The sequence below is a fragment of the Candidatus Woesearchaeota archaeon genome (genome assembly GCA_016192995.1).
Classification (GTDB): domain Archaea; phylum Nanobdellota; class Nanobdellia; order Woesearchaeales; family DSVV01; genus JACPTB01.
The window spans coordinates 114,931-171,300 of the sequence record JACPTB010000002.1 but is presented as its reverse complement, the minus strand read 5'-3'; the positions used below and the strand labels follow the sequence as shown (position 1 = coordinate 171,300).

Here is a 56,370-nt window from a genome sequence, read left to right as displayed (position 1 = left end):
TGCAGAAATTAAAAGATTTTGTTGTTAATTATAATACTCAGAAAAAGAAAGCTGTCATTATCTACGGCGGCAGTGGTTCAGGAAAAACCTGTTCTGTGTATGCATTAGCTCATGATCTTAATTATGAAATCTTAGAGATTAATGCTTCTGATTTTAGAAATAAAGAAGCTATTGAACATCTTATTGGCGGAGCAACCAAACAACGATCTCTTTTTTCAGTCAGTAAAGTTATTCTTGTTGATGAAATAGATGGATTATCAGGTACTAAAGATAGAGGTGGAATAGCAGCGTTGATTAGCGTGATTAAAGAAAGTAAATTTCCTGTTATCTGCACAGCTACTGATCCTTATGACCAGAAACTTAACCAACTGCGAAAAGAATGCGAACTTATCGAATATCAAACCTTAGCATATACTTCTATTTTTAATTGTTTGAAAGCAATCTGCGAAAAAGAAAAGGTGCAGTTTGATGAAATGCTCCTTAAATCGCTTGCCAGAAAAGCAGATGGTGATTTGCGTGCAGGCATTAATGATCTTCAAATGCTTACTCATGCTACAAAAATGCTGCGGAAAGAAGATCTTGATTTAATTTCAGATCGGAATAAAACAGAGACTATGTTTAATGCTCTTATGAAAGTGTTTAAAACAACTGATTTAGAGACCAGTAAAACTGCCTTTGAGAATGTTGCTGAAGATGTAGATGAGATATTCCTTTGGCTGGATGAAAATCTGCCAAAAGAATATGTTCACCCGGAAGACTTAGCACGCGCCTATCATTATCTCAGCAGGGCTGATGTTTACCGCGGTAGAATAAGGCGATGGCAGTATTGGCGATTTACCGTTTATATTTTGGTATTATTATCTTCAGGAATAGCTTTAAGCAAATCAGAAAAATATAAAGGATTTGTTCAGTATGGTCCTACAAAAAGGATATTAAAACTATGGCAGGTAAATATGAAATATGCAAAACGAAAAGCAATAGCAGCTAAAATTGCTGCAAAAACACATTCCAGCTCACGAAGAGTAATTCAGGACACTTTGCTGTATGTGCAGGTTATGATGAAGAAAAGCAAATCTTACTGCGATGCATTTACTAAAGAGTTTGATCTCGATCAAGAAGAAGTTGGATGGATAATGAGTTAAAATTAAAAAATATAACCAGAAAATCTAATGTCCGTTATAAACGGTACTTACTGCAGCTTTTATTCTTGGTAAATCCCTTGCATCTAAATAACCATCTCTTCGTGTAAGGGTAACGGATGCAATTCCTGGTGTTTTATCATATAAAAATTCTCTCATTCTTGCATCATAGTTAGTAAGTTCTCCATTTGGGTGATTTGTAAGAATAACAATTTTTGGCATTTTTAAACCAGATGTTGCAGCTTCTAAAACTAAATCGTCTAACATAGTTTCTGCTCCAGATGTTTGTGGATCAAGTAAGACTAAATCAATTTTTCCAGCTTTTAAGAGATCAACTGGTCCTGATTTTTGAGAAGTACGATATTTTGATCCAGTGTCAATTACTTCATAACCCTCTGGTAATGCTCCTCCAAGTCCAGCTTGTAAATCTCTTACTTTTTCAGAAGCTCTTCTACTATCAGGTTCATAAATAACTACATTTACTCTGTCCCTATTATCCATATCTATCACTTCCAATTATCTTATTTTTAATTACTGTGGATACAGAATGTCAATTATCTTTATAAAGTTTTATTCTATTTTCTGTTTCTTCAACTTGATTATGGGTATTTATCAAAAGAATTTATTATTCTAAACTAAGGAGAACTTTGCAAAATACTCGCAAAGCTCGGGTTACTGCCAGTTCGCATTGAGATATATGTTTGACAAAGCAATTTTCTTTCTGGAACCTCGAAAATTGCCCGATAAGTATTTCGAAAATGCTCACAAAATAGGCAGTAACCATAATTTTGCAAAGTTCTCTATGGCTTCCATCTCAACATTGTTCTTGGAAAGGGAATGGCATCTTTAATATTGTCGAGTTTGCAGATCCAGGCAACTACTCTTTCAACGCCTAATCCATAACCTCCATGCGGAACACTCCCGTATTTTCGCAAATCTAAATACCATGCATAGTTTTCTGGATTTTCGCCATCTCTTGCAAGATATTTTTCAATTTCTTTACTATCTGTTTCACGCTGACTTCCACCAACTATCTCTCCATATTTCTCTGGTGCTAACATATCAAAACACAGCGCTGTTTTCGGATCTTTTGGATCAGCAGGCTTGTAGAATGCCATGATTTCTTTAGGGTAATTTGTTACAACTACAGGAACATCGAATAAGGTCATCAGTTCTTCTTCTTCAATAGTACGTAAATCTTTGCCCCATTCTACATCCATCTTGCATTTTTCTTTTAATAGTTTCAAAGCTTCAGTATAAGTTATGGTGGGGAATGGTTTTTCTAAGCATACTTTTAATTTTGAAATGTCCCTTTCGAGAATTTTTAATTCTCGAAGGTTAGTTTCAAGAACTTTTTTTATAATAAATTTTAATTCTTCTTTTGCAGTTTCTGAAATATCCTGGAGATTAAACCATGCTGCTTCCATTTCTGCCATCCAAAATTCAGACAAATGCCTAGAAGTTTTTGAACGTTCTGCTCTGAATGTAGGGCTGACGTTGTATATTTTATCCAACGCAAAAATGCCAGCTTCAGCATATAATTGCCATGATTGGCTTAAATATGTTTTATCATTATAATATTTAACTTCAAATAATGTAGAACCGCCTTCACATTGATTTGGCTGAAGAATAGGCGCATTGAATTCATGGAACCCTTTACTTCGAAAAAATTCATGGATTGCACCAATAATTGTAGAACGTATTTTCATCACTGCTGTTAGATGCTGTGATCTTAACCAAAGATGCCGGTTATCTAATAAGAATTCTGGGTTTTGATCTTTATTCATAGGGAATTCACTGGAATTGCCAATGACCTCAAAGTCTTCAACAGCTATTTCATAACCTGTAGGAGCGCGCGGGTCTTCCTTGATACTGCCTTTAATAATTATAGAAGTTTCTAACTGTATCTTATCAGCTATTGCATATTTATCTTCACCAATGGTATCGCGTTTAATAACACATTGAATGGTATTGGTGGAATCTCTTAAAATGATGAATTTAACTTTGCTTGAACCACGTTCACGGTATACCCATCCACGAACAGCTACTTTTCCAGAACCCTTGTTCATTGCTTCTTGCACCGATAAAAAATCAGTCATAACACCTAGATTAAAGTGAAGATTTAAAAGCTTTATTATCTTTATATCAGCTATGAAACTTATTTTGTATAACACCTTTTATTGCTCTGGTCTTGGCAAATATCGCGGGCAGAGTTCTCTGGGGTTTTATCGAGTTTTTCTTTCCAGTAAAAAAACATTGGAAAAAATCAGCACATTTCTTGCATCGTATAAACCAGATATTATTGGTTTAACTGAAGTTGATCATGGATCAGTCAAAACTCGTTTTGTTGATCAGATTAATTATATCGCTTCCAAAACAGGATGTTATAATGTAGCTTCTCGCTGCAAGTATAGAAAAGGATCAGTATGGAGCAAATTACCTATTTTTGCTCAGTCTGGCAATGCTCTTTTGTCAAAACAGCCATTTTGTTCATTGCATTACTATGAATTATCGGTGGGAAGAAAACGATTAGTTATTCATGTTACTTTTGATAACTTTCATGTCTTTCTTGTTCATTTATCTTTGATCAGAAAAAATAGAAAAATACAGATTAAAGAATTATCTGAACTTATCAAAAAAGTGCAGGGAAATGTTATTGTTATGGGAGATTTTAATGCTAAACATCAAGGAGATTTATTGCTGTTAGCATCAGAAAATCATCTTATATTTGTTGATCAATTAAATAATAACACCTTTCCTGCTTTTAAACCAAGGAAATGCCTCGATTATATTCTTGTTTCTCAGGGCATTACAGTAAAGAAGTTTGAAGTATTGCCGGTTAAATATTCGGATCATCTGCCGTTGCTGTTGGAGTTTGATGTAAACAATAGCTCATGATTTTATCCTTCTTTTATATGTAACTTATATGTAACTTCAAATCAATTGAAAGTTTACGTACGTATTAAGTCTTTTTCAGGTTTAGCACCAGTTCAGCTTCAAAAGTAATTTAACATTGGATTTTTCTCTCTGGCACTTCGAAAAATCCCCAAAAACAAATTTAAGAAGAGCTTCACAAAAGTAGGCGCTAAACCACAGACTTAATACGTACAGTTGATGAAAAGTTTTAAATAGTGTTTATATTAACCCTATCACATGAACATTCGAATTGCTCTTATGCTCACACTTCTTTTGTCTATGGTAATCCTTACTGCTTGTGGGGTTTTTTATCCGACAGATGATGAGAAAGAAAGAGGGGGATACAATAAAGAAGGTGAAAAAACCTGTAGATGTTTTACACTGGTACCAACTGGTAGGTCATGCAAGTGTCTGAACGAAGTAACCTCAGGAGAAGCAGACAAAAAGGAAGACAATAAATAATCTTTTTCTCAATTATCTATTAATTACGGTTCTTCAGGTACAATAATCCATGCTATAATATAAGCAATAATCCCAAATCCCATGGAAATAAAGGTGAAGATTATCCAGACTAACCTTACTACAACAGGGTCTATTTCAAAATAATCTCCTATTCCAGCACAAACACCACCAAGAACTTTATCTCTTTTACTGCGATATAATCGTTTGATATTATGTGGTACTTTTTTAGCCATAAAAATCATCTATTTCTTCTTAACCATATCTATTTTGATATGCAACTCCTTCATTTGTTTATCACTTACTTCAGAAGGACTGTTATCCATAGGGCATTGCGCTGCTTTGTTTTTTGGGAATGCTATTACTTCTCGAATATCATGATAACCTGCCATTAAAGCAACAATTCTGTCAAAGCCTAAACCAACACCGCCATGAGGAGGCGCGCCGTATTTGAATGCTTCCAATAGAAATCCAAATTTCATGTTAGCTTCTTCATCAGACATGCCAATTACTTTCATAACTTTCTTTTGGATTTCTGGATCATTAATACGAATACTTCCTGAACCTAATTCCCAGCCATTTAATACTAAATCATATTGTGTGCAATATACTTTGCCAGGATCTGATTCAAGATATTGCAAATCTTCTTTTTTTGGCATACAAAACATGTGATGCTCTGGCTCCCAATGCTGTTCTTCTTCATTCCATGCAAACAATGGAAAGTCAATAATAAAACAGAAGCTCCAATCATTATCTTTTATTAATTTAAGATCTTGCGCTAATTTATTTCTGATTTTATTCATAATTTCATGAGCGTTTTTGTACGTGTCAGCTGCAAAAAATAAAAGGTCTCCTTTTTTTACTTTTGTTTTTTTGATAATCTCTTTCTGAACTTGCTCAGAAAAGAACTTGACAATATTGCTTTCCAAACCTTTGTCAGTCATTTTCATCCAAGCTAATCCTTTTGCACCAACTGACTGCGCATAAGCAATATAACTGTCAATTTCATTTCTTGAGAACTTTTCTCCGCATCCAGGAGCATTGATTGCTTTGACAATGCCGCCTTTTTCTACAATACTTTTGAAGACGCCAAACTCTGATTTTTTCATCTCTTCAGTCAAGGTTGTTAATTCTAAGTCAAATCTTAAATCAGGTTTATCACACCCATATTTTTCCATGGAGTCTTTATGGCTTATTCTTGGAAACGGTTTTTTAAGATCAACATTTAGTACTTTTTTGAACAGGTGGCACATTAATTCTTCAATCATGTTTAATACATCATCTCTCTCAACAAAACTCATTTCAATATCAATCTGCGTGTGCTCAGGCTGTCGATCTGCGCGCAAATCTTCATCACGCAAACATCTTGGAAATTGAAAATACTTGTCAACGCCACTTACCATGAGAATTTGTTTATATAATTGCGGAGATTGCGGTAATGCGTAGAATTTTCCAGGGTTAACTCGTGAAGGAACAATGTAATCCCGCGCGCCTTCAGGTGTTGATTTCATTAAAACAGGTGTTTCAACTTCGGTAAAACCATGCTGATCAAGATATTCTCTTGCTGCAAAGCTAGCTTTGTGCCGTAATCTCAGATTTTTCTGCATTTCAGGTCTTCGTAGATCAAGATAACGATATTTTAAGCGCATATCTTCATGAGCAGGTTTTTTGTCGTCAATTTCTATGGGTGGCGTAGCAGATTTGTTTAAAATAGTAATTTCGTCAACTATAATTTCTATCTGACCAGTTTCAAGATTTGGATTTTCTAAATCTTTGCCTCGATGTCGAACACTGCCTTTTACCTGAATAACGTCTTCTCTGCTTAATCGTTCTGCAATGCTATGAGCTTTTTTATTATGACGAGGGTCAAAAACTACTTGCGTTAAACCGTATTTGTCTCTCAAATCTATGAAGATAACTCCTCCATGGTCCCTTCGGACACTATTCCATCCAGCTAAGGTTACTTTTAATCCTTTATTTGCTAATCTTAATTCTCCACAGGTATGAGTTCGCAGCATAGGTAAGGAGTTACTATAAGGTTTTTATAAATGTTGCTGATTTTTCTTTGATCTTATATTGTAATCCCAGAACACACCAGCTAACAATATATCCTATTAATGCTCCTGCTATTACATCGCTTAAGTAATGCGCTTGCAAATAAATTCTGCTTAGTCCAACAAGTATGGCTAATCCTGTATAAACATACTTGATATATTTGATTGAAGATAATTTTTTCCAAACAAAGACTAATGTTGCAACAGCAAAAGCAGTGTGTTGTGATGGAAAAGAATAATCAAAAAATCCAGCTTCAAATATTGTTTCTAATGGTCGTTCACGCATGACTGTTATTTTAATGATGCCTGTTATTGCCAATGTTAATCCCATTATCAGCAAAAATTCTCTCGTATTATGCTGCTTTTGTTTAAGATATAATAGTAGCATTATGAGAACTCCTAATAACATCACTAATAACCATGTGTTGCTGGCTCCTGATAAAAAATAATCACCATATGGCGTCTGCATTGTTTTTGCATATGCGATTACTGTTTTATCAATGAAAAAACTCATGCTGAATAAAATAATGCCAAAAATGATTATGTATAATGTATTTTTTTCTCTTTGATAGAATGCTTTTTTATGATCAGTGGTTTTCATAATTGAATTACTATTTTAAGTTTTTATAAATTTTTATGCTTACTAGGCAATAAAACAATTAGTCTAACAATAAACTAAAGTTACTAATGTCTATAACTTGCCTTATTCTATTCTTTATTTATTCGTAAGAAGCCATTTCCATAATGGAATATAATAAATTGTTTTTCCTTTAAGTTTTTCTTTTCCTTCATAGTCATAGGTTATAATTAACAATTGATTGGCTCGTAATTCTTTACTTGCTTTGATTAACGCAGATAGTTCTCTTTTTTTTACTGAGATATCAGTAAGATCATGACATACCTGTACTAACTGCTCAATCTTGCTGCTATTTTTAACGACAAAATCAACTTCTTCCTGCTGCTGATTTTTCCAGTATGACAACGTTGTTAAAGCTTTCTTTCTTCTTTCTAACTCTAAATAAACTGCATTTTCCATTTTACTTCCTTTATTATCACTGCTTTCTATAAGTTTTGCATAGCCAGTATCATTAAGGTAAACTTTGTTAATGCTGAATTCTTTTTTTCTATAAGAATAGGAGAATTTCTCTAAGAAAAAAACAAATACTGAATCTTCCAGCATTGAAAGATAATTATACAAAGTATTCTTGCTGACCTGAACTCCTTGAGTTTTTAGTGTTAAAAAAACTTTATTAACACTAAACTCCTTTGAAAAGGAACTGCCTAACGATTTTATCAGCCATTTTACCAGTTGAATATTTTTTATGCCATATCTCTCAACAAGATCTTTATATACAATTGATTGAAAATATTCGTTAAGGATTTTAATTTTTGTGTCTTCATTTTTTTCCAAGCATACTTCAGGAAAACCTCCAAAAGACAAATATTTGTTAAGATCATGCAGTAATAATGATTTTTCTTTTGAACTCATTCTTCCGGCGTCTATTTTATTATTTTGCGATGATAAAAATTCTTTAAACGAAAAAGGCAAGAGTGTATATGCAAGCGTTCTTCCTCTCAAAGATGTTGCAATCTCTTTACTTAATAATTTTGAACTTGATCCTGTTAAATAAATATAAAATCCTTCATCATGCAAAGCGCGAACAGCAGTTTCCCATTTGAGAATATTTTGAGGTTCATCTATAAAAATGAACATCTGTTTTGCATTTGCTCCATCAGGATATAACTGCCAGTGCAAATTAACGATACTCTTTATTTCAGTAAAATTGACGCCTATTAATCGAGGATCTTCAAAATTAAGGTGAATTATTTGAGATTTAGGCACTCCTTGCTGTATCAATTCCTGCATGATTTGAAACAGATAGTATGTTTTACCTGCTCTTCTAGGACCTATAATAGATTGTATCTTTTTACTTGCTGCAAGCTTCAAATCCCTTTTTATTACTGAAGGAAATTCTCTTTTTTGAACATCAATAAGGTATTCTTCTATTGCTTTCGTATCCATTCCCTATGTAGAGGGAAAGAAATATATAAATGTTTCCCTTTATACTTCTATTTATTCACCTCATACGACAGATCTTCGATTTTTCTCCTGAAAAACAAGAACGCTGGAATAATTACTATTGTTTTTCCCTCATGTTGTATTTTATCTTGTTTATTTCTTGAAATGATATATCCTTCTTTAGATTTAAATTCTTCCATAAATTTTAACAATCCATGAGTTTCAACTTTACCATACTTTATTTCAATCGGCAAAGGTTTGTTTACATTAATAACAGCATCAACTTCATTCTTATAAGGATCTCTCCAAAAAAACTCTGCATTTAACTGATTTATTATTATTGTTTCAAATACTTTTGATTGAGAATATTCATCTTCTCTAAACAACAAGCTGCTATCAAGAATTGCAGGATAATATTTTTTTAATTTTCTTTCTATTTTTCTTCTGTTTCTTGAGTAATTATAGAGTTTTCTTATGAGAAATGAGTCCTCTAAATATGATAAATAAAGGGAAATGGTCTGTCTAGCAATGCTTAATTCCTTTGCTAAATCATTAAGTTCAATTATTTGACCAGGATTTTCCATAATGATATTAACTATTGATTTCACTAAGGTAATATCTTTAATGCTAAACAATAATGGAATATCATTATATATCGTTTTATCAATAATGTTTTCTCTCAGATATTTGTTAATTACTTCTTTGTCCTGTATGCCAATCATTTCTGGAAATCCCTGTGTTATTATAAATTCATTAAATAACATCTCAAGCTCTTTTTCATGTAGTTTATCATTATCAATTTTAATTTCCTTAAAATATAAAAATTCTTTAAAAGTTAATGACTCGATTTTAAATTCAAATATCCTGCCAGCAAGAGACTCTTTTGATTTTCTCCTAATAAACAGTGATTCTGAACCCGAGACAATAATTTTAATGTTCTTGCTGTGAAGATCGTAGATTCTTTTTATCTGCTCTTCCCAACTCTTTACTTTCTGTATTTCATCAAATAGAAAAATATATTTTTCATTTCCTAACAACTTATTTTTTAAACCTTCATATTCTTTTAAAACAGTTCTTAGTTCGATGTCATGATATTCATCGCATGAAAAATAAACTATGTTATAAGGGTTGATTCCTTCCTTTATTGCATCTTCCACTATTTTAAGCATCAATGTTGTTTTTCCTACTCTTCGTAAACCAGTAAAAGCAATTATCTGCTTTAATGGAACATACTTCTTAATCTTTTCATAGATTTCTCTTTCTTTATACTCTGTTTGTAATGGTTCTTTCCACCATTTGTTTGCTTCAATCAGGATTTCTTTAATTTGTGGCATTTGTAACTAACCTAAATTCTATTTTATGTTAATTGTAACTAACATAGATTTATAAAGTTTTCTCTTTCAAGCAGGAAAAGTAATATTGTTTTCAAACTATATTTTGTAATATATATATATATTACAAAATAACTAAATTGAGAGTATCATCTAAAAGAGGTGTTATTATGAGTAATGGATTATCAAAAGAGGCAATAGTATTTCTTGTTTTAGCTGTTCTTGCTGTTGGGTATGTGGTGATGGATGCTAATGGCATCTCATCTAATGTTGTTACTGGGCAAGCTGTGAAAGGTATGAAACCTGTATTGGGCGATGTTAATTTAGATAATATATGTAGAGCAACGAAAGACTGTGGATATACTGCTAAATCTGATTTGAATCAATTAAAAGATGTTATTGACGATCTTAAAGATGATGTTGATGAGTTTGAAGATGATTTTGAAAGTTTACAAAATGCATTTATGTCTAAAACAGGTACTAAATATATAGGTTTTAATGAAATCAAAGCATTCTATGGGAATGGTGATTTTCAATCTGATGGTTCTACGGGTGGAGTTATTTGTAAAGAGATGGGTTTTACAACATGTATAGCAGGTCATACTTTTGAAACAGATTATCGTTTTCAAAGCACAGATCAGAGTTGTAGTGGTATTCAACTTGATATCCATTCAGAGGGTATTGTTCCCTGTAGTTATGGTGGTGTAAAAGGAAGCTGCGGAAGTGATACTAACTCGTATACAGTTGAACCTCAAAAAGGTGACGTTCGTAGTGATAGAATTATAACAGGAGTGTTTTGTTCAAAATAATCTTTATTTTCTTTTCTATTTATTCACATCATACAATAAATCTTCAACCTTCTTCAAATTCCATTTGATCGAATCAGACTTCTTTCTTAATTCAGAATTGCCCAGATTTAATTGGCTAAAAAAACCATATACTTCATCAATAATATCTCGTATCCGTTGGACTTCTTTTTTGTTTTTAACTGTTGCCTGCAGCACAGCTCTTCGTCCTAATTCGCCGGTAAAATCACATAATCCTAATAAATATTGTTCAAATCCAACTTTCAATTCTTTATAGGTTGGAATATTTTTGCTTTTGACAAATGCCATAAAACATTGCGCTTCAACATATTCTTCCAAGGCTGCGTTAAATGCTCCAATAGCATCAGTATAATCAGAACCTTTTCGTAAACTACCAATATGTTTTTCAGCTTCCTTTAACAACTGCTCAGCTGTTTTCATATCATCTCTCTGGATGCTGTAAATAGCATGTTTTGAAGCTTTGAGAATATCACGTGATTGTCTAATAATAGTTTCTCGTTCATGCTCAAACTTATCAATCTCTTTTTTTAATTGTTCAGTTTTTTTATTGTCAAGGAAGGTTGTCATGGCTTTAGTTATTTATCTTGGTCTTTTAATATGTTTTGTATTGCTTGTTTTAATACAGGGAGATGTATTTCAACAATTTTCCACACCAAATTGAGATCAACAGTGAAATAAGCATGAATCATAATATCTCTTGTTCCAGTGATTTCTTTCCATGGCACTTGAGGATGTTTTTCTCTTATTTCTAAAGGAATATTTTTAATAGCTTCTCCAATTATTTCAATTCCTTTGATTACTGCAAACTGCTTTTCTACATTATTGAGAAATTCATTTGGGGATATATCATTGGTAAAGTCTTCTATATGATTAACTGCTTCAAGAATATGTTTTAAATAAGTAGCATTATTCTTCATAAAATCCTCACTTCTTCTTTTAAAATTTGATCCTTAATCAGATGGTTGATTGATCTGTATGTTAAAATATCTACTTTTCGCTTCAATTTTTCTTCAAGTTCATACTTTAACCGCACTAAATCAATAAGGCTTTTGTTTTCACCTTTAAATTTAATTAAAATATCAACATCACTCTTCTTTTTATCCTCTCCCCTAGCTACAGAACCAAAAATACCTGCCTTAACTACATCATTTTTTTTCAAAATAGGAATTACTTGCTTTTTGATAGTTGCAATTTTTTTATTAACCATATTGTTGTTATTAACCATTTTAACTTTAAATAACTATGTTTTTACGTACCTATGAACGAAAGCTTTAAATATCTCGGTAAGCAGGGAAAGAGTATGGTTTATTATGAAGCTTCAAAGCAGACAGTCTTTGGCGATGTTATTGGGTTTTTAGATAGACTGGGTGTCTATGATATAGTATTGCCTTTTCTCCTTGTTTTCACTATTGTTTTTGCTATTTTTGAAAAAACAAAGGTCTTAGGCACTGAAGAAGTAGCAGGAAAAATGCATCCTAAAAAGAATCTTAATGCTATGGCTGCTTTTGTTATAGCATTCCTTGTTATAGCTTCAGCAAGATTAGTAGCTATTATCAACGAGTCATTAGCAAATATTGTCTTATTATTACTTATCATAGTTATGTTTTTGCTTTTAATTGGGGCATTTCATGGCGAAGGCGAAGATGTTGTTCTTAAAGGTGCATGGCGGACAACGTTTATGGTTGTCCTTCTTATAGGCATACTCCTTATTTTCCTTAATGCTATTCCTATGGACTCAGGAGAATCATTTTTAGGGTGGCTTATTAATTATGTTTATTATAACCTAGACTCAACAGCTGTTGGAGCAATACTCTTTTTTATCCTTATCTTACTGGGTTTTGGGTATATAGTTAAAAGTCCTAAAGAGAAAAAACATGGGGATGATGATAAAAAGCATTAAAAAGAGTAACTATTATAAGCTAAGCTTATAATGATAATATAATAAAAATTCATAAAAAGGAGGCTGACAGTATGGCATACCCTTATAGTTCAACATATGGTGCAGGTAGTTTTTTAACATTTTTAGAATCTTATAATTTAACTGAGGTAATTTTACCTTTTTTTCTTGTGTTTTTAATCGTATTTGCGATTCTCCAAAAAACTAATATTCTTGGTCAGCATCACAAGAATTTCAATGCTATGTTTGCTTTAATTTTATCTCTTATGGTTGTGATGCCTCATGTCTTGGGAAAATATCCTGAGGGCGCAGATCTTGTCGTTATTATGAATTCAGCGCTGCCAAATATCTCTGTCGTAGCAATTGCTATTATGATGGTATTATTATTAACCGGCATAGTAGCGCCAAATTTTGTTCATAATCTTGGCGGAATTATTGCATTTATTTCATTTGCTGCTGTAGTCTACTTTTTCGGTTCAGCAGCAGACTGGTGGCCATCATTTTATACCAATTGGTGGGGTCCTGATACAACTTCATTAGTTATTGTTATCTTAGTATTTGCTATAGTGTTATGGTTTATACTTCGTGAACCAGGGCAGGGAGAAGCATTGTCTAAAGTGGGTAAAGGTCTTGAATCGTTCAATAAACTCTTGGGCGGTGGTCGAGGTGACCATTAAATGGCTGTTCCAGTTATTAATATTGAATTATTGCAGCACTTTACACCCGTTCTTTCTTTTATTTTAGTTTTAGTACTTATCTACGCAGCATTGCAATACACCAAAGCTCTTGGCGCAAATAAAATCATACATGCGATTTTAGCTATTGTTGTTTCCTTTGTTGTTGTTCTCTCTCCAAATATAACTTCCATAGTCATGTTTGCAGCTCCCTGGTTTACTATTTTGTTCATCCTTGTAATCTTTGCTCTCATTGGCGTAAAACTGTTTGGCGTTTCAGATGACAGCATTTCATCCATGATGAAAAATCATGCAGGGCTTCAATGGACATTTATTATTGTTATAGTTATTATCATCCTTGGCGCATTATCTACTTCCTTTGGTCAAAAGCAGCTTGAACTTGGTCAAGCTGGAGAACAACTTGTTCTTACCAAGCAAGATCCTGGAGGAAGCACAGCAACTGGAAATTATCAGACTAATCTTCAAAGAACCATTTATCATCCAAAAGTCCTCGGGCTTTTATTTGTGTTAATCGTTGCAGCGCTCACCGTGCGCTTAATGTCAGGTAAAATGACTCCTGACTGGCCTGATCGCGGTGGCCATTAACTTGCTTGTGATGTATCATGCCTCTCTTTAGTTTTGGTAAAAAAGAGGAAGCAAATCCTCAATTAGGACCTCCTCGTGTAAAGGGACCTCCTACTGATAGAGTATTGGATTTAAAACGAAAAGGATTAGGGAATAGTCAAATCATTGACACCTTACAGCGTGAAGGTGTTGATATGACTGATATTTTTGACGCGATGAATCAAGCTGAAATTAAGACAGGTGTTGGTATGGGACCAAATCCAGGTATGATGGCAAATGAAATGCTTCCTGAAGAAAATAAGCAATTTCCAGGAAATAACATTCAATCAATTGCTCAAGATTATGGGCAGAATCAGGATTATAATGATGCTCAAAGCATGGGGAACATAGGCAGTCAGTCAGGTTCTCCCCAGATTCCAGGCTTAGAGCGCATTGAAGAGATAGCAGAAGCAATAATTGATGAGAAATGGAATGAAATTGTTAAAAGCATCAATAAAATTATTGACTGGAAAGATAGGACTGAAGGAAGGATTTTGAAAATTGAACAGCAATTTGTTGATCTTCAAAAACAATTTGATACCCTTCATAAAGGTGTTCTTGGTAGAATAGGAGATTATGATAGAAATTTAACTACTATTGGGTCTGATATCCAAGCGCTTGAAAAAGTATTTCAGAAAGTATTGCCTATTATGACAGAAAATGTTAATGAATTGAGCAGAATTACTGCGGATATGAAGCAACAACAACGACCTTAGGTTCTTTAGAAAATGTAGTTTTTAGCGCCTATTTTGTGAAGCTCTTCTTCCTTTAATCAATATAAAATACTTTGAATAATCACATCCTATTTCTGATTCTGTTGCAATACTCTTCTTAGAATTTGTTCAACATCTTTTTGTGTGCAGAATTTAACTGGTTCCCAGAGATTAATGTATTTTTCAAGCACTTGAACATCATCTTTCTTAGCAGTTTCTTTTAATTCTGTTACTATCAACTTAAGCTCATCTTTAAGTTCATTGAGTTCTGCTTTTAATTCAGAAATTTCTGAATTCAGCATAGCTAATTCACTTTTCACGTCTTTTCCTACTTGAATTACATTCTGTTCAGAAAGCTGCATACTCTTTCTTACATTAGTATATTGTTCTTCAAGAACTCTCATTCTCCTTGAAATATCACGCGTTAATTCTAAAGGAGGTTGGGCTGGCAAATCTCTCTGGAGTTCTCGTTGCTTGCTTGCTTTGATATCCATCATCCCAGGATCCATACTACCAAGAGGAGGCATGTTTGGAGGGCGTAAGTTGTTCATATAATATTACCTCGTTTACTGGTTAATAAAAGTTTTTATTGTTTAGGCTCAGGTGAAAATCTCGGCATAGCCTCGGTTTTGGCATCAGTTCAGCTCTTGAAGAGTATTTCGATTGGATTTTTCTCTCTGGCACTCCGAAAAATCCTCAAGGTAAAATTAAGAAGAGCTTCACCAAAAGATGCCAAAAACTACATTTTCACCTGAGTCTATTATCTAAACTACCAAATCAGTGATATCTTTGATTAACTCATACATTGTTTGTAGGTGTGCATTGTGGTTAAATTGTTTCTTGTATTTTTCTTCATTATCCCAGAATTTTTCTGCAGTTGAAATGTCTTTTTTAAGATAAGCTCCGTATGCTTGTTCGTATAACGCTAATAATTCTTTTAGATCGTCAAGATCATCATGTTTTGGTTTGTTTTTCTCAAGCATTTCTTTTGCAAGATGTTTAATTTCGTCGCCAATCTTTTCCATTCTCTCAATGAGCAGGCGAATATCAAATATTTCAACAAAACTAATATCTTTGCTCCAGCTTCTTGTTAATGATGCTCGAATCTGCATGATAATCGCAAGATAGCATTTTCCTACTAATTTGTCGCGGTCAATCACACTTTGAAGAATTTCTTTATCATCTTGGTTTGGTATTATATCTTCTAACATTGTTTTTGTTAGTTGATACATTCTTGTAACGAGTTTTTTAATATCAAGCTCAGATTTGAGATTTTGAATAACAATCTTGCGTGGCTGCTCCTCAATAACTTCCACATTTAAAAGGTTATGAACAATAGCAAGAATCTCGTTTCGTTCTTTTCTGGTAAAGGGAAGCTCTTTTTTTATAACAATATAATCATTCCCTATCAAATATGCTCCCATTATATTCCTAAAAATATATTTATTATAAAGAATAGTGCTTGTTTTTTCTTTTGTTGTTTCATCTTTTGCAACCTTTTCAGGAAATATGGTTAAAGCTCCGGAATCTTCAAGCGTAATATAGATATGACTTCCTTTTTTCACGTTAAACTTTTGCAGCCATGAAGCAGGCAGTGATAAATATAATGATCCACCCAGTTCTTGCAGACGTCTTTTTTGTTCCACATCTTTGTAAAGTTTAAACTAGTTTAAATATTTAATGGTTATATTTAAATCTCAGTTCTTATGTTTCATGTCATTAAATTATAATTAACTACATGAGGTGGTTATATGGCTCAAGAAGTAATGATGATTGCTCCCCGAGAGGATCTTGGTAAATTAGTTGATGCGTTAGTGCCTCGAGAAGTTGAATTCAGTGTTCCTGTAGTTACACCATTTTATACAGCACAACGAGTTTTTTTACCTAAGGGATATCATCCCGATACCTTTGTTGACACTGTTGCTCAAGCTTCGCCAAACACAGCAGTTTATAGAGGAATTATTCCTCAGGATGATATCAAGGCTTATGATGGATTAAGGCAAACTTTGGAAGGTTGGAATTCAGATAGAATAGCTGAAGAACGTATGATTGATGAAAGTCCAGCATATCGCTGATTTCTCAGATTTCTTCTTGTTTTACTCTTATTTCTCTTTCAATTTCTTATTTTCATACGTAATCTTTTTGTTTTTTCCGAAAGATTTTCATTAGGCATACTCTTTTTCGAAAATCTTTCATTATTCTTGTTGTTTCTTCCGATTTTGTTATAACTATTTTCGGTTTTCTCGACGGTGGTTATATTAAGCACTTCAACTATCACATTTCTGAGGTGATTATTATGGAAAAATATTTGAGAGTATTTTTAACTAATTTAGTGTTATTTTTTGGTTTAGGTTCTGGTGTTTTAGCTAATTCAGTTGTTATAAGTGAAGTATATTATGATCCTGTTGCAACAGAGAGTGGTGGGGAAGCTGTTGTCTTATATAATCCTACCCCTGAAGATATCATCTTGAGTGGCTATGTCTTGAAAACAGAAAGTGCTGCTCAAGATGTTATTCTTCCTACTGGTACTATCATTAACTATTTAAGCTTCAGTTTGTTTTAAGAGGCTATGTACGCAATTGAAGTAAAAAACTTAGTAAAAACATTTCAGAGTAAGCAAGCTGTTGTTAAAGCAGTCAATAAAATATCCTTTTCTGTGAAAAAAGGAGAAATCTTTGGGTTGCTTGGGCCAAATGGCGCTGGCAAGACAACGACTCTTAATATTCTTAATGGATTACTGAGCATGAATTCAGGGAGCATTAAGATTTTAGGCAAAGATCCAGAAAAAGCTTGGGAAGAGGTTAAAAATAAAGTTAATGTTGCAACTGCGTACTATTCTTTATCCGAAGTACTGACTATTCGACAGAATTTACGTGTTTACGCTAAATTATATGGCATCAGAAATGTAGAAGAAAAAATAAATCATCTGCTGGATATATTTGAATTAAAAGAATTGGCTGATAAAAAAGTAACGTTGTTAAGTTCAGGAGAGCGTACTCGTGTTTCGCTTTGCAAAGGTTTTATCAATGATCCTGAAGTGTTGTTTCTTGATGAATGCACTGTTGGTTTAGATCCGGATATTGCTGAAAAGACAAGGACGATTATTAAAGAGTATCAAGAGAAACATGGCACTACCATTATATTTACTTCTCATTATATGTTTGAGGTTGAGGAATTGTGCGATAGAATTGCGTTTATGGATAAAGGCAAAATCCTTAAAATAGACACTGCAGATAACTTTAAACGGATGATTAGGAAGCAAACGGTTGCCTTAGTTGTGAAAGAGAATTTTAAAGGTTTATTGAAGCTGCTCAAGGAAAAAAATATTACCATAATTACTACTGGTACCAATACGGTTGTGTTTGAAATTGATGCAGTAGGTGATAAATTGTATAAATTAATGAATCTTACTTTTCAACAAGGTGTTAAATTAAGCAATATGCATTTGAATAAGCCAACCCTGGATGATATTTTTATTCAGATCGCGCGAAGTAAGAAATGAAAGTAATGTAACCTATTTGGAGAAAATACTATGAAATGGTATAGAATTTCAGCGTTATTATTGAAATATTATTATATCTCCATTAATCGTATTGACAGATTATTTGATATCTTCTTCTGGCCAGTGATTGACTTATTTATCTGGGGATTTGCGTATCTTTATATTGAACAATTATCTAATTTTAATCTTTTAAGCATGATGTTTGGGGGAATTATTCTCTGGATATTTGTCTGGAAAGCTTCACAGGATTTAGGCACCTTTGTCTTAGAGGATTTTTGGGCGAGAAATTTATATAATCTATTCTCATCCCCTATCAAATTATCAGAGCATATAGTTTCTATTATTTTATTTGCTTTTTTTCGAGGATTAGTTAGCTTTTTGTTTCAGTTTATTTTAGCGTACACTTTTTATGCATTTAACATATTTCAATTTCCCTTATTCTTTTTAGCATTATCAATCCTCATCTTATCACTTTTTGGCATGGCTCTTGGATTATTAATTGTCGCTCTTATATTTAGGTATGGTCAGCGTATTCAAGTAATAGCATGGAGCAGTGTTTGGATTGTCCAGCCTTTTAGCTGTGTATTCTATCCCTTAACTGTTTTACCAGGTTGGGCGCAGAACATAGCAATTATATTACCTTCAACCTATGTTTTTGAGAATCTTCGTTCTTTTCTTAATCAACAGACCGTTAATTACATGCAATTATTCTTTGCTTTGTTAGGATCAGTAGCATTGCTTCTTGTTATGGCTGTTGTATTGTATTATTCATTTCAACATGCTAAGAAAACTGGGTTGTTAGCGAGAGGAGATTAATTTACTCAGGATTTTTATGTTATGCAACTTTTCTTAGTTCAGCTTCTCTCTGTTGCGCTTCAGCATATAATAATTCTGGTGTTTGTGTTATTAATTTTAAAGCTACATAATCGAGTTGTGAAGCGAATCTTGTGATGGTTGCTCCATCCAATATGACACCATATCTTTCAGGAACTTCATAAGGTAACTTTTCTAAAGCATATTGTCTTGTTTCAAAAGCTCTTTTTTCCAATGGTAATGAATAAGGTTTCTTTCCTGAATAAAATTCTTTTACTCTTCTTCTTGCTTGGTTTACAAGATACAATATTCTTGTTCTTTTCAAATATGTATTTATATCTTCAGCAATGCCTGTTACCTGTTTTAGCATTGTTCTTAATTCTTTAAATACCTCAGTGTTTTGTGGTTTTTCTCTTATTGGCAATCGTATCAACCAATATAGCTGCATTTTTAATTTATCTGCGTCAATACTTAATAATCCACATACATAATCAGCTCCAGCATGTCCATTAGCCTCTCGAACAAGGTCAAAATCATTAATGAAAGGATCAAATAATTTTCTAGAAGGCTTATATTCATATTTTCCCTAGTCTATAGTTTCTGTAATTACTAGCTCTGCTCTTGTTGCTAGATTTCCAGTTGTTTTTCGATTTCTTCCTATCATATTGTAGTGGACAGCATGTCTTGTTTCTGCATCTAATGATTCTAAAAAATCTTTCACCTTCTTGAAATCAGTATGCGGAATTTTTATTACATGGGGATAAGGATCATTACTTTCATAGTCATAGGTTGCTATGTTATTTACTGGAGTTTTTCGATGAATAACTAGTTGGAGTCTATCGTTTCTATGATCTGGTGCTATTCCAAAATATCTAGCATTGGCAAAATAAACCGCTGCAAGAGAATACCTTGTTTGATCAGAAGAAAAATCATCTGGTAAGTCTTGTCGTACTCTTTTTTGAGTTATCCTTAGATCTACATTATCTTCAGTAAATACTTCGATTGCCTTTGCATCTTCTTCAATAACTGCTTCAAGGTTATCTATTAAGGCAAGTCTTAATTCTTGATGCTCCCTAAGGTCTCTACGGAGATGTTCATGCCATGCCATCTTTTAAAGAAACTAACTATTCTTTTTTAATCTTCTCCTACTCTGGTTGCTCCTGGGCCTACTTGATTAATGTATTTGGCATTCTGCTTTTTATGATAAGGCTCTTCTGCTGGTGATGTTAGTTGCTGGAAGCTAATCTGGCATATTTTCATTCCTGGATATAATGCAACAGGGAGTTTTGAGATATTTGCAATCTCCAAGGTAAGCTGGCCATCCCAGCCAGGATGCACAGAACCAGCAGTTGAATGCACAATAATACCTAATCTTCCCCAAGAACTTCTTCCATCTAATCTTCCTACCAAATAACTCGGAACTCTTACTCGTTCTTTTGTTGCACCAAGCACGAACTCTCCTGGGTGAATGATAAATGGCTTATCCTCTTCTTTAATTGTTTCTGACATTAATGATTCCCGATCAATCTTTTTTGGATCAACATGGGTAATATCAGCATGTTTGAAAACCATAAAGGTATTGCCAAGGGTTAAATCAACTGAACAAGGGCCAATTTGGTTGAAGGTCATTTTTTCAATAAGCAAGTCTCCTTTTTCCAATTCCTTTTTAATATCAATATCGCTCAATATCATATTGCTTCTCCCCCTAATAGTGTTAAAATCTGATCTTCTCTGCTTCTATCTCGATAAATGGTTATTCCTTTACACCCTAGTTTGTAAGCAAGCTTGAAGGTTTTAACGACATCTTCTTTGCTTGAAGTGTACTCTAAATTAACGCTCTTTGAAACTGCATTATCGCAATATTTTTGAAATGCTGCTTGGATTAATACATGATATTCTGCAGGTATTTCATGGCTAATAACAAACACTTTTCTGATTTCTGATGCTAAATCCAAAAATGATTGGAGTGATCCTTTTGATGCAATTTCTTTCATTAAATCTTCAGAATAAATCTCTCTTTTCAATAATTCGCTTTTTAAATGCTTATTAACATATAATAACTCATCCCCACCGGTGATTTTTTTCATGTAACTTAAAGCGAAATTCGGTTCAATGCCTGAAGAACAATCAGCAATTAATGAGATTGTTCCTGTTGGCGCAATAGCAGTTGTTGTCGCATTTCTTTGCTTTATTCCTTTTTTTGCATATATGCTTTTTTCATAATTTGCAAATACTCCTCTTTTTTTTGCTAGAGCTTCTGAAGCTAATCTTGCTTCATCACGAATAAATTTCATGATTCTTTCTGCTACTTTTATTGCTTCTTCACTATTATAAGGAACCCCTAACTGATACAGCATATCTGCAAAACCCATAACTCCAACTCCTATTTTTCTATTATCATTAGTTATTTTTTCACTGTCTTTTAAGGTGTATTTATTTACATCAATAACATTATCAAGAAAATGCACTGCAATCCACGCAGTGTCCCGCAATGCAGCTAAATTGACCCTGCCTCCTTGCACCATATTAGATAAGTTTATTGAGCCAAGCGGGCATGCTTCATATTCAAGCAAAGGCACTTCTCCGCAGGCAGAGGTTGTTTTTATTTCACCAAGTTCAGGAACAGGGTTCTTCTCATTAATAGTATCAAGGAAAATAACTCCTGGCTCACCATTTTTCCACGACATTGTTGCAATTAAATCAAAGACCTCTTTAGCAGGCAATAAACGAACTTCCTGCTTTGTTCGCGGATTAATTAATGGATATCGTTTTCTGTTGTCTAATGCATCCATAAATTCTTTTGTAATGCCAACAGAGATGTTGAAGTTTCTCAAGTGATGGGGATTTTCTTTTGCGGTAATAAAATCGAGGATATTGGGGTGATCAACACGCAACACTGCCATGTTTGCGCCACGCCTTAAACCAGTTTTCTTGATTATTTCTGTTGATTTATCATAGACATGCATAAATGGAATTGGCCCTGCTGAAAATCCACGAGAATCATCGATCGTATCTTCTTTTGGTCTTAAATTGGAAAAAGAAAAGCCTGTTCCTGAACCTGTACGATGCACCATTGCAGCATTTTTTAATGTTGTATAAATACTTTCAGTGCTGTCTTCAATTGGTAGGACATAGCATGAAATTAACTGCTGATTTTTGGTTCCTGCGTTCATTAAGCAGGGCGAGTTTGGCAAAAAATCAAGCTTGTTTAAACACTCGAAAAACTTATCTTCAGTTTCTTTCAGGTTTGGCTCATTATCATATTGTTTATCTGCTTTTGCTATTTCTTTTGCTACTCTTCTAAACATATCTTCAGGCGTTTCAACAGCGCCATCTTCTTTTTTCATTAATAATCGTTCTTTGAGAATTTTTAATGCATTAATAGTAAAGCGCTTATCAACATATCCTCCTACTAATGACTGTTTTACCTCCCGGATATTTTTTTGGCGTTCCCTATACAAAATATATGCTTTTGCTGTTTTTACATGATTGTCTTCTATTAAAACACGCTCAACAACATCCTGAACATCTTCAACATGGGGGATTTTGTCAGGAAATAATTCTTCTATCTTTGCTACAATCTTTTTTGTTAATGCTTTAGAGAGCTCTTCATCAGTTCCTCCAATAGCTTGCGCTGCTTTGTACAATGCATCTGTGATCTTTTTTGGATCAAAAACTACAGTTTCACCATTCCGTTTAATGACTTTTTCAAGGGGCATAGCATTGCCTTTTCAGCTACTTTTTAATTTTGGGATGATTATTTCGTTTATAAAATGTAAGTTATTATAATTGTCTTAATTTAGTAGTTACATAATTAATGCTATTTTTTAAATAATAGTTAATCTCCCTTTGGGTATGGGATATGAAAGCAATCCACTTTTAACTGTTTTAGATCCTCATAAACTAGAGGTATTGCAAACTATATATCGTATTATTTATTCTGCTATTGATAGCATTGGTGGATTAAGACCTGATGCTTTGAGTTGTCCTTTAGTAAGCAAATCTCGATCAGAAGGTCAAGATAGATATCTTCAATACAGGCATATTGCACACTGGGATCTTCCAAGAATAACTGAGGAGCAGATGGATGCTTTAGAAGATTTAGCAAGATATATTCATGCTCCAAATAAAATTCAATGTCGTTCTCACCCTCTTGGTGGCAAACGACCAGCGAGTAAGTATGTTACTTGGAATGCAGGAGTAAGTGAAACTACTATTGGTTATCTTCTTAAGGATTGGGGTTTTCAAGAAGCAGGCTCAACAGGAATATGGGTTTGCAGAAAATTTCTTACCAAAGAACAAGCTTCTCAACGCTCAAAAGATGGAAACTGGCTTTATGATGGTAGAGCATTAGTAGAAATCAGGGAACAGCATGATATACGAGAACTTGATTTTGCCCAGCGTGTTGTTCAAACAGCTTACATTCTTAATCATGGTAAACCATATCCTTATGCAAATCTTATCTACGCCTTATACCGGGATTTATCACGCATCGGATTAAGGGCAGTAACTTCAGAAGATATTGCAGGACTTGAAGAAATTATAGAATTTATGAAATGGACGTTATTTGCTTCAGGAAATAATAAAGATGCTGCACGTTATTTTGGCTGCAAACCTGAATCAGTTGTTTTAGCAGGTGTCAAAGGAACAGGCAAAACCCTTATTGCAGAAGCTCTTGCTACAGGTGATTATAAAACATTATTTATTCCTTTAAGCGCAATGCAATTAGTTTTAGATAAACGCACTCAACTTTCACGGCCTAATCGTGTAGAAGATGAAGGTTCAATATTAGCAGCTATTGAGGATTTAAGGGAAAAATCCGGAGCTGAAGTTATTATCCATTGTGACGATATTGAGGCACTTCTTTTTGATGCTAATGGTTCAAGTGATGGACAACATGCTGCGACTTCAAATTGGTTGAATAATTTATCAGGGATACAGCGTTCAGGGATTTTATTATCAGGATCTACTAATGATCCTTATTTAATTGATCATAGATTTTTGCGCCCTGGAAGAATTGGTTATGTCTTACATGTTCCATTACCTGATCTTAAAATACGCGATGCAATTTTAGCAATACACACTCGGGCTAAGCCATTAGCTTCAGAGGTTACTATTCATGCATTAGCGCAAGCTACTGAAGGTTACACCCCTGCAGCATTAGCAGAAATTTGCAATCGCGCAGGACATTTTGCTTTGCAAAGAGCAGCAGCTCGAAAAGCAGGAAGCAGGGATACTTTTGAAGCTCTTTCAGGTTTAGTTGAAGCAGATTATTCAGGCGTAACAATTTCTTCAGATGACTTTGGTAAGGCACTTAGTTTAGTTTCTCGTCATACCAATCCAGCTGAAAATAAAAAAGAAGACAGGAGAATTAAAAAATTTTGTGATGCTTATAGTTCCATTGGTTTTAGAGCTTAAATTCTTAAACCTACATAAACTTAGGAGAACTTTGCAAAATACTCGCAAAGCTCGGGTTACTGCCGGTTCGCATTGAGATATCTTTTTAACAAAGCAATTTTCTCTCTGGAACTCCGAAAATTGCTCGATAAGTATTTCGAAAATGCTCACAAAATAGGCAGTAACCATGATTTTGCAAAGTTCTCTTAATACTCAATCCCTCTTCTTGCAGAAGTGCCTTTGTCGAAATAATGCTTGACTAATTTCATTTCAGTAACTAAATCTGCTTTCTCCATTACTTTTTCATGGGCATCTCTGCCGGTCATTATTAACTCCAATTGCGGGTGTTTTTTTTCCATTAATTCAAGCACTTCTTCAATGCTCAAAAATCCTAATTTCAATGCTACATTAACTTCATCAAGAATAATTAAATCATAATCTTCTGAAGCAGTTAACTTCTGCGCTAAGGCAAAAGCGCTTTTCACGAATTTTACTTGTTCCTGGTCATTAAGAAAACAATATCTGCAAGGTCCGCATTCAATATCTTCTCTCACAAAATCAAAATATTTTGCTCCTTCATTAATCCCTAATAATTTCATTTGTTTTTTTTCTTTAACACAGCCCCTTCCAAATTGTATAATATCAATCTTTGGGAGGAAATTTTTGATGCTGATAAATTCACCGGTGTATGCGCCGCCTTTCATAAATTGCACAATAAATACTTTACCGCCTTGGCCAACAGTTCTCAGAGCTAATCCTAATGATGCTGTTGTTTTTCCTTTTCCATCTCCGGTATATACCTGGATTTTTCCATATCTAGCCATAATAGTACCTATTTTGTAAAGTTCTTGTATCTAATAAGCTCTACTTATTAATAAATATCCTTAATCATCAAGTGATAATAAAAAAGGAAAAGAAATTCTTACTCTGAGCATGATTTAACAAGCTTTCCATCTTCAAAACTAATAGTGCAGACTTTAGCTTTGTTATCATCTTTATGATCTTCATTTTTATTAGAACTGTCTTCTTCAGTTATCGCTGGTTGATCAGTGATCTCGGTTAACACTATCCCTTGAATGTTTTCTCTCTGCGCATGATACGGCGTTGAAAGCTTTCCCTGAGGCAGCTTTATAACTTGGTCGCCTCTTACTATGATTTCTTTTCCATCAGAGACATATTTGAATTGTTTTTTCTTGAAATCTTGAAATGCGCTTTGCTGTTGCTGAATGCTTAAAATAGGGTACCTGCTTCCATCACGGTAAATAGTGATCCCTTTTAAGCCAAATTTCCATGCTTTAATGTAAATCTCTGAAATGGTTTCAGGGCTTATGCTTTCAGGTAAATTGACGGTTGATGAAATACTATGGTCAGTATATTTTTGGCAGTCTCCCTGAATTAAAACTCTTTTTTCAGGCTCAATATAATGGGCAGTTCTAAAAAAGCATCCAGGCAACAGTTGGCGGAGTTCGTCTTCACTTGTTGCATACTGCGCTTTTTCCTGGAGCCCTTTTTTATCCAAATAAGCGCTTACTGTTGAATGGAAGATGTTAAATCGTTTGTTGCCGAAATTTTCACTTCTTCTCGTGTAAAATATTGCAAATACCGGTTCAACACCGCCGCTAACACCAATATAATTCTTTTGCTCTCCTTTATACCCTAATACAATATTTGAAATAGTTCCTGTTGGCGCAATAGAAAGTATTGCAATATTCCGCAATCCTTTTTTCTTGACTAATTCTTTAGTATTGTCATCAAGAGCTTCTTTAAAAAATGGGTTGCGGCTGTATTTGTTATAATCAAATACTGGTGAAGCTCCCTTTTCTTCAGCTAATTCTGCGGATTCACGATAACCTGCATTAGCAATAACCTGACAAACTTTCTCAATAACTGCTATACCCTCTTCACTATCATATTCTAAACCAAGCTGAAATAACATATCTGCAATTCCCATAACACCCAAACCAAGTCTTCGTGTTTCTGCAGCAGCACTCCGTTGTTTATCAAGAGCATTCAATGAAATATTCCAGCCAACAACATTATCTAAAAATCGTGTAGCCAACTTTGTTACTCGTTCAAGTTCGTTCCAGTTAATTCTTGCAGTATCAGTAAAACCATCAATTACTAACCGAGAAAGATTAATTGATCCAAGATTACAAGCGCCGCCGTCTTCTAATGGCACTTCACCACAATTTGAAATAACAATGCCATTAGCTATAAAAGAATGTGTTCGTGGTTCTGTTAGATCAAATACTTCTTGTTTTCCCTGTGGTTCTATGCTTTTTATAGTATCGTAAAAGTGTTCTTGGTATTGTTTCTTTGTGAGAAATACTTTTATTCTTTCTTGGTGTTTACTTCCTATAAACCCAATTTCTTCAACAAATCGCTGCAAGCTTCCTTTAGTTATACTTAACTCCCATAATTTCCCATCTGTTATGTACTCTTTATATTCTCCAGCTGCATTATAGTAATTAAATTTTTTCTGAGGAGTTCGATGGCGTTCATAGATTGTAGATAACATCCCTAAGTTAATAAGTATTATTTGTATTTCTTTCAGAAGCTTTTCTGACTTAGAAGTTAATCGAATATAATTCCCTTTTTCGCCAACTGCCATAGTTCCATCAGCAGTAAACAATCCCTGTAAAAATCCTACTACTGCTTCTTTTGGCGCAGTAAATATCCTATGCGGAACTTGCTTAAGTTCAGCTTTTACACTTTTGATGCCTAATCTACGTAGAAAATCACAAAAATATTTACTATGGTATCTTAATTGTGTTGTAGACTCTCTGATGCTTGGTTTTGTTTCTTTTCCATATATCTCCTCAATAAACTTCTTTAACTGGCTCATCACGTCTTCATCTTCTTTACTAAATACTAACCCAAGTCTATTATCTGGTTCAGGAGTGATAAATCCATCTCCTACTGTCCAACCAAGCAATTGCCCAAGTTCTTTTGACCATGTTGTGGGGAATTTGTAATGATAGATATGATTATTATCTCCTTTGATAATTTCATCTCTTTCAATAGATAATAGCTTATCATTGTTTCCCATGCCTTCTCCTTTTTGGATTAAAATTTTATCTTTAGGTGTAAGTTCATGTAACTGCTTAAAACCTTCAGTAGTCATAATCTTATGATCACCTGTTGCAGTGATTTCATAGCCCTTTTTTGTGGTAAGTTTATAGGTTTCTTTAATTCCCGATGACCATGCTGCTTCTATAGTGTCAAAACTTACTCCTTGTTGTTTTTGTTCGAGCAACATAATTCTTCCGTTAGTATCTCTCACTTGTATAGGCACTCGGTTGTCAGTTAGAATCTGAGGCGTTTTACCAACAAGCTCTTTTATTTGCTGCAATCCTTTACTTGTTGATACCTGTGAGTTTCCTGCAATACAGGGGTTTGTACTTGCAATTGGTCTCCCTATATAATTAGAAGGTGAATACTTTGTCATTCTTGACCAGAATATTAATCCTGGCTCAGCTGTTTGATAATTACCTTTAACAAATTCATCCCAAATATCCCGCGCTTTTACTAATCTTCTTGTTTCTCCTGCAGGTTCAGAACTAAAATATAATAAATAATCACCTGAATATCTCACTGCTAAATCATAATTTTGTGATTCTACTGGTACAATTACATCTCCATAAATGTCCCTGTTCTGCACATTTTCAAGCAATTGCTTGGAGATCTGTTTGTTTGTTTCTTTATGTATAAACTCATTTGCTTCTTCAATGGTTTCAAATACTTTATATAACTCATAATTCTCTAAATATTTTGAAGGAATGCCAAAGGCAAAATTCATTTCTTTGCTTTGGTTAACTCTATTAATAATCAATTTGCTAAATTTTTTATACACTACTATTTTATCCTTTCCATACTTATTTTGCTCTTCAACAGCAGTCATGAATTCATCAGTAACTTTCATGCTAATATTTGCAAACCTTACCTGGGTGTTTTCACGAACTTGTTTTTCAATCGCATCCAGCTGTTCAGCGTTGAATTTTCCTGACCAGCTGCATTGCTCCCTAATCTGTTTTGTCACCCAATTTGATTCTTGTTTGACTCTAATAAAATTAAGAATATCAGGATGCTTAACATCAATAGTTAGCATTAATGCGCCTCGCCTTCCAGCTTGACCAATTAACCCTGTTGTTAATGAGTAGATTTCCATGAATGAAACGCTGCCTGTTGAGAAATTTGCTGCATTATGTACCACAGCTTCTCTTGGACGCAGGGTAGAAATATCAACGCCAATTCCTCCCCCATATGAATATGTTCGCGCACATTCGAAAGCAGCTTTGTAAATAGATTCAATGTTATCATCTTCCATCACTGAAACAAAGCAATTTGCTAATGTTTTTAATCTATATAAATCTCCAGCTCCAGCAATTACTCTGCCGCCAGGCACAAAATATCCTTCATAAAGCATTTTATAGAATTCCTGGGCAAAATACACTTGATTGTCTTCATCTTCTTCAATAGATGCAAGATAAGAACCAAGCCTTACAAATACATCTTCCGGACGCTGCTCAATAAGGTTATCATCAAGATCGTGGACATAATATTTTTTCCTGTAAATATCCATGGCAAGTTCATTGCCTGCTAAATAATCATTTGCAGGATGCAATGGCAACGAACCCTCCTTCTGCATATCCTTGAGCATATAAAATAATTTTCTATAGGCATTAATTTTATTTTTATCCACTAACTTGGATAATTTGCTGTTATACGTAAACATTTTTGCAATTGGTTCAGTTACCGTAACTTTGATATTATGGCTGGTTAATGAACTGCCGAATAATTCTTCATTCACGCCAAAAGGATCTTGCTTTTCTTCCAAACCTTTTATACCAACTAATGCATCAGCTTTTAATCGTGCTTCTGCACGTTTTTGTCTATATAAGATAAAAGCTTTTGCTGTTTTTGCATGTCCTGTTTCAATAAGCACTTTTTCAACGCAATCCTGAACATCTTCCACTGAAGGTATGTCTTCTTTCAAGTCCTGTTCATTGAGCATGTCAAAAACTTGTTCTGCTAATCGTTCTGAGATTTTATAATCAGAACCTCCCACTGCCTGGGCAGCTTTGAAAATAGCATTAGAAATTTTCTTCAGATCAAATCCAACATATTCACCAGTTCTTTTTTTAATTCGCAGGATTTTTTGTTCATTCATGACGTTCAGCCTCTTTTGTTCGTCGTTGGATAGTACACAATATCTTGTGGTTGCTTCTGTTTAATTATACAAGATATCTTCATTTTTACGGCATGGCGTGGTATATAAATATTATGTTTCTTAAAAATATATTTTCAATATCACTCAAAATTATTATCTTGCCAGTGGTATTATCTTTTAAATTATTATCTTGTTAGTGGTAAGAATTTTCTACGAAATTCTTAATACCCTTATATAAAATATAATTAAATATTTATAAGAATGCAAAGCTCGGGTTACTGCCAGTTCGCATTGAGATCTTTGTTAAACAAAGCAATTTTCTCTCTGGAACTCCGAAAATTGCCCGATAAGTATTTCGAAAATGCTCACAAAATAGGCAGTAACCATAATTTTGCAAAGTTCTCTTTAGCTTTTTCTTCTCCTTTATCAATTGGGGAACTTGCATTCCACATCAGCCAAAACCATTTTTTGTAATCATCAGCTAGTTTTTTGCTTATTAACACAAATATAGTGACATCATCATCAAGCTTGTTAATATTTAATCCAGTGAAAGTAATGACACGATCATCTAAAATATCAATTGCTGAGTGTGTGGAATATTTTTCAGGTAAAAATCGTGCTTCATGGAGATGTACTGGTACAGGTCCTTCAGCTTCGTTCTGCTGTTGCATCATTTCTGCATCAAATAAATGGTAGCATTTGACGTTCTTTTTTTTGAGTTCTTCATAGAATCTAAATCTGAATGTTTTTAATCGTGGTTCAAACCATCCACCTTTAGCGCCAATGCAATAAACATCTTTGCCAACATCAAGAATATCCTGCATGTAATTTCTGAATCCTTGGATGCCTTTGTAGATATATGCTTGTTCTTTTTCTTGTTTTTGAAAAAACTTTTGCTTGATTTCCGGAAGCGCTTTTGTTATTTTATCTTCTTTTTCTTTTATCATGGAAAGCAATCGTTCTGGATTGGTTGCTTTGAAGTGCTGCTCATTGCTGAGAATGGTTTGGGAGATTAATCCTTTTTCTAAAAGTCTGCTTAAAGCATCATATGCATTTCTCCGATGAATGTTTGCCTTAATTGCAATAGTCTGCACTGAAGCATCGCCTGTTTGGAGCAATGCTTCGTAAATTCTAGCTTCGTTTGGACTTAAGCCAATTTCGCGGAATAGTTCTTCGTACATATCAGCACCTGATTATTCTAACTACTTTGTTTAATACCTAATTGCTTTCTTAATTTATCATAATAAGCATGATCTCCCAGATGAACCTCTTTGAATTCCCCATTCTTTATCTTTATTATAATACATCTATTAGAAGATCCGATCTTTTTGATGAAAATTACATAATCACTAAAAATAGATCCAAACTCAGGTTTAATTTCACCATTCTTTAATCGTTGACACCATATCATTAGGTTTTCATCGATATTCTTAATAGTCTCAGCATATCTATCAAAATCTTTGTTAAATACAACTTGTTCGCCAAATAGTTCTTTAAGTTTCTGCTTTAAATTTTCTACATTCATGTTTTATTCCCTCTATAAATTGATCATAAATGAGGAGATTATCATTGGCTTTTGGATATAATGGGATGGTTTCTTTGATATTCTTTCCAAACTTTGTACATACTACATAAAGATACTTCTTAGAATATAACTTTAAAATAAGTTGTCTTGTTATATGATTAATTTCTTCAATTTTTTTCCCTTTTTGTTTGTTAATTATTTTATACATCTTCTGCGATAAGCTATATGAGTTAAGGATTATATTCTCGACAAATAAATAATAATCTAATAATAATTCCCTGATTATCTTCTGATCTTCATTTTCAAGAATCTCTTTTATTGCAACTTGATATGCAAAAATAATATCATTAAGTTCAGGTCTTTTTATAATTGGTTTTATAGGTGGAATTTCAAAATTGGATATTGAGTATTGTAATGCAGAATAAAATAATGGTTTTTTTAAGTCTTTTTCTCTAATTCCAATATATGTTCTTTTCCCTTCATGATATTGCTTTCTTCGCTTTCCTACTATAAATATGTCAATATCATTATACTTTTTGCTGAATAAAAAAGAACCTGAAATGAATGCTTTTTCTTTGTTAAGCTGTTTTAATATTTGCTTTGCTTCCTCTACTCGTTCTGGGATCATCGTTGAAGTATTGCCTTGCAGATAAAACTGTTCCTGCAAACATTGAAGCGCATCCATTTTCTTCTTTATTGCCGTGTAAAGATAGGTTTGTTCTGTTTTTGTTAATGACTGTTTTTTCAGGTGTTTTTCTATGATTTCAACCTGCTTATCAGTAAATAAGGCAGGTACAAATAATTGTTTGTTTTCAAGTATCTTTTTACATATATTTTCATTCATATTATATTATAAGTATATATCTATTAATAAATCTTGCTATATTTATGTAATAGATTAGTGTTATTTGATATTCAGTTAACATGCCTCTATTTAATAGTTGTTATTTTTGGTGGTGATTGCCACCATCAATATTAATATAGTTGGTTTCTGGGTAAACTCACATTGTAATCACTTAACAGTGAAACTTACTTGGAGTGTGAAACTATGTCATCAATAACAACTTTACCGGCATGGATGGGATATCTTATTTTAGTTATCTATGGCATATTTATGATTCTCATTACGTATGTTTTTGCACGATGGAAACAATATAAAACTATTCAAGGTTTTCTTGTTGCAGAAAGAAATGTTAGTTGGTGGCTTGGCGCAGCAAGTATTGCAGCATCTTGGATTTGGGCGCCAGCATTATTTATCTCTGTTCAAGTGTCCTATAAACAGGGATTGCCGGGAATATTTTGGTTTGTTATTCCTAATATTATTGCGTTGCTTATCTTTATGTTTTTAGCTCCTAAAATCCGAGAAAAATTACCTTATGGTTACACTTTACCACAGTGGATTAAATATCGTTTGCAAAGTGAGAGAGTGCATACTATCTATTTGTTTCCTTATTTTTTTTATCAAGTGATGGCTGTTACCGTGCAGCTTTATGCGGGAGGTAATCTTGTTTCTTTTCTTACAGGCATACCAGTTATTCCTGTTATGATTATATTGGCAGTGATTGTTTTAACATATTCATTAATCTCAGGGCTTGAATCATCTATTGTTACTGATTTTGTTCAATTTCTTTTAATTATTATTGGTATTGTTGTTGTTATTCCATGGATATTATTAAAAGTGGGTGGGTTTCATGCAGTTACTTTAGGACTAGGTGGAGTTAGTGGAAAATTCACTAGTCTTTTTGATCCAAGCGTTGCATTTTCTTTTGGTATTGTTACAGCAATTGGACTTATCTCTGGAGCAATTTCAGACCAGCAATACTGGCAGCGTGCTTTTGCCATTAAAAAGAACAATTTAGTTCCTTCATTTGTGTTTGGTGCTTTTATGTTTGGGATTGTACCTGTTGTCTTGTCATTTTTGGGATTCCTTGCAGCTAATTCATCCCTTGGAATCACCTTGCCTGAAGGAATTGATGTCTCGATGATTGGTGTTGTTGCAGTTGCAAAATTTCTTCCTGCAAGTGCATTAGTTTTGTTTGTTGTAATGTTATTAAGTGCTTTGCTTTCAACGTTGGATTCAGGATTAAATGCTGCAAGTTCATTGTATGTAACTGATGTAGTGAAATATACTGCAAAAGAACGAGAAATTTTACAAAAAATGGATCAACAGCGGCAGCTTAATCCTGAAGAAATAAGTATTGCAAAACAACTTGATAAAAAGGGTATCAGAAATTCACAATTAGCGATGTTTGGCATAACAATTGTTGGGTTTTTAGTTGCGTTAGCTGTTACCTATATTCCAAACTTTGGGTTAAAACAATTGTGGTGGATTTTTAATAGTATTGCTGCTTGTGTTGTCGTGCCAACAGTGTTAAGTTTGTATTGGAATAGATTAGATGCACGAGGAGTATTTTGGGGGGTGTTGACGTCGTTTGTAATCGGTGTTCCTTTCTTTATCTATGGCAATATCATTGACAAGCCAGTTTGGATTGTTGGAGCATCGTTGTTTACTATCGGGATAAGCACTTTATGCTGTTTGCTTATGTCGAGAAAAGAATCATGGATAAGACCTTCAGAATAAAGAATATCTTTTATTTTTTCTTTGTTTTTACTTTCTTCTCTTTTGTTTCTGTAACTTCACTTTCATCTACATTCTCAGCATGGCTTCTTAAATGATATGCTTCATCAGGGTCTGTATCTTGTTCATCGCCATGAGGCGTGCCACACCTGCATGAGTCAAAGGTACTTTTTGTATCTTTGGCTTTCATTTTTGGTGTGTCTTTTTCATATTCTTCTAGAATCTTGATGATCTCTTTGAGAGGATCTTTTTTTCCTTTCTTGTGTTTGTTTTCGCGCATAATCTACGTGATGAACTTTCCTATTTTAAAATGTAATGATTTACTCTTCTTCTTCTTTTTCATCATCCTCATCATCTTGTTCGTCATCTTTGATGATTAAGGGTGATCTTTTTTCTATGTCTTCTTTGGTTATAGGTTCATCAGTTAATTCACTCAAATGATAGGCGTGCTCTTTTTCTTTATCACGTTCGTCTCCATGTTTGGAACCGCACATACAATTTTCATATATGTGATTACTGCTCACTTTCCCTTCTGCTTTAGGGGTATTTTTTTCATAATCTTTCAATATGTTAATAATATCTTCAAATCGATCAATTTTCTTTTCTTTAACTTCTTTGTTTCCCATAATTACTTGATAATATCACGTTATTTTAAATGTATTTTGTTTATTCAACAAAATCTATATAAACACCACCTTACTCGCTTTTATGGGTGATAATATGAAGGGTTATGAAGACGCAGTCTGTAAAGCATGTCAATTGCAACTTGATCAACTTAAAAAAACAAATTTACAAATTCCTGAGTTAGAAACTATCAAACTTCCTCGCCGTGTTATCAATGTTAACTTTCCTGTTCGCATGGATAATGGAAATGTAAAAGTATTCTCTGGTTATCGTGTACAATACTCTGATGCTCGCGGGCCAGCAAAAGGGGGGATTCGTTTTCATCCAGAAGTTGATCTTGAAGAAGTTAAAATGCTTGCTTTTTTAATGTGTTTGAAATGCGCTGTAGCAGATATACCCTATGGGGGGGCAAAAGGCGGTGTTGTTGTTGATCCAAAAACATTGTCGCAACGAGAACTCGAACGACTAAGCAGAGGATATATTAGGGAGATTGCACCTTTTATAGGGCCATATGTTGATATTCCTGCTCCTGATGTTAATACTAATGAACAAATTATGGCTTGGATGTTGGACGAATATGAATCTATTACCAATCAGAAAGTACCTGGAGTAATAACTGGTAAGCCATTAGCTCTTGGGGGCAGCAAAGGCCGTTCCTATGCAACCTCACAAGGCGGGGCTTTTGTGCTGCGTGAATTTGTTAAGCTTAAAAAATTAGATCATAAAAAACTAACTGTTGCAGTACAAGGATTTGGGAATGCAGGATATCATATGGCAAGAATTTTATCAGAATGGGGATATACTATTGTTGCTGTTAGTGACTCTAAGTCTGGAATTTATGATAAAAAAGGCTTGGCTATTTCAAAAGTTTATGATCATAAACAAAAATCAGGTTCATTAAAAAATTTTAAAGATGCAACAGAAATAACTAATGAGAAATTGCTAGCTTTACCAGTTGATATCCTTGTTCCAGCTGCTTTAGGCGATGCAATTACTAAGAAGAATGTTGATTCAGTCAAAGCAAAGTACATCCTTGAACTTGCCAATGGACCGGTAAGCGCAGAAGCTGATGCAGTTTTATTTAAGAAAGGAGTTATTGTAATTCCTGATATTCTTGCTAATGCTGGTGGTGTCATTGTTAGTTATTTTGAATGGGTGCAGAACTTACAAGGATATTACTGGGAAGAAGATGAAGTTATTAAAAAATTAGAGCAGAAAATAACCAAAGCGTTTAAAGATATACCTCAAGTAGCAACTGAAAACAATGTTAGTTTACGGCATGCAGCCTACTATCTTGCTCTTAAACGAATAGCAGATTCTGAGAAGGTATTGGGGAATGTATGAACTTCTAAAACTTTTTTCTCATAATACCTGCTTTTAATTCATCAAATCCAGGCTTGGAAACTTCTTTCAACACATCCTTGCTTGTCTTCAAATCTTTGTTTAAGAAATCATCTTTGCCGCACATAGGGCATTTTAATCTTGTTGTGGCTTTTTTTGTAGTATCATAGGTGAATTTATATCTGCATCTTCCGCAAAAGTATACTTTCTTCTTACCTTCGCTTGTTTCAGGAATACTTTTAGGAGTGTGTGATTCAAGATGTTTGTTTTTTTCTAAACATGGAATGCAACTAACTATATAATCAGAACTTCCAGGCTTAGGAAGGTATTTAACATCATCTATTGGCATACTTTTTCCGCAACGCTGGCAGGTTAACTGTTTTCTTATGTCTGGCATACATTCTCACCTTACTTATGAGTAAGATTGGTAAAATGTTGGACTAATAACCTTACTCCAAAGCCAGTAGCACCTTCAGGTATATAATTTTTTTGGCTGTCTGACCATACAGGACCAGCTATATCAATATGAACCCAAGGGTACTTGTCTACAAATTCTTGTAAGAATATCCCTCCTGCAATAGTACCAGCTTCTCCTTTAGGTTTTCCTAAATTCTTGAGATCAGCAATACTACCTTTAATATCCTCTTTGAATTCATCATAAAGCGGCAGCTCCCATGAACGTTCATGGCATTCTTCGCCTGCTTTGATGACTTCATTAATCATTTTTTGATTATTACCCATAACACAAGCAAAATTCTTTCCCATCACTACAAGCGCAGCACCTGTTAATGTTGCAAGATCTATAATTGCTTCAGGTTTTAATGTTGTAGCATAGTGCAGGCAATCACTTAAAACTAATCTGCCTTCAGCATCAGTATTTGCGACTTCTACACTTTTACCAGCGGCACTGATTAAGACATCTCCTGGCTTATAAGCATTGCTTCCAATCAGGTTTTCAACACAACCTAAGATGCCGGTAATATTTATTGGTACATTCAAGTTTTCTATTGCCTTTATAGCGCCAATAATCGCTGCTGCTCCGCCCATATCATCTTTCATGGTTTCTAAGAAACCTGTCGGTTTTAAGTTTAAGCCACCGCTGTCATAGGTAACACCTTTTCCTACAAGAACATGGTGTTTTTTGGAAGATTTCAATCCAGTATATTCAATAATAACTACTTGCGGTTCTCCAGGAGAACCTCTGCTTACACCTAGTAAACAACCCATTTTTAATCTTTCAATTTCTGGCTTTCCAAGAATCTTAACCTTTACTTTACTACTTTTTACAAATAATTTTTTTGTATAATCTGCAATATATTTTGGATGCGCTGTTGAAGGAATTTCATTAACAAGATCACGAGTAATCATAACTCCTTCAGTTATTTTTGCAGCATTATCAAGATTTTCCTGCAGTTTTTTTTCTTTTGAAACATAGGTTAAGTTTTCAACTCTTTTTTCTTTTTCTTTTTTATATTTATCAAAGGCATATCCTGCCAAATGCCAGCCTTCTGCAAATCCCTGTAGTATTTCAGCTTTTGATGAAAATTCAATCAGAGAAGCTTCTTTAATTTCCTTGCTTTTAAGAAAACCATATACTTTTGAACCGAAAATACGCGCTTTTTCCTGTGTTAATTTATTTTCTTCTCCTAAACCAGCGAAGATGATTGTTTCTCTCTCAATAAACGTCGTATTAAATTTGTCTTCCTCAGCAAAAGTTTTGTTGTAGTAAAGAATTTTTGAAAGTGTTGTATTTAATTTAGGCACTTTTCCTTTGAATAATGGGATAATTAATACATTGCTATCAGGTTGTTGCTTAATTGTTATCATACTATCTCACACTCTAACCATTTACGTGACCTTCTTGCAAGATCACTCTTCTCTGCACTCCCCTTCGATCATATTGGTCTAAACTTGAAAGAGAAAATATTGGTGCTTTTGCCAAATAATATGTTCTTGTTTCATAATCAAAGGTGAACTGTGTGAAACACTTATACAATGGCTTAATACCGTAGTCATACTTTCTTTCATTTGAATTTGTTTCTTTACAATAAAAAAAATCAGCCTCTTTTGAAGCTTGATGCTCTGCAACCTGCTTTCCTTTGATTGCTATGGTTAGAAAAATATCTTTTAATGGATCTTTTATTTGATTTGTTTCAGCATAAATATGCAATGGACCTTTATATTCTGTTGTTTCTTCTGTTTTAAATGTTGTTCCATCGCTTGTCATGCTTACGTGAGGGTTTGTTCTAAATGCATTACTTGTTATTACATTACTTTGGTTTTTTGTACTAGTTACAGCAAAAAAGCTAACAACTACTATGAGAACAATAAACACAACTTCTGTATTTTTACTCATCTTATGCAGCAATGGCTTCACCTATTGATGGGTAAATGTGCCTTTCTCATTACGAAGCTTAGATAATTGCTTTTGGTTATAAGCAATAATATTCTTTACCTTATAATGGCTTGTCATCTTTCCTGAACTATGCAGTGCTCGCACGGTATATACATAACCCATATCAGTTTTGTAATTATATAATGGTTCGATAAATGTAGCGCCTTTTTCTGTTAATAATCCTTCTTCTTTGGCGCTTCTTGTTTCTCTGATAGTTCCAAGACGCCATTTATACAATAAAATATCTTCTACTTTATCACTTGTTAAAACAACAAATGCTCGATCTCCATTAGGGAGCCTTTCTTGGTAATAATCAAGAGCAACTTGTGATTTGCTCATTCCGGCATCTACAAATGCGTAACCAGTCATATTATTATTATTATTTGTTCCAAAAAATAACGTAAATACGCCAACCGCAGCAACTACAGCTAATATTACCCAATTATATTTATGTTCCATGTATCTCACCTAACTTTTATCTAATTCCCATCGGTCTAATACTGTTCCAAAATACACTTTTTTCTTTGATGAAGAACCATATTTAAACTCAGTAAATTCAGGGCGATCATCATCAACATCTTCTTCTTTTCCTACATTACCGTAACTGTCTATTACGGTAATAGTGTGTCTTTTGTTTGCGTCAGACGTTGAAATTTCAGGGAAACTTGCTTTACAGTCATATCTTACTTGGTTCCAATTTTTTTCATTTTTTTTTCCAACTCTGCCGTATGATCCTTCTTTGCTAACTGTACAACTTAATGTTCCTACCTCTTTTGCGCTTTCTTCAGAGGTAACTTTTGTGCTGACACCATATGTTTTGTGAATTACATCAGTCACCGGCTCTTTAGCTGATGCAATGGCAACTTCTATTCTTGTTGACCAATCCTCATTATTATTAATAAAATATCTCTTAACTGCATACGTATCACGATTGCCACTTAATGGAGAAATTACATTACCGGTAATAACATTTGTTGAAGTTTCTGCGTCTTTAATTGCTGGTGATTCTTTCTGCATTAAAACTATATAAAAAATAGCAACAATAGCGACAATTGCTACTAAATAGATGTAAACTGAGAAATGTGAATTGTTCTTGGGCGTATTCTTTTTAGCCATACTAGTACCACCTCTTAATCATTTCATGTAGCTACTAGTATATAAATGTTTATACTCGACGTACGTAATAAGTCTTTTATGGTTTTATTAAAAATTACTATTTTTAATCCCTGAGATCCTTCGGATTCAGGTAGCGCCAGTTCAGCTTTTGAAGTGTGTTTCAATTGGATTTTTCTTATAAATCAAGGAGTCATAATTTGGCTTGCGTCTGGGATTATAAGACTTGCCTATCGGCAAGGAACCCCGAAAAATCCTCACAGCAAATATAAGAACAGCTTCACAAAAGTAGGTGCTAAAACCCCAGACTTATTACGTACTACTCGACTGATAAAGAAACTCTAAGTTTCTTTATCATATATGGTCCTTCTTTTCTATAACCTAATTTTCGATAGTATTCTCTTGTTCCTAATGCTGCGATTATTACTATTTTATCTTTTCCCTGTTTCTTTGCAATAGTTTCCGCATTTTTCAATAGTTTTTTTCCTAAACCTTTATGCTGTGCAATACTTGTTATGGATAACGATTCTTTTTTTCCAATCATTACTGCAGATCCATACACATGAAGCTCTCTGATTAAAGCACTTGTTTTAGTAATCTCCTTTCTTAATATTCTGCTCGGGAATCGCATTCTGATAAATCCGAGCAGAATATCTTGTTCTTTATCTTCATATGAAATAAAGAATTCTTTTCCTTTGCTTGCTTCATATTCTTCAATAATACATGCTATCTTTTCAGGTTTTTTTCCTGTTTTTTTATAAACGTGGCCAACTTCTCTGCATCTTATACATTTGCAGTGATGATTAAACTGGTCTACATACTGACGTAAATTGGTTTTATCAATTCCTGCTTCGTTCATTTTAGAAGGAATGTCACGGTTAACTCTCATTATTCTGCAATAACGGCCGACAAAAGGCTTGAATGCTGCAATCATTTTAGCAGCTTCTTCAGTACTGTATGGTTTATAGTTTCCTTTAACATACTCTTCATACAATGGTGTTCCTTTGAACACCATACATGGATATATCTTTAACATATCAGGTTTGTAATCAGGATTAGAAAATAACTGTTTCATACCTTCAAGATCTTCCTTTTTGTCTTTAATACCAGGCAATCCTAACATATAATGAAGGTTTATTTTAAATCCGAGATCTTTCAGATCTCGGATTGCTTCTATATTATCTTGCGTTGTATTACCCCTTTTTACCATGATCAAAGGTTTTTCATACACTGACTGTATTCCTATTTCAACTCTTGTGCAGCCAAGCTCAAGAATGTAATTTGCATAATCTTTTTTCAAATAATCGGATCGTGATTCCAAAGTTAATCCAACACATTTTATATTTGCTTTTTCATTACGCTGCTGTTCTTTATCTAACGCGCTGTCTCCTTTTATTTTAAGCAATTTTTCTTTAATTTTTGCTGCACGCTCATGGTCTTCAATATCTCCAGGCAGCTCGAAAAATTCCTTGAATTTTTCGATATTGAATCTTTTTTCAATAAAAAAAAGATCAGAAAAATCATTCATTGCTTTTAAAGCGTATTTGATAAACTTTTCCTGATACACTTTGCTGTAACTGGTAAATGTGCCACCCATAATAATTAATTCAATTTTATCAAAGCTATGCCCCAGCAAAACATATTGCTGAATACGATTAAACACTTGTAAATAAGGATCATAGTCATTTCTGATTCCTCTCATCGTGCTTGGCTCATGGCCTGTATATGATTTAGGAACTGTCCCAAACTGCGAGTTTGGACCTCCAGGGCAGAAGGTGCATTGCGCTTGCGGAGGGCAGGCATATGGCGCAGACATAATTGCTACGTTTGCAACCCCAGAAATAGAACGTGTTGGTTTTAATTGCAATGCTTTTAATTTCTCGCGCTCAGTTTTTTTAGCTCTTAATAAAATTTCAATATTTGTTGGAATATATCCTAATTTATATTTTTTTGAAAGTTCACGCTTTATTTTGTTTAAGTTTTCTGGTTCTAATTTTTTATTTTTTACTGCTTCAATTATCTCTCGATAAAAATCTGTTTCCATAACATAGAGAACTTTTTAATTGTTTATAAATATTTATTCTTTAATTTTAAATTCCAAATGTTAAGAATGCATATTTTGTAATTCCATTGAGAATAAACTGAATTCCTATGGTGACAATAATAATTCCCATGATTTTTTCTACAGTTTTTGCCCCAGTTTTTCCTAGAAATTTATCAATCCGATCAGCGTTTCCAATACAAAGGTATATTAAAATTCCTAATACTACAATAACCATACCTAATAATGCCCGTTCTGTAGTTGTTGTTATCTTTGAGCTTATCAATATGGTTGTAGCTATGGCGCCAGGACCAGAAAGCAACGGCACTGCCAGTGGCATCACTGAAACATCATCTTTTTTCAATGCTTCTGCATGCACTTCAGGATGCAATCTTTTATGAAATTCATGAGGATTGAGCATCCTAAACCCAATCAAGCAAATACAAATCCCTCCACCAATATAGAGCGCTTCCAGGCTCACACTAAAAAATCTGAAGACGGCATTGCCTGCTAAACTAAAAATGATTAAAACAACACTTGCTATTATTGCAGCTCTTTTTGCAACTTCTTTTCTTTCTTGATGCGTATAATTTTTCATAAAACCTAAACTAATAATAGCAGCAGATATAGGATTAACTATAGAGAACAACGAAGTAAACCAGAAGATCAACACCGCAAACTCGATTTCAGGCATTTTTAGCTCCTTATTGTTGCTTCATTTCTTTTCTTTTTTTCATGTATTCAACCCATTGATCGTAAATCTCGTCATTGGTCTTTTTTTTGCTATCTTCCATGTAACCACCTCTTTTTGAATGATTATAACTTTTTTTCTTCTGGCCTTTTTTTTATTTCATTGAGGAAGTATTCCAAACAATCATGGGCGCAGAAAGATACCTTCTTCTTAAAATCTTCAGGACCGAACAACAGGGTGAAACTACCATCAAGTTCTAGTAAATCTTCTCCGCAGGTGTTGCAAAATCCACGCTTTTTATCTTCTAATTGCTTTAATTTGCTGTCAACCATTTTTTTTAATGCAACAGAGCCATTATACAAATCTGTTTTTAGTTTGTAAAGTTCTTCTTCATCAATAACTTCTATGAAATCTTCGGCAGTTAGTTTCATATCGTTAACCTCTTTTTTGATCTTTAATTTTATACTATGGTAATTGTCTGATTTAATTCCGGTGTGTACACCTTCATCTTCTTGCTGAATTCTTTTTTGATGCTTTCCATAGCTTCTTCATCACCATGGTTTAGGATGAGATGCTTTGGTTGTATGTCATTAATCAATGCTACTAATTCTTTTCTTCCACAATGCGCTGAAAAATCAAATTTTTCAATATGGCATTTTACATTTAACATCATCCCATCAACAAAGGCTTTTTGCTCTTCCATCAATAATCTTCCGTTGCTACCTTCAGCTTGATATCCTGTAAGAAAAATGCCTGTTTTCTCATCATGATATAATAATTTAATGTAATCCAATACTGGTCCGCCAACGCACATACCAGAGGTTGTTACTACAATGCATTGTTCTTTTACTACTTCTGCTCTTTGTCGAGAGCTTTTTATGGTTTTTATTGCCTCTGATGCTTTTCGCAATGCATGGCCATTCCTAAGATACTCAGGCTGCTGCAATACTATCTTTGTCACTTTTTTTGCCATACCATCTACATATATAGGAACATTGATTTTTCTTTTGCCGAGCATTAAGATCACTTCTTGTGCTCTGCCAACAGAAAAGCAGGGGATAAGCACTTTTCCTTTTTGTTTTAGTGTTGCTTCAATACCATTAAGAAAATTATTTTCACTTTCATTTCTGTCAGGATGTTCTCTATCTCCATAGGTTGTTTCACAAATCATCACTTCAATATCCTGAAGCTGATATCTTAATCCCTCCATCAAATTAGTGGTTGATGTATTAATATCTCCCGTGTATAATATTTTTTTATCGTTAATGGTTAAAAGCACTGAAGAACTTCCAGGAATATGGCCGGCGTCTAAAAACTCAGCAGTGCCTTTTTCTATGGAAAAAGGGTGATGGAATTTAACTTCATTCATCAAACCCAATACATTGCTGATGTTATCCTCTGAATAAGCAGGCTCTCTTGTTGAAAGCATTTCAATGTGAATAGAATCATGGAGAAGAATTTTTGCAATTTTTTTTGTCATAGAAGTGCAGTAAATATTGCAATTAAGTCCTTTGAAATTAAAATAAGGAAACGCGCCGCAATGATCAAGGTGCCCATGGCTGAGAAAAGCTGCTTTTATTTTGGCTACATTTGGCAGCTGTGGATATTCCTGTCCTTCAGAACTAATTTTGATGCCGCAGTCTAATAAGTAGGTGTCATCTACTAAGATGCAACTTCTTCCTACTTCTCTAGCTGCTCCAAGAAACTGTATTTTCATAGCTGCTTACCTCTTTTTCTGGATGTATTATCATATCTCTTTCATCTTCACTCCAAAAAAGACTTTTATAGCCTTTTTTGGAGAAGAGATAGTACAATGGAGAAAGTTTTATTTCGATTATGGCCACCTCTTTATCATTTTTCTTTTTATTAAGTACTCAAATGCATGGCTTCTATTGGCAAAAAGTTTGTCTTCTATTCTTTTGTCAATCCAATTCAATAAATCGCCTTCAATAGTAACTGTTATACGTTCTTTCATGTTTTGGGTACTACTATTGTTTATTACATACTATTACATATTTTAGTATATTACTACATACTTTGTATGTAGTAGTATATAAAATGATTGATTTTCTTTTGAAAACGAGAACATTTTCCTTGTTATGCATTATTTATAGTTTGAGATATTATCGTAAGATAAATAGTATTATCGTACTATACTATCGTAAACTATATAAATAAGTATGTGGTTTAATATGCTTATGGATGATTTACAACAGATATTTTCATTAATGAATCCTTGGTGGGAGAAAAAGGAGTTTTCTGCAGGTCTTACAAGGGAAAAATACCTTAGTTTGATGAAACAAGAGCTTCAAACAAAACAAATAGTATTTCTCTCAGGTCTGCGAAGAGTAGGAAAAACAACCTTATTAAAGCAGCTTATCCACTATTTGCTTTCGACAACAGAACCTAAGAGAATTTTCTATCTGACTATGGATTTTATTTCTTTTAAAGATAAAACAATACACCAATTGGTTGAAGAATATAGAAAAATGCATAGTATTGGTTTGGAAACACCCATTTATGTTTTTTTAGATGAAGTAACACAATCATCATCTTTTGAGCAGGAATTAAAAAACTTTTATGATCTTGAAAATATTAAATTTTTTGCATCTTCATCATCAGCATCATTGCTTAAATCAAAAAATAATTATCTTGTTGGCAGGTCATTAATCATTGAAGTTCTTCCGTTAGATTTTACTGAATTTCTTCAATTTAAAAATATCAATATACTACCATCAGAACAGTATTTACTTGAAAGCTACTTTGAAGAATATCTCAAAATAGGAGGTATGCCAGAATATGTGCTTACTCAAGATGTAAACTGTTTAAAAAATACTATCGAACAAATACTCTATAAAGATATTATTGCCTATCATAATATTAAAGAAAAAGATATTGTTGAGAAAATGTTTCAATTACTTTGTGAACGAGCTGGCAAAACAATAACCCTGTCTAAGCTTGCGAGAGTGCTTTCAGTAAGTGTTGATACCATACGGAGATTTCTTGAATATTTTAAAGATACTTTTTTGTTTTATTCAATTGATAGGTATGCAAAATCTCTTAATGAAAAAATTCATTCTCCCAAAAAATTGTACATTGCAGATGTAGGTATACGAAATGCTTTTGTTGGATTTAAAGATAAAGGAAGCTTAGTTGAAAATTTAGTATATCTTAAGATTAAACAGTATCCTCTATACTATTATTTTGAAAACAATAAAGAGATTGATTTTATCATACTAATTAAAAAGAAAACAATTGCCATAGAAGTAAAATATAAAAAGAAGATTGAAGAAAAAGAGTTAGAATTCTTTGAAAAGTCCTCATTTTCTAAAAAGATTCTTGTGAAACAGTTTAAAGATATTGAAGATATTAATAATGTAATTATATCTTAATTGTTTGGAGCCATGAGTTTATTTGCCAAAGCAATATATTATCGTCGTAATGCTTCTCAATGAGGTTTTATTTATTGATTTTTACTACGAAAGTCTTTCGATTATTTTGAAGGATTTTCGAAAATGAACTTTGCTAATGAAAATCTTTCTGATTTTTCGAATATCTTTATGTTTTCATCGGAAAATTTGCGGAATTTTGGTAGGTGGTTTAATTAAGGTGTTTGTATCATTAGTTCTTATTAGAAAATTATAAATACTACTTTTACCACCTAGTAGTTAAGGTGGTAATTATGGGGATGAAGACAATTAAAATAAGTGAAGAAAATTATACCTGGCTGGTATCTATGGCAGGGAAATTACAAAAAGAAACAGGTCATTCAGTATCTATAGATTCAGCACTCAAAACATTGAAGGAAAGACCAACTTCTCAAAATATCATGAATTTAGCAGGAAGTTGGAAAATGACTGATAAGGAAGTGAAGGAAATGAAAAATAGTTTAAGAAAGGGATGGAAAAAATGGAAAACATTTGCTTAGATACTGATGTGCTAGTGGATTTTTTGAGAAATAAGTTTTATGCAGTAGATTATATAGACTCCAATAGGCATCATAATCTTTGTACCACTATTGTTAATCTTTTTGAGCTTTATCATGGAGCAAAAATATCTGCAAAACAACAAGAAAACTTAGAAAAAATTAAAATTCTTGAAAAAAATATTACTATCTTGAACTTTTCAGCTTTATCAGTTGAAATTGTTAGTGATTTCTCATCGTTTCTTAAAAAGAAAGGAACAGTTATTGATACTAAAGATCTATTTATTGGTGCACTTGCATTTGAGCATAAATGTACTTTGAAAACAAACAATATTAAGCATTTTAATCAAATTCCTGGTTTAAACATTTGTTAATCCTTGCGTTGAAACTATCTCTTATTTTTACTATAACATAAACGACAATACCAATACCATTGCTGCTGCCAATGCCTTTTTCCAGGTTGGTTTTTCTTTCAGGAATATTATGCTGAGGATGAATACGAAAATGGGCGTAATATTGGCTAAGGTAATGCTTACGCCAACTTTTCCTTTGAACAAAGCAAAATACAATAAAGCCCATTGTGTAATGACAAATAATCCCCTGACAACTATGATTCTGAAATGTGATGGCGTAATTTTACTGAGATCTACTTTGAAAATCATGATTGCAAGCAATCCAATAATTGCTCCTCGCAGCATGTATAATGACAATGGATTTATTGCTTCTAATTTGCTTAGCAATATTTTACTCGGAATTGCGGATAATCCAAACAATAGTGATGCGATTATTGCATATAATATTCCTTTGCTTTCTCCTGTTAATTTAGTTTTCTTTGAAAAATCAAATGAAAAATAAATGATTAAACCTACGATTGCAGTTCCTAATAATAATTGTTTTATGCTTACTGCATCGCCAATTAACATCCAGCCAAAGAAAAAAGCAAACATTGGTGTTATTGACAATAACGGTGTCACTATTGATGCTTCTGCATTTTCAAATGATTTAAAATAAAAATAGTTTGCAATAAGGTCAATAGCTGCAATTGTCAGCAATAAAAATAATGAATAGGGTGTTACTTTAAAATAATAGAATGACGGTGAAAATAGCAATAAGGTTGCCGACATAATTAAGAAATTAATACCTAAAATATCTTTTGTTGAAATGTCTTTCAATAGCGTTCTTGCAAGAATGTTAGCTATTGCTGCGAATAATGATGATAAAATAGCAATAAACGTATAATTCAGGTTTCCAAACTGCGTAATATCAACCATTTTATGCTCCTAACTATCTTTTATCGGCGGAACTAATTCTCCTGCCAAGTTTGTTTCCATTATTTCCTTAATCCGTTCATACGGTGTATTTTTATCAAGAAGCCATTTTAATTTTGTCGTCATTGATTCCATTGACATATCAAATGCCTGCGTAATGCCAGTTTGCAATGCTTTTAATCCAACGTCATTTAATCCAATTCTCGTCACGCCAATAGGACATTGTGTTGTGACAACAATTGGAATCTTTTTTTTATGAGCGCGCTCTAATGCTGGCAGCAACGAGTAAGGTAGATCACCACTGCCATATGCTCGGATTACTAAACCTTTGATATCTGATTCTACTATTTTCATGACATCTTCTGTTCTTATGCCTGGTTCTAAAGTTAAGACAATAATATTTGCGTTGAAGCCAGGCTTTGGTGTAAATGGATGATTATGACGTTTTTTGTGTTCTTGTTTTAGTTCAATGCTTAATCTGATTTCGCCTAAGTCCGGAGCGTTGAATGTTTTGAATGCTTCCAGTTCTGATTCTGAAACTTTTTTTGCTCTGGTGCCGAGAATAACTTTGCTCCCGAAAACAACCATCACTTGCGCAATGTTCATCGTTGCCAATTTTACAGCGTTGACAAAGTTTCTTCGTGCATCACTCTCTAATTGATTGGCTGGAATTTGCGCGCCTGTCAAAACAACAGGTTTTCCTATCCCTTGCAAAGCAAATGATAAAGCGCTTGAGTGTAACCCATGGTATTAGTGCCGTGGGTGATAACAAATCCATCATAATCATTGTATTTTTCTGTAATCTTTTTCACCATAGTATCCCAATGGTGTTCTTTGGTATTGGTGCTATCTATGTTGTCGATGAATTCAACATTCATCTCCACAATTTCTTTTAATTTTGGCTCTAAGTTGAGAATTTCATTTATGCCGCCTGACATGTCTAAAGAACCTGTTTTTGGATCTTTTGCCATCACAATTGTGCCGCCACAGAAAAGAATGCAGATTTTTGGTTTTTTTGTTGTAGTTTCCATTTTCTTCATGAAAAATCTTGTGATTAATTACTATTTAAATTTTCTTGATATTTTCGTTTTATTTGTAATGGGTAATTTCATCCGCATATATATTTCCAACCATTTCTCTTTTAATGGCTGCATTGTCCTTTGTGTATCCCATTACTTTCATCAGCTTTACCGTTGTAGCTGTCGGAGACATATCTCCAATCGGAACTCCGCCTGCTTCTAAAACAGCTTGTCCTACTGCATAGTCGCTTCCACCTGCAGAAATTCCGCTTCCTGCGCATTGCGATGAAACATATACTGGATATCCTTCACTTGCTTTTGCTCTAATAAGCGGGATAAACCATCGTGGCATATTTCCTGGTCCAAAAGATCTCATGACTAATGCTTTGCATTCTGATTCATCAATTGCAGCGTCAACAACTCTTGGACTTAAACCTGGAGTAATCACCACTTCAAGAACACTAGTTTCAAATTCAGGTGCATAAATTAAATCACTTGGAATATAAGTTCCTCTGACTACTGCTCGTTGATCTAACACAACACCATGGCTGCCTAAATGGCCAATGCTTCCATAAATGGGAGAGCCAAATGAAGTTAATATTCTGGAATCATCTACTTTTTCAAGTCTTGTTCCTTTGTATATTTCTCCCGTTATAAGAGCGCAAGATTCAGCTATTTTCGATGTTGCAACAGCTAATGATCCTGTTAAATTCATCAGAACATCTGAACCATCAGCTTGCAAAATCATTTGCGCAGCAGTATGCACCACAGGTATGGCTAAATTTCTTAATGAAAATGCTGTAGCTGCTGAGGTATATTGTAATGTATCGGTTCCATGCAAGACTACTACACCATCAAACTCTTCATAATGCTTATGAACTAAACCTGCTAATGTCTTCCATACTTTTACATTAATCTCTGTGCTATCAACATGTGAAACATGGTATCCTAAAAGATTATATCTATTTTTGATTCCTGCAACAAAATCTGCTGCAGCGCATAATTGTTCAAGGCTTAAATCAGGAACTAATTCTTCTTTTTGAGTTTTTTGATTTACTTTTTTCTTCATTCCCAATGTTCCGCCAGTATATAACAATAATACTCGCGGCTTTTTTGGTTTTCCTGTCCAGTCTAAAGTAATTTTTGGCTCTGGAATTTCTTCTTCAATAAATCTTCGGTAAATTTCATCACATTCAATAAGATAAGCTTTATCTGGTTTCTTTGACATGTTGCTTTCCTCTTATCTCTCTTCAAATTTTCCCGTTGCTTTGTTTTTTCTGTCATTATCTTTCATATACAAACTATCAATCATCATAATGTTTCTGATAATGATGTCAACTTCTGATCTTCCTTTCTTTAAGACTTCAGCGATATGAGTGTCTTTAAAGTGAAGCTCTCCTGTTAATTCGTTGTATTCCTTGTCGAAGGTTCCGCCAGTGACGAGGATTTTGATCGTATTGTTGGTCATTTGTATGCTCCAACCTTTTTAGCCTGTTGCATTTCTGAATTGATCATGATCGTATTTTCTGCCTTGGACATCAAGTAATCTTCCATTGTCAACCCGATATACACCATGGCGAGCTGTAAGAGAAGATGCAATTGCATAGCCTACTTGAATTATTCCTTCTCCATGATGACCAGCAACATCAGGTGTTTTTGAGCCAACAAGAACAATTGTTTTTGGCAACGTAAGTGGATTATCAGCTCTAAGTTTTCGTTCTAAGTAAATCTGTGTTTGTTTTAGGGTGTTTAATCCATGTGTTATAACAACAGACTCTTGAGGACTTTTTGCTATTGCTTTGTACATTGCATCTCTGTCTGCATCAGTTATGTCGTCAGAATTTTTCATGCAAATGGGAACATACTCTACTTTTCCTTCTATTCCTAAATGCTTGACTATTTCTGGAATTTGTGTTTCTCTATTCAGAATCTCTATACACCAGCCAGGTCTTTCTGCTGATGGCCATTTCATATATGCATCAATAGATCCGCCGGTGGTTACAATTAATAGGTCAATAGTTTCTTTAGTCATCTGTATCCCCCATAATCTTATTTACTACTGTGGATAAGGGAAGTGTATTGGTATAAGAATATTGTTCGTTGTGTTTACAACGAATATGAGATAAACTAAGCACCAAGAACAAGTCATTTAATTTATTTATGGGCGCATTTGCTGATTAATAATTGTGAGCATAGGTAAGAAAATAATTCACCATTACTATAAATCTGCTGGATCCATGATTATTAATCCATTGTTTTTCACTGTTTTCTTATCAGAAACAAATAACACTCTTTTTTTTGCGTCTATTTCTTTTAATTTATTATTAATCTCATTAATATTTAATTTAGTACTATCTTTCCACTTAACTTCCAATGCTATTTCCGGTGTTTTAAATTTTAGCAAACAGCCATCAATTTCGAAATCTGCGGATTCCACTATTGTTTCCCTTAACCCTTCTTTTTCAGCAAGCTCTTCCCTGACGGTATCTTCCACTATTCTTGGCATCAATTCATCTATAATGGCGAGCAGTTCCTTTTCATTCATTTTCCTCTCAGAAATATTGTATTTTTCATCACTGTAATAATAAATTCTTGCCAGCGGTGACGTCAGTTTATATACGAATCTCTTCTTGGTAAATAATTCTATTCTTTTTATAATCCCAAATTGCATCAAATTATTAAGATATTGCTGTATTATACTAGGATCATCTTTCATCAATAATCTTTTTGAAAATAAATAGCTTGATAATTCCCCTGAATTTATCTTTCCTATTGCTATTCCCCTAAGAATGCCTTCATAAACTGCTGAAATTTCCCGCTGTTCTTCAATAAAAATCTCTCCCATTAAGGCAGGAATTGTTCTTAAAGAACTCTCGATGATTATTGCTGCTGTTTCCCTCGCTTTTTTTCTCTCATCAAAATAATCTATTGCAATCGGTTCGCGGAGAAGTATTGCAATTTCAAACAGCTCTTTTTTTGGAAGATTATATTTTCCCAATGCTTTTAATATGTCCTGCAAACTAATCAGGCCAATAACTACTTCTGCGAATAATCCAAGCAATGCTGACTTTTCAGAAAGAAGCTTTTTCGAAAGATAAAGCGTAGATGAAATTAGAATTAATTTTCCTTTTTTTTCAGTATAATGCAAAAAATCAAAAAAATCAGTACCTAACCGGTGAAATTCATCAACGGCAACTATTTTGTTATTTGCAAGGCTGCGTTTTACTATCTCAATAAATGTTTCATAAGAAATGGATTCATTGTTTTTAGTCAAAATATTTTTATTGCTTTTTATAAAAAAATATTCATCTGGCTTGAGAAATGTAGAGATGAGATATGTTTTCCCTGTTTTTCTCCTCCCATAAATTAACAGCCATTTCTTTATTTGTGTTATCTTTTTAAGCTCTTGGGGTCTTTCTATAATCAGCATAAGTATAATGAGGGTTATACTTATATATAAATATTGCGATTTAACCTATGATAATTTGATTCGTTGCTATTACAACGAAACTATTAAATAGTACCTTTCTATTCTCAGTATATGCATGAAGATGTATTGATGGAATTGGGATTGAGTCTCAATGAGGCTCGTATCTATGAAGTGCTTATTGATTTAGGTGAAGCTTCGGTTAATACACTGTCAATTAAAACGAAAATTAATCGGAGCAATGTGTATGATGCTATGGAAAGACTCTGCGCTAAAGGATTGGCAACTGAGTTATTTGTCAAAGGGCAGAAGTATTACAAAGGGATTCATCCACGTCGTTTGCTGGAATTGTTGAAAGAAAAAGAAGAGAAAGTGCAGCATTTTCTTCCACATTTTATCAAAAAGTTTGAACAGAACAAGCAGCAAGAAGAGGCTTATTTCTATCGGGGTGTTGAAGCGTATAAGAATTATATGTTTGATATTTTGAAGGAGAAAAAGCCTTATTATTGCATTGGCGGAAAGGGCATGTGGTTTGATCCTCGGCTGAAATATTTTAGAATGAAATTTGATCGTGAACGGCAGAAATCAAATATCACCTTTAGCCATATATTTGATGAAGATATGAAAAAGAATATTAAGGATCCCTTGCAATTCAAAAAGAATGTCTATAAATTCCTGCCAAAGAAATATTGCAGCAAAATGACGATGGAATTCTTTGGCGATTATACTATTATTTATTCTGGTGAAGAGTTTGGAAAACTAAAAGAAGAGCCGACAGTGTTTGTTATTAAAAGCAAGGATATCAGCGAAGGGTTTAAGAAATTGTATCAGTTTATGTGGGATACGTTGTGATATTACATATTTCTTAATTTTTTCAAAAATTTCTTAAAATCTGTTTCAATCAACTCTTCATTGTCATACCTTTTCCAGGCTTCTTCTGTTCTCTTTGCGAAAATGAGATCTTTTTTTTAATGTAGTTTTATGTTTTTTTAGAGTTTTCATTTTAAGTATTTCCAATTATCTTTTCTATTTCATCAATCTTTTCAGGATTCAAACTTATTTGCAATCCGTAATTTGTTGGTTTTGCAAGTATTAAACCTTCTTTAATTAAGAATTCTGTTGTTTGTTTTGCTTGTCCAGTTAAGTGTTTAGGAATTCCAGACATAACATGCTCAAAAGCAGTATGTTTACCTCCTATTATTCTTCTACGATAAAGTTTTCTTAAAATTGTTGATTTTAAGTCCATATTGCTTTTTACATCATGTTCTCTATTTATTCTTTTGTATCTTTATATTAATTTAAAACTACAAAAACTTTATATATAAGCTTCCATTATAATATAATACGATGGAAGAAAAAACATCTTTTAGGCTTATTTTTGGAGATTCACCTACTGCTAAAGTTATTGATTTTCTTATTGATAATCAAGAATTTGACTATAGTTTGACTGATATTGCAAAAGGAGCTGAAATAGCGTGGAGTACTTTGCATGATTTTTGGTCAGAACTTGTTAAGTTAGGCATTGTTAAGCACACAAGAAAAATTGGTCGTGCAGAATTGTACATGCTCAATAAAGATAATGTTCTTGTTAAAAAATTATTAGAAATAGACTTTATTCTTTCGAAAAAGGTGCTTCATTCAGCTCAAGAAATTTCTGTTCAAACTCAATTATAATCTCTGCGCATCAAATACTTCTACTCTTTTCAGTTTTGTTTCAGCATAAAACACTACCTGCATTGGTGTATCTAATCCATACACATTTCTTCCTGCCATTGCTCCGCTTCTAATGCCGCACTCGTGTTTAATATCTCTCAGATAAATAATTGTTCCTGCGCCGTTTGCTGTAAGAGCTTGGTTTAGTTTTGCAGAGATTCCTGAACACATGGGCGCGTTTGCCGGTGAATATAGTTTTCTTTTAAATTGAATTCCATCATCAAATGTTTCAACGCTGCAAACGCCGTTTTCGTCTTCAACCATTGGTGTTTGAAATTTTGATTGTCCTTTTTGATGAGTTTCTAAATCCTGTCGACATTGATAAGCTAAAATACCTTCAAATTGCGTTGCTATTTCGTCTTTGGTTATACCATAACCATCGAGCAATCGCATGTATGCTCTGTCTATCAAAAAGTGTCTTCCAGTACGTTTAGCATCTTTTCTTAATCCCCTTATTGCTTTTCTTGCTTCGCTTGCGCCGAGTTGTTCTGCTAAATACATTTCGTTAACCAAAATATTTAATTTTACGTCTTTGTGGCCTTGCAATTTAAGGTATTTTACTAAGATTGCTCCTTCTTCCAAGGTTAATTGATCTGCGGATGTCGGGAAGAAATTTGGTGCATCGATATGTCCGCAGTCTACGACGATTGATCCGCAATCTTTTGGCAAGGCATCAGCAAGTTCTTTTAATTCAGGTCTGATCATTAATTCTACAAATGGAGGTTTATCATGATAATCATTTCCAGAAAATACTCTTTGCGCTTCTGCTTTTATCCTGTTATATCTTGCTTCAGGCGTTTGTGTTTTTGCTTTTGCATTGGCAATGATAGTTTGCAATCCTCTGAACACTCCCCAATATTTGTCTGCTTTTGCAGGCAGCTCAACTATTCCTTCGGCTGAAAGTTGTTTTATTCTTGCTTGGTATTCATAAGAACTCCATGGTTCTTGCAAGAGGAAAATAGGGAATCCTTTTTGTTGTGCTCGTATTAATGCATCTAATGTAATATTTTCACTAGGCTTTAATTGATATTTGTCTTTTCCTGTTCCGGATAATTCAAATTGCAATTCTTCAACATTTAAAAGTGACCTATTTCCGTTTTGTTCATAGTATTTTAATTCTAAATCTGCTCTTTTAATTGGAGGAACAAGTTTGTATTCAACCGGTTTAACTAATTGATCTTCTGTTTTTACTGTTTCTAAATGTTTACTCCTGTATCTTAGAATTCCTTTTTGATCAAAATAAGCATAAACAGGATCAACTAATCGTGTATTGAAAGGGAGAAAACCTTCTGTTTGAATAAGTACTCCGTCATATCCCTTATTAACATAATATTCTAATTGCTCTCTGTTGCCTGAACTGCCGGGTGTAAATACAATCATGCCTAGATTTACTTCTCTGTTTTGAACAATGCCGGTGTTAGTTGTCATTTTAGTCTCTCGGGGAAAATCTTTCCATTTCACTTTGATAAGGAACAAATATAATCTTTCCTTCTTTTTCTTTTTCAGGCATTTCTGAAAACATTTCTTCTTCCATTTTCAGTCTTTTTTTATCTCCAGGTGTTGGTTTTATTAAGCCCAATTGCAATAATACTCTTTTTATCTGCCATCTATTATTTGCCATAAAATCAAGATATTGAGCATTTGGTTGTATGTTTTCATCAATCATACTTTCTATTCCTGTTCTTAATGTTCTCATATAATTCTGCCTAAATCTGTGATCTGTTTTTATTCTTATGTTATCCAAACCAGAAATAAGGTCTAAACCTAAATCAGGCAAGAAATGTTCGGTAATAAATGTATCAGTAATACATGTTAATCCTGGAAAAAATCTTTTGAATGATTCATGATCATCTATTCTAATTCCTGCTTCGTATAATGTATGCGCTAAATGGGTTGCGAAAACTCTTCCATTACCGTCAGCTATTGGATGAACTATTCTTGTTCCAACTAGTTGTAAAAACGCTTCTGCAAATAATAATTGGTCTAAATCATGAGCTTCTTCTTTTAATCTATCATACGTTGCGCACATTTTAGCATAGACTTTATCAAGTCCAGTTGATAGTCCGCAATAAACAGCAGGATTGTTTATTGTAGTGAATCTTCGTTTTTCAAATGTTTCACGAGCATTTTCTCCATAGACGCAGCTATGACTCCAATATACTGGTTCACTTGTTGAGCCATTAATACTTCTTGTTCCAAAACTTCTTAATTTTCCTCTAAAATCTTCTTCATATTTTACTCGAGTATTGTCTTTACAAATATTAGTTATAGCTTCGCTTACTGCTAATAAACTTGCTTCATTATTCCACCAATCATTACCATATACTTGTTCAATTGCATCTTGTATCTCTTCGCCATCAGGCCTGTCAGTAACTACCAATTCGTATAATTGTTCAGCTCTAATAGGAGCTGGTGGCATTCCTACATCTAAATGCCCTGTAAGAACTTTATGTATATATAATAATCTCTGCTCAGTATTTGGTGCATGTTCTACACCTTTATCTCTATCAGCAAGATAATTTTGCCAGCCTTCTAATTTTTCTTTATCTCCAGAAGGAACTAATTCATAGGTAGAATGTTCGGTCATTTTTCTGCCTCTTTGAGAAATTGTTCTACTGCGCATTCTATGAAATGGGATTTACTCCTATATTTAGCTCCAAGAAGTCTTTTCTGAATATTGTGATGAGTTACTTCATCTAAGGTAATGCATATTTGGCGTTTCATAGTATTGTCTTTTATCTAATCTACTAAAAATATTAGAATATATCCATTACTTATAAATTTGTTTATTTTAACTATTATGTAGTGATAACTATCTCTTGAATAGATCTATCTCCTTGATAGCTAACGCTTTCAAATCACTAGTGATGAATAAGCTTGACTTTTCATAAAGTGCCTCTATGCTTTTTTTTGCTTCATTTTTATCAATCATGTTATTTTTTAATCTTCTCAAGATTATTGCGATAGTGCCATGGCATTGAAATCCTAAGCTATTGCCAACATGTCTTGCTTCTAAATCATCGGTGAAAAAAAACTTTACTTTTTCCTGCTTACAAAGCGCAAGTCCTGTTGCTTCTCCTAAATCTAAATCCCACCCTTCAATAAGATATTTTGCAAAATCTTTGTGGTTTGTCGTCAGATTTTTCTCAGCAACATTTTTTAATTTATTTATTT

The 56,370-nt window shown here is 33.6% G+C and carries 64 protein-coding genes (2 of these 64 cut by a window edge); 20 read left to right on the top strand and 44 right to left on the bottom strand.

Annotated elements, in window-relative coordinates; translation table 11 throughout:
* Positions 1-1,142, top strand: the 3' portion of a protein-coding gene (locus HYY69_02575; GenBank protein MBI3032336.1) for a replication factor C large subunit. 70 nt of this gene lie to the left of the window's left edge; only the last 1,142 of its 1,212 coding nucleotides appear in the window; the start codon falls outside the window, past its left edge; the stop codon is at positions 1,140-1,142.
* Between the two features lie 24 nt (positions 1,143-1,166).
* On the opposite strand, the gene HYY69_02570 is transcribed toward HYY69_02575, so the two are convergent.
* Both HYY69_02570 and asnS read right to left on the bottom strand, forming a co-directional pair.
* Positions 1,167-1,640, bottom strand: a complete 474-nt coding sequence (locus tag HYY69_02570) for a hypothetical protein (GenBank protein MBI3032335.1) — start codon at positions 1,638-1,640, stop codon at positions 1,167-1,169.
* A 299-nt stretch (positions 1,641-1,939) separates the two neighbouring features.
* A complete protein-coding gene (gene asnS / locus HYY69_02565) occupies positions 1,940-3,238 on the bottom strand; it encodes an asparagine--tRNA ligase (protein MBI3032334.1) in 1,299 nt (432 codons plus the stop codon).
* 52 nt (positions 3,239-3,290) lie between these two features.
* On the opposite strand from asnS, the gene HYY69_02560 reads away from it, so the two are divergent.
* Together HYY69_02560 and HYY69_02555 are read left to right on the top strand one after the other, a co-directional pair.
* The gene (locus HYY69_02560) at positions 3,291-4,037 is read left to right on the top strand and encodes an endonuclease/exonuclease/phosphatase family protein (protein MBI3032333.1); all 747 of its coding nucleotides are present in this window, start codon (positions 3,291-3,293) and stop codon (positions 4,035-4,037) included.
* Between the two features lie 255 nt (positions 4,038-4,292).
* Positions 4,293-4,517: a hypothetical protein gene (locus HYY69_02555; GenBank protein ID MBI3032332.1), complete on the top strand. Its 225-nt coding sequence runs from the start codon at positions 4,293-4,295 to the stop codon at positions 4,515-4,517.
* Positions 4,518-4,540: 23 nt separating this feature from the next.
* Here HYY69_02555 and HYY69_02550 read toward each other — a convergent pair whose 3' ends face one another.
* The 5 genes from HYY69_02550 to HYY69_02530 form a co-directional block, all read right to left on the bottom strand.
* Positions 4,541-4,750 (bottom strand): PspC domain-containing protein, encoded by a 210-nt coding sequence (locus HYY69_02550; GenBank protein ID MBI3032331.1) that lies wholly within the window; start codon positions 4,748-4,750, stop codon positions 4,541-4,543.
* Positions 4,751-4,759: 9 nt separating this feature from the next.
* Positions 4,760-6,532: an aspartate--tRNA ligase gene (aspS, locus tag HYY69_02545; protein MBI3032330.1), complete on the bottom strand. Its 1,773-nt coding sequence runs from the start codon at positions 6,530-6,532 to the stop codon at positions 4,760-4,762.
* A 13-nt stretch (positions 6,533-6,545) separates the two neighbouring features.
* Positions 6,546-7,169 carry a phosphatase PAP2 family protein gene (locus HYY69_02540; GenBank protein MBI3032329.1) on the bottom strand — a complete coding sequence of 208 codons (624 nt, stop codon included), beginning with the start codon at positions 7,167-7,169 and terminating at the stop codon, positions 6,546-6,548.
* A 114-nt stretch (positions 7,170-7,283) separates the two neighbouring features.
* On the bottom strand, positions 7,284-8,591 hold the full coding sequence (locus HYY69_02535) for an ATP-binding protein (GenBank protein ID MBI3032328.1): 1,308 nt from the start codon (positions 8,589-8,591) through the stop codon (positions 7,284-7,286).
* A 47-nt stretch (positions 8,592-8,638) separates the two neighbouring features.
* Positions 8,639-9,922, bottom strand: a complete 1,284-nt coding sequence (locus tag HYY69_02530) for an ATP-binding protein (protein ID MBI3032327.1) — start codon at positions 9,920-9,922, stop codon at positions 8,639-8,641.
* Positions 9,923-10,089: 167 nt separating this feature from the next.
* Here HYY69_02530 and HYY69_02525 point away from each other — a divergent pair, with 167 nt between their 5' ends.
* Positions 10,090-10,728: a hypothetical protein gene (locus tag HYY69_02525; GenBank protein ID MBI3032326.1), complete on the top strand. Its 639-nt coding sequence runs from the start codon at positions 10,090-10,092 to the stop codon at positions 10,726-10,728.
* A gap of 15 nt (positions 10,729-10,743) precedes the next feature.
* On the opposite strand, the gene HYY69_02520 is transcribed toward HYY69_02525, so the two are convergent.
* Genes HYY69_02520 through HYY69_02510 form a run of 3 tightly spaced genes read right to left on the bottom strand, consistent with a single transcriptional unit; the run spans position 10,744 to position 11,953 of the window.
* Entirely contained in the window at positions 10,744-11,313 is a 570-nt protein-coding gene (locus HYY69_02520; protein ID MBI3032325.1) for a hypothetical protein, read from the bottom strand.
* 8 nt (positions 11,314-11,321) lie between these two features.
* The gene (locus tag HYY69_02515) at positions 11,322-11,663 is read right to left on the bottom strand and encodes a DUF86 domain-containing protein (protein MBI3032324.1); all 342 of its coding nucleotides are present in this window, start codon (positions 11,661-11,663) and stop codon (positions 11,322-11,324) included.
* Positions 11,660-11,953: a nucleotidyltransferase family protein gene (locus HYY69_02510; protein MBI3032323.1), complete on the bottom strand. Its 294-nt coding sequence runs from the start codon at positions 11,951-11,953 to the stop codon at positions 11,660-11,662. The genes HYY69_02515 and HYY69_02510 overlap by 4 nt, the downstream gene beginning before the upstream one ends.
* Positions 11,954-12,046: 93 nt before the next feature.
* Between HYY69_02510 and HYY69_02505 the strand changes: the two genes are divergently transcribed.
* From HYY69_02505 to HYY69_02490, 4 genes are all read left to right on the top strand, one after another.
* On the top strand, positions 12,047-12,646 hold the full coding sequence (locus HYY69_02505; GenBank protein ID MBI3032322.1) for a hypothetical protein: 600 nt from the start codon (positions 12,047-12,049) through the stop codon (positions 12,644-12,646).
* Between the two features lie 71 nt (positions 12,647-12,717).
* Complete coding sequence (locus HYY69_02500) at positions 12,718-13,320, top strand: hypothetical protein (protein MBI3032321.1); 603 nt, start codon at positions 12,718-12,720, stop codon at positions 13,318-13,320.
* Entirely contained in the window at positions 13,321-13,923 is a 603-nt protein-coding gene (locus tag HYY69_02495; protein MBI3032320.1) for a hypothetical protein, read from the top strand.
* Between the two features lie 17 nt (positions 13,924-13,940).
* On the top strand, positions 13,941-14,657 hold the full coding sequence (locus HYY69_02490) for a hypothetical protein (GenBank protein ID MBI3032319.1): 717 nt from the start codon (positions 13,941-13,943) through the stop codon (positions 14,655-14,657).
* A gap of 86 nt (positions 14,658-14,743) precedes the next feature.
* On the opposite strand, the gene HYY69_02485 is transcribed toward HYY69_02490, so the two are convergent.
* Positions 14,744-15,205 carry a hypothetical protein gene (locus HYY69_02485; protein ID MBI3032318.1) on the bottom strand — a complete coding sequence of 154 codons (462 nt, stop codon included), beginning with the start codon at positions 15,203-15,205 and terminating at the stop codon, positions 14,744-14,746.
* 213 nt (positions 15,206-15,418) lie between these two features.
* Positions 15,419-16,300: a phosphate uptake regulator PhoU gene (locus HYY69_02480; protein ID MBI3032317.1), complete on the bottom strand. Its 882-nt coding sequence runs from the start codon at positions 16,298-16,300 to the stop codon at positions 15,419-15,421.
* 105 nt (positions 16,301-16,405) lie between these two features.
* On the opposite strand from HYY69_02480, the gene HYY69_02475 reads away from it, so the two are divergent.
* The 4 genes from HYY69_02475 (at position 16,406) to HYY69_02460 (ending at position 18,972) form a co-directional block, all read left to right on the top strand.
* A complete protein-coding gene (locus HYY69_02475; protein ID MBI3032316.1) occupies positions 16,406-16,729 on the top strand; it encodes a hypothetical protein in 324 nt (107 codons plus the stop codon).
* A gap of 221 nt (positions 16,730-16,950) precedes the next feature.
* Positions 16,951-17,217 carry a lamin tail domain-containing protein gene (locus tag HYY69_02470; protein MBI3032315.1) on the top strand — a complete coding sequence of 89 codons (267 nt, stop codon included), beginning with the start codon at positions 16,951-16,953 and terminating at the stop codon, positions 17,215-17,217.
* A gap of 6 nt (positions 17,218-17,223) precedes the next feature.
* Complete coding sequence (locus HYY69_02465; protein ID MBI3032314.1) at positions 17,224-18,156, top strand: ABC transporter ATP-binding protein; 933 nt, start codon at positions 17,224-17,226, stop codon at positions 18,154-18,156.
* 30 nt (positions 18,157-18,186) lie between these two features.
* A complete protein-coding gene (locus HYY69_02460; GenBank protein MBI3032313.1) occupies positions 18,187-18,972 on the top strand; it encodes an ABC transporter permease in 786 nt (261 codons plus the stop codon).
* A gap of 19 nt (positions 18,973-18,991) precedes the next feature.
* Here HYY69_02460 and HYY69_02455 read toward each other — a convergent pair whose 3' ends face one another.
* The 4 genes from HYY69_02455 to HYY69_02440 all read right to left on the bottom strand — a co-directional run bounded on the left by HYY69_02455 (position 18,992) and on the right by HYY69_02440 (position 22,688).
* Entirely contained in the window at positions 18,992-19,417 is a 426-nt protein-coding gene (locus tag HYY69_02455) for a hypothetical protein (GenBank protein ID MBI3032312.1), read from the bottom strand.
* Positions 19,418-19,555: 138 nt separating this feature from the next.
* Positions 19,556-20,077, bottom strand: coding sequence for a hypothetical protein (locus tag HYY69_02450; GenBank protein ID MBI3032311.1), 522 nt, complete (start codon positions 20,075-20,077; stop codon positions 19,556-19,558).
* Between the two features lie 26 nt (positions 20,078-20,103).
* Entirely contained in the window at positions 20,104-20,661 is a 558-nt protein-coding gene (locus tag HYY69_02445) for a dCTP deaminase (GenBank protein MBI3032310.1), read from the bottom strand.
* Positions 20,658-22,688 (bottom strand): adenosylcobalamin-dependent ribonucleoside-diphosphate reductase, encoded by a 2,031-nt coding sequence (locus HYY69_02440; protein ID MBI3032309.1) that lies wholly within the window; start codon positions 22,686-22,688, stop codon positions 20,658-20,660. The genes HYY69_02445 and HYY69_02440 overlap by 4 nt, the downstream gene beginning before the upstream one ends.
* A 136-nt stretch (positions 22,689-22,824) precedes the next feature.
* Here HYY69_02440 and HYY69_02435 point away from each other — a divergent pair, with 136 nt between their 5' ends.
* Positions 22,825-24,387: an ATP-binding protein gene (locus tag HYY69_02435; protein ID MBI3032308.1), complete on the top strand. Its 1,563-nt coding sequence runs from the start codon at positions 22,825-22,827 to the stop codon at positions 24,385-24,387.
* Positions 24,388-24,572: 185 nt separating this feature from the next.
* On the opposite strand, the gene HYY69_02430 is transcribed toward HYY69_02435, so the two are convergent.
* The 5 genes from HYY69_02430 to HYY69_02410 form a co-directional block, all read right to left on the bottom strand.
* The gene (locus HYY69_02430) at positions 24,573-25,190 is read right to left on the bottom strand and encodes a cob(I)yrinic acid a,c-diamide adenosyltransferase (GenBank protein MBI3032307.1); all 618 of its coding nucleotides are present in this window, start codon (positions 25,188-25,190) and stop codon (positions 24,573-24,575) included.
* Positions 25,191-25,288: 98 nt separating this feature from the next.
* Positions 25,289-29,536 (bottom strand): hypothetical protein, encoded by a 4,248-nt coding sequence (locus HYY69_02425; GenBank protein ID MBI3032306.1) that lies wholly within the window; start codon positions 29,534-29,536, stop codon positions 25,289-25,291.
* 365 nt (positions 29,537-29,901) lie between these two features.
* Complete coding sequence (locus HYY69_02420) at positions 29,902-30,717, bottom strand: hypothetical protein (GenBank protein MBI3032305.1); 816 nt, start codon at positions 30,715-30,717, stop codon at positions 29,902-29,904.
* A gap of 17 nt (positions 30,718-30,734) precedes the next feature.
* A complete protein-coding gene (locus HYY69_02415) occupies positions 30,735-31,061 on the bottom strand; it encodes a hypothetical protein (GenBank protein ID MBI3032304.1) in 327 nt (108 codons plus the stop codon).
* Positions 31,030-31,905: a hypothetical protein gene (locus HYY69_02410; protein MBI3032303.1), complete on the bottom strand. Its 876-nt coding sequence runs from the start codon at positions 31,903-31,905 to the stop codon at positions 31,030-31,032. The genes HYY69_02415 and HYY69_02410 overlap by 32 nt, the downstream gene beginning before the upstream one ends.
* Positions 31,906-32,109: 204 nt before the next feature.
* On the opposite strand from HYY69_02410, the gene HYY69_02405 reads away from it, so the two are divergent.
* Positions 32,110-33,642, top strand: coding sequence for a hypothetical protein (locus HYY69_02405; protein ID MBI3032302.1), 1,533 nt, complete (start codon positions 32,110-32,112; stop codon positions 33,640-33,642).
* Positions 33,643-33,652: 10 nt separating this feature from the next.
* Here HYY69_02405 and HYY69_02400 read toward each other — a convergent pair whose 3' ends face one another.
* Positions 33,653-33,919 carry a hypothetical protein gene (locus HYY69_02400; protein MBI3032301.1) on the bottom strand — a complete coding sequence of 89 codons (267 nt, stop codon included), beginning with the start codon at positions 33,917-33,919 and terminating at the stop codon, positions 33,653-33,655.
* A 40-nt stretch (positions 33,920-33,959) separates the two neighbouring features.
* Positions 33,960-34,265 (bottom strand): hypothetical protein, encoded by a 306-nt coding sequence (locus tag HYY69_02395; protein ID MBI3032300.1) that lies wholly within the window; start codon positions 34,263-34,265, stop codon positions 33,960-33,962.
* A gap of 82 nt (positions 34,266-34,347) precedes the next feature.
* On the opposite strand from HYY69_02395, the gene HYY69_02390 reads away from it, so the two are divergent.
* Positions 34,348-35,607, top strand: coding sequence for a Glu/Leu/Phe/Val dehydrogenase (locus HYY69_02390; protein ID MBI3032299.1), 1,260 nt, complete (start codon positions 34,348-34,350; stop codon positions 35,605-35,607).
* Positions 35,608-35,611: 4 nt separating this feature from the next.
* Here HYY69_02390 and HYY69_02385 read toward each other — a convergent pair whose 3' ends face one another.
* The 9 genes from HYY69_02385 to HYY69_02345 form a co-directional block, all read right to left on the bottom strand.
* Positions 35,612-36,001, bottom strand: coding sequence for a hypothetical protein (locus HYY69_02385; GenBank protein MBI3032298.1), 390 nt, complete (start codon positions 35,999-36,001; stop codon positions 35,612-35,614).
* 11 nt (positions 36,002-36,012) lie between these two features.
* On the bottom strand, positions 36,013-37,431 hold the full coding sequence (locus HYY69_02380; protein MBI3032297.1) for a leucyl aminopeptidase: 1,419 nt from the start codon (positions 37,429-37,431) through the stop codon (positions 36,013-36,015).
* 13 nt (positions 37,432-37,444) lie between these two features.
* Positions 37,445-37,960: a hypothetical protein gene (locus HYY69_02375; protein MBI3032296.1), complete on the bottom strand. Its 516-nt coding sequence runs from the start codon at positions 37,958-37,960 to the stop codon at positions 37,445-37,447.
* Between the two features lie 21 nt (positions 37,961-37,981).
* Positions 37,982-38,458, bottom strand: a complete 477-nt coding sequence (locus HYY69_02370; protein MBI3032295.1) for a hypothetical protein — start codon at positions 38,456-38,458, stop codon at positions 37,982-37,984.
* 9 nt (positions 38,459-38,467) lie between these two features.
* The gene (locus HYY69_02365; GenBank protein ID MBI3032294.1) at positions 38,468-39,115 is read right to left on the bottom strand and encodes a hypothetical protein; all 648 of its coding nucleotides are present in this window, start codon (positions 39,113-39,115) and stop codon (positions 38,468-38,470) included.
* A gap of 316 nt (positions 39,116-39,431) precedes the next feature.
* Positions 39,432-41,156, bottom strand: a complete 1,725-nt coding sequence (locus tag HYY69_02360) for a tRNA uridine(34) 5-carboxymethylaminomethyl modification radical SAM/GNAT enzyme Elp3 (GenBank protein MBI3032293.1) — start codon at positions 41,154-41,156, stop codon at positions 39,432-39,434.
* 46 nt (positions 41,157-41,202) lie between these two features.
* A complete protein-coding gene (locus HYY69_02355; protein ID MBI3032292.1) occupies positions 41,203-41,847 on the bottom strand; it encodes an NAAT family transporter in 645 nt (214 codons plus the stop codon).
* Between the two features lie 122 nt (positions 41,848-41,969).
* Positions 41,970-42,275 (bottom strand): hypothetical protein, encoded by a 306-nt coding sequence (locus HYY69_02350; GenBank protein ID MBI3032291.1) that lies wholly within the window; start codon positions 42,273-42,275, stop codon positions 41,970-41,972.
* Between the two features lie 29 nt (positions 42,276-42,304).
* Positions 42,305-43,561, bottom strand: a complete 1,257-nt coding sequence (locus HYY69_02345) for an MBL fold metallo-hydrolase (GenBank protein MBI3032290.1) — start codon at positions 43,559-43,561, stop codon at positions 42,305-42,307.
* 481 nt (positions 43,562-44,042) lie between these two features.
* On the opposite strand from HYY69_02345, the gene HYY69_02340 reads away from it, so the two are divergent.
* The 3 genes from HYY69_02340 to HYY69_02330 all read left to right on the top strand — a co-directional run bounded on the left by HYY69_02340 (position 44,043) and on the right by HYY69_02330 (position 46,143).
* Positions 44,043-45,236, top strand: a complete 1,194-nt coding sequence (locus tag HYY69_02340) for an ATP-binding protein (GenBank protein MBI3032289.1) — start codon at positions 44,043-44,045, stop codon at positions 45,234-45,236.
* A gap of 290 nt (positions 45,237-45,526) precedes the next feature.
* Positions 45,527-45,772, top strand: coding sequence for a hypothetical protein (locus tag HYY69_02335; GenBank protein ID MBI3032288.1), 246 nt, complete (start codon positions 45,527-45,529; stop codon positions 45,770-45,772).
* Positions 45,754-46,143, top strand: a complete 390-nt coding sequence (locus tag HYY69_02330) for a type II toxin-antitoxin system VapC family toxin (GenBank protein ID MBI3032287.1) — start codon at positions 45,754-45,756, stop codon at positions 46,141-46,143. The genes HYY69_02335 and HYY69_02330 overlap by 19 nt, the downstream gene beginning before the upstream one ends.
* A 30-nt stretch (positions 46,144-46,173) precedes the next feature.
* On the opposite strand, the gene HYY69_02325 is transcribed toward HYY69_02330, so the two are convergent.
* The 7 genes from HYY69_02325 to HYY69_02295 all read right to left on the bottom strand — a co-directional run bounded on the left by HYY69_02325 (position 46,174) and on the right by HYY69_02295 (position 51,486).
* On the bottom strand, positions 46,174-47,040 hold the full coding sequence (locus HYY69_02325; GenBank protein ID MBI3032286.1) for a DMT family transporter: 867 nt from the start codon (positions 47,038-47,040) through the stop codon (positions 46,174-46,176).
* Between the two features lie 9 nt (positions 47,041-47,049).
* The gene (locus HYY69_02320; GenBank protein ID MBI3032285.1) at positions 47,050-47,751 is read right to left on the bottom strand and encodes an asparaginase; all 702 of its coding nucleotides are present in this window, start codon (positions 47,749-47,751) and stop codon (positions 47,050-47,052) included.
* Positions 47,739-48,077: an asparaginase gene (locus HYY69_02315; protein MBI3032284.1), complete on the bottom strand. Its 339-nt coding sequence runs from the start codon at positions 48,075-48,077 to the stop codon at positions 47,739-47,741. The genes HYY69_02320 and HYY69_02315 overlap by 13 nt, the downstream gene beginning before the upstream one ends.
* Before the next feature lie 49 nt (positions 48,078-48,126).
* A complete protein-coding gene (locus HYY69_02310; protein MBI3032283.1) occupies positions 48,127-49,284 on the bottom strand; it encodes an asparaginase in 1,158 nt (385 codons plus the stop codon).
* 12 nt (positions 49,285-49,296) lie between these two features.
* Positions 49,297-49,524 carry a hypothetical protein gene (locus HYY69_02305; protein MBI3032282.1) on the bottom strand — a complete coding sequence of 76 codons (228 nt, stop codon included), beginning with the start codon at positions 49,522-49,524 and terminating at the stop codon, positions 49,297-49,299.
* Between the two features lie 18 nt (positions 49,525-49,542).
* Positions 49,543-50,088, bottom strand: a complete 546-nt coding sequence (locus HYY69_02300) for an asparaginase (GenBank protein ID MBI3032281.1) — start codon at positions 50,086-50,088, stop codon at positions 49,543-49,545.
* Positions 50,089-50,274: 186 nt separating this feature from the next.
* Positions 50,275-51,486: an ATP-binding protein gene (locus HYY69_02295; protein MBI3032280.1), complete on the bottom strand. Its 1,212-nt coding sequence runs from the start codon at positions 51,484-51,486 to the stop codon at positions 50,275-50,277.
* Between the two features lie 111 nt (positions 51,487-51,597).
* Here HYY69_02295 and HYY69_02290 point away from each other — a divergent pair, with 111 nt between their 5' ends.
* Complete coding sequence (locus HYY69_02290) at positions 51,598-52,335, top strand: hypothetical protein (GenBank protein MBI3032279.1); 738 nt, start codon at positions 51,598-51,600, stop codon at positions 52,333-52,335.
* 151 nt (positions 52,336-52,486) lie between these two features.
* Here the strand turns inward: HYY69_02290 and HYY69_02285 are convergent, their stop codons facing one another.
* Complete coding sequence (locus tag HYY69_02285; protein MBI3032278.1) at positions 52,487-52,729, bottom strand: hypothetical protein; 243 nt, start codon at positions 52,727-52,729, stop codon at positions 52,487-52,489.
* 101 nt (positions 52,730-52,830) lie between these two features.
* Between HYY69_02285 and HYY69_02280 the strand changes: the two genes are divergently transcribed.
* Positions 52,831-53,157, top strand: a complete 327-nt coding sequence (locus HYY69_02280; GenBank protein ID MBI3032277.1) for a hypothetical protein — start codon at positions 52,831-52,833, stop codon at positions 53,155-53,157.
* Here HYY69_02280 and HYY69_02275 read toward each other — a convergent pair.
* The 4 genes from HYY69_02275 to HYY69_02260 form a co-directional block, all read right to left on the bottom strand.
* A complete protein-coding gene (locus tag HYY69_02275) occupies positions 53,152-54,624 on the bottom strand; it encodes a hypothetical protein (GenBank protein MBI3032276.1) in 1,473 nt (490 codons plus the stop codon). The two genes, HYY69_02280 and HYY69_02275, sit on opposite strands and share 6 nt — an antisense overlap.
* Before the next feature lies 1 nt (position 54,625).
* Positions 54,626-55,783, bottom strand: a complete 1,158-nt coding sequence (locus HYY69_02270) for a hypothetical protein (protein MBI3032275.1) — start codon at positions 55,781-55,783, stop codon at positions 54,626-54,628.
* Positions 55,780-55,920: a hypothetical protein gene (locus tag HYY69_02265; protein MBI3032274.1), complete on the bottom strand. Its 141-nt coding sequence runs from the start codon at positions 55,918-55,920 to the stop codon at positions 55,780-55,782. Before HYY69_02265 ends, HYY69_02270 begins: the two co-directional genes overlap by 4 nt.
* Positions 55,921-56,008: 88 nt before the next feature.
* Positions 56,009-56,370, bottom strand: partial view of a hypothetical protein gene (locus HYY69_02260; protein ID MBI3032273.1) — the 3' portion only. Its footprint extends 142 nt past the window's final position; only the last 362 of its 504 coding nucleotides appear in the window; its start codon lies off the right edge, out of view — the gene reads right to left on this strand; the stop codon is at positions 56,009-56,011.

Excerpts from the sequence above, each read along its gene's own strand:
- HYY69_02570 (MBI3032335.1), bottom strand. The coding sequence starts at position 1,640 with ATGGATAATAGGGACAGAGTAAATGTAGTTATTTATGAACCTGATAGT.
- asnS (MBI3032334.1), bottom strand. The coding sequence starts at position 3,238 with ATGACTGATTTTTTATCGGTGCAAGAAGCAATGAACAAGGGTTCTGGA.
- HYY69_02560 (MBI3032333.1), top strand. The coding sequence starts at position 3,291 with ATGAAACTTATTTTGTATAACACCTTTTATTGCTCTGGTCTTGGCAAA.
- HYY69_02555 (MBI3032332.1), top strand. The coding sequence starts at position 4,293 with ATGAACATTCGAATTGCTCTTATGCTCACACTTCTTTTGTCTATGGTA.
- HYY69_02550 (MBI3032331.1), bottom strand. The coding sequence starts at position 4,750 with ATGGCTAAAAAAGTACCACATAATATCAAACGATTATATCGCAGTAAA.
- aspS (MBI3032330.1), bottom strand. The coding sequence starts at position 6,532 with ATGCTGCGAACTCATACCTGTGGAGAATTAAGATTAGCAAATAAAGGA.
- HYY69_02540 (MBI3032329.1), bottom strand. The coding sequence starts at position 7,169 with ATGAAAACCACTGATCATAAAAAAGCATTCTATCAAAGAGAAAAAAAT.
- HYY69_02535 (MBI3032328.1), bottom strand. The coding sequence starts at position 8,591 with ATGGATACGAAAGCAATAGAAGAATACCTTATTGATGTTCAAAAAAGA.
- HYY69_02530 (MBI3032327.1), bottom strand. The coding sequence starts at position 9,922 with ATGCCACAAATTAAAGAAATCCTGATTGAAGCAAACAAATGGTGGAAA.
- HYY69_02525 (MBI3032326.1), top strand. The coding sequence starts at position 10,090 with ATGAGTAATGGATTATCAAAAGAGGCAATAGTATTTCTTGTTTTAGCT.
- HYY69_02520 (MBI3032325.1), bottom strand. The coding sequence starts at position 11,313 with ATGACAACCTTCCTTGACAATAAAAAAACTGAACAATTAAAAAAAGAG.
- HYY69_02515 (MBI3032324.1), bottom strand. The coding sequence starts at position 11,663 with ATGAAGAATAATGCTACTTATTTAAAACATATTCTTGAAGCAGTTAAT.
- HYY69_02510 (MBI3032323.1), bottom strand. The coding sequence starts at position 11,953 with ATGGTTAATAAAAAAATTGCAACTATCAAAAAGCAAGTAATTCCTATT.
- HYY69_02505 (MBI3032322.1), top strand. The coding sequence starts at position 12,047 with ATGGTTTATTATGAAGCTTCAAAGCAGACAGTCTTTGGCGATGTTATT.
- HYY69_02500 (MBI3032321.1), top strand. The coding sequence starts at position 12,718 with ATGGCATACCCTTATAGTTCAACATATGGTGCAGGTAGTTTTTTAACA.
- HYY69_02495 (MBI3032320.1), top strand. The coding sequence starts at position 13,321 with ATGGCTGTTCCAGTTATTAATATTGAATTATTGCAGCACTTTACACCC.
- HYY69_02490 (MBI3032319.1), top strand. The coding sequence starts at position 13,941 with ATGCCTCTCTTTAGTTTTGGTAAAAAAGAGGAAGCAAATCCTCAATTA.
- HYY69_02485 (MBI3032318.1), bottom strand. The coding sequence starts at position 15,205 with ATGAACAACTTACGCCCTCCAAACATGCCTCCTCTTGGTAGTATGGAT.
- HYY69_02475 (MBI3032316.1), top strand. The coding sequence starts at position 16,406 with ATGGCTCAAGAAGTAATGATGATTGCTCCCCGAGAGGATCTTGGTAAA.
- HYY69_02470 (MBI3032315.1), top strand. The coding sequence starts at position 16,951 with ATGGAAAAATATTTGAGAGTATTTTTAACTAATTTAGTGTTATTTTTT.
- HYY69_02465 (MBI3032314.1), top strand. The coding sequence starts at position 17,224 with ATGTACGCAATTGAAGTAAAAAACTTAGTAAAAACATTTCAGAGTAAG.
- HYY69_02460 (MBI3032313.1), top strand. The coding sequence starts at position 18,187 with ATGAAATGGTATAGAATTTCAGCGTTATTATTGAAATATTATTATATC.
- HYY69_02455 (MBI3032312.1), bottom strand. The coding sequence starts at position 19,417 with ATGCAGCTATATTGGTTGATACGATTGCCAATAAGAGAAAAACCACAA.
- HYY69_02450 (MBI3032311.1), bottom strand. The coding sequence starts at position 20,077 with ATGGCATGGCATGAACATCTCCGTAGAGACCTTAGGGAGCATCAAGAA.
- HYY69_02445 (MBI3032310.1), bottom strand. The coding sequence starts at position 20,661 with ATGATATTGAGCGATATTGATATTAAAAAGGAATTGGAAAAAGGAGAC.
- HYY69_02440 (MBI3032309.1), bottom strand. The coding sequence starts at position 22,688 with ATGCCCCTTGAAAAAGTCATTAAACGGAATGGTGAAACTGTAGTTTTT.
- HYY69_02435 (MBI3032308.1), top strand. The coding sequence starts at position 22,825 with ATGGGATATGAAAGCAATCCACTTTTAACTGTTTTAGATCCTCATAAA.
- HYY69_02430 (MBI3032307.1), bottom strand. The coding sequence starts at position 25,190 with ATGGCTAGATATGGAAAAATCCAGGTATATACCGGAGATGGAAAAGGA.
- HYY69_02425 (MBI3032306.1), bottom strand. The coding sequence starts at position 29,536 with ATGAATGAACAAAAAATCCTGCGAATTAAAAAAAGAACTGGTGAATAT.
- HYY69_02420 (MBI3032305.1), bottom strand. The coding sequence starts at position 30,717 with ATGTACGAAGAACTATTCCGCGAAATTGGCTTAAGTCCAAACGAAGCT.
- HYY69_02415 (MBI3032304.1), bottom strand. The coding sequence starts at position 31,061 with ATGAATGTAGAAAATTTAAAGCAGAAACTTAAAGAACTATTTGGCGAA.
- HYY69_02410 (MBI3032303.1), bottom strand. The coding sequence starts at position 31,905 with ATGAATGAAAATATATGTAAAAAGATACTTGAAAACAAACAATTATTT.
- HYY69_02405 (MBI3032302.1), top strand. The coding sequence starts at position 32,110 with ATGTCATCAATAACAACTTTACCGGCATGGATGGGATATCTTATTTTA.
- HYY69_02400 (MBI3032301.1), bottom strand. The coding sequence starts at position 33,919 with ATGCGCGAAAACAAACACAAGAAAGGAAAAAAAGATCCTCTCAAAGAG.
- HYY69_02395 (MBI3032300.1), bottom strand. The coding sequence starts at position 34,265 with ATGGGAAACAAAGAAGTTAAAGAAAAGAAAATTGATCGATTTGAAGAT.
- HYY69_02390 (MBI3032299.1), top strand. The coding sequence starts at position 34,348 with ATGGGTGATAATATGAAGGGTTATGAAGACGCAGTCTGTAAAGCATGT.
- HYY69_02385 (MBI3032298.1), bottom strand. The coding sequence starts at position 36,001 with ATGCCAGACATAAGAAAACAGTTAACCTGCCAGCGTTGCGGAAAAAGT.
- HYY69_02380 (MBI3032297.1), bottom strand. The coding sequence starts at position 37,431 with ATGATAACAATTAAGCAACAACCTGATAGCAATGTATTAATTATCCCA.
- HYY69_02375 (MBI3032296.1), bottom strand. The coding sequence starts at position 37,960 with ATGAGTAAAAATACAGAAGTTGTGTTTATTGTTCTCATAGTAGTTGTT.
- HYY69_02370 (MBI3032295.1), bottom strand. The coding sequence starts at position 38,458 with ATGGAACATAAATATAATTGGGTAATATTAGCTGTAGTTGCTGCGGTT.
- HYY69_02365 (MBI3032294.1), bottom strand. The coding sequence starts at position 39,115 with ATGGCTAAAAAGAATACGCCCAAGAACAATTCACATTTCTCAGTTTAC.
- HYY69_02360 (MBI3032293.1), bottom strand. The coding sequence starts at position 41,156 with ATGGAAACAGATTTTTATCGAGAGATAATTGAAGCAGTAAAAAATAAA.
- HYY69_02355 (MBI3032292.1), bottom strand. The coding sequence starts at position 41,847 with ATGCCTGAAATCGAGTTTGCGGTGTTGATCTTCTGGTTTACTTCGTTG.
- HYY69_02350 (MBI3032291.1), bottom strand. The coding sequence starts at position 42,275 with ATGAAACTAACTGCCGAAGATTTCATAGAAGTTATTGATGAAGAAGAA.
- HYY69_02345 (MBI3032290.1), bottom strand. The coding sequence starts at position 43,561 with ATGAAAATACAGTTTCTTGGAGCAGCTAGAGAAGTAGGAAGAAGTTGC.
- HYY69_02340 (MBI3032289.1), top strand. The coding sequence starts at position 44,043 with ATGGATGATTTACAACAGATATTTTCATTAATGAATCCTTGGTGGGAG.
- HYY69_02335 (MBI3032288.1), top strand. The coding sequence starts at position 45,527 with ATGGGGATGAAGACAATTAAAATAAGTGAAGAAAATTATACCTGGCTG.
- HYY69_02330 (MBI3032287.1), top strand. The coding sequence starts at position 45,754 with ATGGAAAACATTTGCTTAGATACTGATGTGCTAGTGGATTTTTTGAGA.
- HYY69_02325 (MBI3032286.1), bottom strand. The coding sequence starts at position 47,040 with ATGGTTGATATTACGCAGTTTGGAAACCTGAATTATACGTTTATTGCT.
- HYY69_02315 (MBI3032284.1), bottom strand. The coding sequence starts at position 48,077 with ATGAAGAAAATGGAAACTACAACAAAAAAACCAAAAATCTGCATTCTT.
- HYY69_02310 (MBI3032283.1), bottom strand. The coding sequence starts at position 49,284 with ATGTCAAAGAAACCAGATAAAGCTTATCTTATTGAATGTGATGAAATT.
- HYY69_02305 (MBI3032282.1), bottom strand. The coding sequence starts at position 49,524 with ATGACCAACAATACGATCAAAATCCTCGTCACTGGCGGAACCTTCGAC.
- HYY69_02300 (MBI3032281.1), bottom strand. The coding sequence starts at position 50,088 with ATGACTAAAGAAACTATTGACCTATTAATTGTAACCACCGGCGGATCT.
- HYY69_02295 (MBI3032280.1), bottom strand. The coding sequence starts at position 51,486 with ATGCTGATTATAGAAAGACCCCAAGAGCTTAAAAAGATAACACAAATA.
- HYY69_02290 (MBI3032279.1), top strand. The coding sequence starts at position 51,598 with ATGCATGAAGATGTATTGATGGAATTGGGATTGAGTCTCAATGAGGCT.
- HYY69_02285 (MBI3032278.1), bottom strand. The coding sequence starts at position 52,729 with ATGGACTTAAAATCAACAATTTTAAGAAAACTTTATCGTAGAAGAATA.
- HYY69_02280 (MBI3032277.1), top strand. The coding sequence starts at position 52,831 with ATGGAAGAAAAAACATCTTTTAGGCTTATTTTTGGAGATTCACCTACT.
- HYY69_02275 (MBI3032276.1), bottom strand. The coding sequence starts at position 54,624 with ATGACAACTAACACCGGCATTGTTCAAAACAGAGAAGTAAATCTAGGC.
- HYY69_02270 (MBI3032275.1), bottom strand. The coding sequence starts at position 55,783 with ATGACCGAACATTCTACCTATGAATTAGTTCCTTCTGGAGATAAAGAA.
- HYY69_02265 (MBI3032274.1), bottom strand. The coding sequence starts at position 55,920 with ATGAAACGCCAAATATGCATTACCTTAGATGAAGTAACTCATCACAAT.